Genomic DNA, 57,671 nt, shown 5'->3' on the forward strand with positions numbered 1-57,671 from the left:
GCCCCGAAGGCATGTGGCGTATTCTACTCATCCCAGCGGCAATGTCAAACCTTTTTTGCAATTTTTTTAATTTTTTTGTGTTTTTATGCCTTTCCACATAAAATCTGTCTAAACTCATAGTAAATAACACAATTTTTATCCATTATGCGCTTCCTAATTATTCTATTTTCATTATTTAGCAGCCTGTGTCTTGCAGCAACGCCAGGTTGTTATTATTCGGCAGGGAGTAATAAACAGGTATGCGGTTTTAATTGTATTAATGTTCATGGCCGGGTTAATTGTGCGCGGACACCAGATCAATCTTGTGTGGCGGATAATTTGGGGCGTGTCGCCTGTGGTTATGGTTGCGCTCGTTCGCCATTGAAGGTTATCTGTTCGGATACAAAGGGCTATATTTGCGTTATTAATAGTTATAATGAATTTAAGTGCGGACAGGGTTGCTATATAGCTAGTGATAATCAGATCAGGTGTAAGGAAAATTGATTATTTTTTGCGTTGGTAACGGTAGAAGGTAAGATTGTAGTGGTTTTTTTCGTCCTGAGCATGTTCTTCTTTATATATGCATTGCCATCCTGTCTCATTAAACGGTGGGAAAAAAGTGTCTGCTTCGAATTTATGGTGAATAACCGTTAAATATATTTGCTCGGCAAGCGACAATGCTTGCTGGAATATTTCTGCCCCGCCAATAATCATCACTTCTTCAACATTACCGGCGATCACAATAGCTTCGGACAAGGAATGCGCTATGCTGATTCCGGTAGCAGGCACCATTGTGCGCGACAAAATAATATTGTGGCGGCCAGGCAAAGGCCTGCCTATGGACTGGAACGTTTTTCTACCCATTATAACGGGCTTGCCCAAGGTGTTTTTCTTAAAGTAACTTAAGTCAGCGGGCAAATGGCACAATAACTGGTTGTTTTTACCAAGACCATAATTTTCATCAACCGCAGCTATCAAACTGATTTTAGTCATACTTATTCCGCTGGTCTGCCATAGAGAAGGCTGTTTCCACTGCAAAAAACAAGCTGCTGTGCTCTGCATTTCCTGTACCAGCCAACTCCAGAGCAGTACCATGATCAACTGATGTGCGGATAATCGGCAACCCTAAAGTGATATTGACGGCCTGACCAAAACCTGCATATTTAAGAACGGGCAGTCCCTGATCATGGTACATGGCCACAAATGCATCAATATTAGTTCTTTTACTCTGAGCAAACATCGTGTCCGCAGGGTAAGGTCCGGTTACGTTTATATTCCGGCTGCGCAGAATAGCCAATGCTGGCGAAATTGTATCAATTTCCTCGCGCCCGAGATAACCGCCCTCTCCTGCATGGGGATTTAAGCCGGCTACGTGGATGACAGGTTGGGCAATACCAAAATCCTGTTGTAACGAATAATGGAGTTTTAAGATAACATCAATAATTAATTGTTGAGTGATCGCAGATGGTACTTTTTGTATTGGCAGATGAGTCGTAACCAGCGCAACCCTCATGGTTTTGCAGGCCAGCATCATAACAACAGTCTCCACACCGCATTTGTCAGCAAAAAACTCTGTGTGTCCAGTGAAGGGGAAGCCAGCCTGGTTAATGACTGCTTTATTAACTGGTGCAGTGACCAATGCTGAAAATTGGTTTTGCAGGCAGAGCGAGGCAGCCAAATCAAGCATGGCAAGAACATGCGAGGCATTATTTGGTTCAAGCTTGCCGGGAATAACATCTACCGCACAAGGTAACGAGAGTATTGGCAAAACATTTTTTTTCTTATGGTATGGCTGATCAGGATCATAATCAACCAACTCAACGGTCAAACCCAGTTTATCGGCACGCTCTTGCAATACCTGTTTATTGCCGATAACTACAATTGGTAAATCCGATTCTGCCAACGGTAAACAAATATCAGGACCAATCCCCGCTGGTTCGCCGCTGGTTACAAGGACTGGCTTCACGCCAGATCCTTGTCGAAAATTTTGATGTAGGCATTAGAGCGTAAATGCTGTTGCCAGTTTTGTACCGCTTCAGTAAATTTGCGCTGTTGCAAATATTGTCTGACCTGCTGGCGTTTGAAACCTTCAGAATCATCTACTTTTTTTCGCTCCAGCACCTGAATTAAATGCCATCCAAAAACGGATTTTACTGGTTTGCTTATCTGATTCAATGGCAGCTTGTCCATTGCCTTTTCAAATTCAGGCACTAATTCACCCGGACTAACCCACCCCAGATCCCCGCCCTTAAGAGCACTGGTCACATCGACTGAATATTGTTTTGCCATAACCGCAAAATCTTTGCCTGATTTCAACTGTTGATAGAGGTTATTTATTTGTTTAGTGGTTTCTTCAGCAGTAGTGCTCGCTCCCTGTTTCAATAAAATATGACGAACATGCGTTTTTATCACTTCGTGTTTTTCGTTGTTGCCGCCAACGGCAACCAGTTTTATCAGTTGAAAACCATTTCCAGCCCTGATTGGGCCTGACACCTGTCCGGCACTCATATGCACAACTTCTTTTGCAAAAATATCAGGTAATTCTGGTAAATGGCGCTCACCCAAATCACCGCCCTCAAGAGCAAATTCGCCACTTGATTCGGCAATTGCGATTTCGCTGAAATCACCACCCTTTTTGATTTTTGCCAATAATTGTTCTGCTTTTTGACGCGCTTTTTTAACTTGTTCTGTTGTTGGTTCTTCGGGCAGGGGAACAACAATATTCTGTAAGTGATAGGTTAGCTGAGTCTGATCCGGTAATTTGGCCTTTTTTAAATAGTCTTCAACTTGCTGAGGCGATACAACCACTTCTTTCCCGACTGCTTTCTGCTGTATACGGCTGATTAAAATTTCTTTTCGGATATTTTCCCGGTATGTATCCCACGCCAGGCCCTGGCGGCCAACTTCTTCGCGCAATTGCTCAACGGTCAGATGATTGCTATCCGCAATTTTAGCGATCGTATCATTGAGTTCATTATTATCGATAGTCAAATCATTCTGCTTGGCTAACTGCAACTCAAGGTCAACATCAATTAGATGTTGTAGAACCTGTTTTTTCAGAATGTTATCGGAAGGAACCTGCATATTTTTGGCAGAAATCTGTTGGCGGAGCAGATCAACTTGCGCGTTAAGCTCGCTTGCAGTAATTACTCCATCATTCACTACCGCCACTACCCGATCCAATGGTTGGGAAAAAGCTACGACAGGAAGAAGCAACCCTATCAACACACTACGTTTTAACATGCAATATTTCCTCTTTTACTCTTGCAGAAATCGCAATTCAGGTGATTTTTTTCAGTTATCAACCATAAAACGGCAGTATATCAAAATTGTGTCGCGATAGAAAATAGTGTTTCGTCTGCTATTTATTCAGATTATCTTAAGAATTTACTGCTATATTTGAATCAAATAGATTATTAAAAATATACAAATGATTAAAATCGTGCAGGAAAATCATAACGTCTTTGAGGGGAGCTCCATTAATGAGGTCATTGAGTTCTTTTCGTTGCACGAATCAAAACCCAATGTCCGCGCAATTACCAGATTTACGCTTGAGCTGGATAACCTGACTTTGTCTACTGAACAGGTGCAGCTCTTAGCGGATTATATTGCTGACCATGAGCGCAAAACAGCGTTCCGGATTAATATTTCAACTGCGAATCCAATGCCTGAAGCCCAGCAAGAGCAACTTGATAATGCCTGCTTGCAGGCAACACGCCATCAATTCAGCCAAAGACATAGCGATTTGATTAATGAAACCGTTAATGTGCAGGCAGCGCCCATTACCCGAGTTCGGCGCACCAAAATCAATATGTTAAATGGCGATAATTTAAACCTCTCAGTGCAGAAACAACATCAACAACAACAACAGCAGCAACAACAACAGCAAAATACCAGCAAAGCAGTGAAAAAACGGATTATCGCTAATACTACCAAAGAGGAAATAACGGCTGCGCAAACCAATGTTGCGTCAGCAAGGCTCGGTGAGTTAATCGATAAGAACACCATTGAAGCAAAACTCGGCAACTATACCAGAGAACGTTACCCAGAGCAGACGCCTGATTTACTTGAGATTTGGGATAATCTGGTCAGCAAAAGCGCAGATAGAATCAGTAACTTAAATTATAAGATTACTCATGTCCAGAAACAGGCCATGGAGATAATTATTCAGTTTTATCCTGAGTTTAGCTATGGACTGGTGTATGATAATTTACCTTCCGGCTTTTATCTGGTTCAAACCTCCGATCAAAAACAGGTACTTTGTTATAGTGATGCGCCAGAATACCAATATGCCAATCATCCATTACGGATTACCCTGGAGAGTAAAACGCTTGATACGCTAACCGGAACTTATCGCCAGTTTTTACCCGCTGCTATTCGATGTCAAAAGCCCGATGCATCCGATGCTTATATCCAGTCAGCTTTAACTGGTAATAACGAGGCTTTAGCACAGGATATTCCAAATTTTGCCGAGTACGAACGCCGGTTTCATCATTTAACAATCTCAGAGCTTGCACACTCCAGACATAAAGAAGCATTACTGTTTTTTTTACATGAGATAGCAGGCGCTGAAAGCCCAAGGGTATCGGAAATTAACCGTATGATGCAGGCCTTGAATCTGGAGGATTACCATTATCAAGGCCTGGCCAAAATACTGCTCCATCAGGGCGATACGGGTGTATTGGTATTTTTGAAAAAAATGGTGAAACTTAAAAATAACAGCTTGTTTACTCATTTTAATGAAGTTTTTCTGAAAGACAGCCAAAATTATCCTCTTTTCCTTGCTGAAAACAGCTTGAGAAACCTCGATAACCTGGCCGCGTTCGACAATAATACCCGAGCCTGGTGGGAGTTGCTGACGAGCCAACACCAGCGAAGCGGCGCTCGAACGGAATTTAATGAATTATTTGCAGCCTTTAATCATTTTATTGAGCAAAACGACAAGCAGGGCACTAAGTTAACCCTCTCTTGCCCGGCTCAGAATTGTAAACATCTTAAAATTACGTTAAATCGTATCGAAAAAATTCTGCGTCGCGCCCATGACAAACAGGAGCAAATGAATTGCCTTGAAGGCCTTGATTTTAGCGCTGACGGAGCCTGTTTTGCCAGCGAGCATGCCAATTATTGGTTAGTTAGCAAGCAGATGGAACTCAGCGCTAATCATGAATCTGCCAAGGGTTTACATTACATGGCTTCCACGAGAGACGGGTTATACCACCGACTTTTAGGCCGCAAGGTGAATTATCAAACGAGCAAAAGAGTGTTTTATCGTTATTTGGGCCAACAAAAAGCGGCCTTTTCGTTTGATATTTATCAAAAAATAGAACAGGCAATTGCCGATAATTTGAATATCAGTCTTGCTGAAAAAAAATTATACCTGTATCTGGCAGCCGTGACTTTAACAGGTAATAATCCCGTCACAAAATGCACCGATCCACTTACTCAATTTCAACAGTTACAGGCCAAAATACAAACTATTATCGCGCGCCTTAACCTTACCGCCTCCAATCGCCTTGGCAGCGCACCCTTCACTGCGGCGTTTGAGATACTCACAGATTGTGAGGAAAAATTCGCACTATCACCCGAACATATTACTTACTTACTGACACAGATAGAAGAATCAACAGAGAATGATAATCAGTTAATCGCGGCCTTCTGGAGCACACTGCGGTTGTTTGCTGCGTACCCCGGACAGGCTACTGAAATCCTGCTTTGTTTCAAACAACGAGCGGAAAAAGACAAAGAAGGTTACTCAAAAATAAAAACCGCTGATATGGAACACCATACCGAACTGTTCTCTACGCTTACACCGGTCTTAAATGCCGCGGACATGAATGAATCAGATAAGCACGCTTTCACGAGGTTCCTTGCCTGTCTGGACATTTCATTCACCGAAGGAACCTACCAGGAAATTATAGAGTTAGTAACAGATATTAAAAATTTGGATCAAGGTGTTAAACAGCCCTTGCTTGCCCGGTTAGGTGCGATAAATATTTTACGCTCAAATGAATTACCTGATCTGAACAGCATAAAAAACATTATTAACGATGTAAAAGCGATAGATTTAACTCGCCGAAGTAGTTGGGGCATTAATCAGGACATCAATAACAGCTTAATACAACATATCCCGGCAACAATTATAGGTAATGAAGCCCTTAAAACCGCAGATAAAGATCTTTTATGGCTACTGTACAGCTGTTCTCCTGTTCAGAATCTTGAAAAACTCCATCGAGATATAGAAAACGGCATAAAAGATTTTTCTGAGAACTTTGCCGGCAGACTTATAATCAAAAATATTAAGCCCCATGCTGAACAAGTGTTAGCGCTGCTGATGGAATATATTAATGCAATTAAAAAAGAGACCGCCACTCTCGATGAGTTATTAGCGATAACAACCAAAATTGAACAGAAGCTTCCGGACTTATTGAATGAAACGGTAGCCGGTTTGTCAATTCGTACGCTGTTGATAAAATTCGTGCAAGCAGCTCCTGGCCCAACTGACATTAAAGAACTGGCATGCAATACATTCAAAAGCGGTCTTTTGGTTGACTTTTATAGACCCCGTATTGAAGAAATTCTAGGCGATGAAATTAAAGCCGCCATCCAGTCATTACAAACTGGCAATACCGCTTTTAACACCTGGTTAACAAATCATTTTGCAACCATTCCTTCGTTGCGCATGGATCTGGCGCTTAAACAGTTTGATGGCAACCTTACTACATTAAGAGGCTTTACTAATGCCTTAATCGAACTTAAGAACACGAGTGAAGCTGATTTCCGAAAAACCATCAATTACCTTGTTGATGATGAAAAATACAAATTACTACTCATACCTGACTTCACTGCTCTACTGACAAAATTATTTAAATCAGGCTACCCGATAGCCGAGCAGGTAACCGTTATTTTTCAGGCGATTGCGGGACAGAAAATAAGCTCGGAACAATTAAAAAATGTCTTCGACCATATCGAGCTGTTAATAAATCAAAAGAGCTATATTTCACAAGAAACGTACCACATGTTACTGCAACTCATGGTGCGTTATAGTTTAAAACAACAATCGCTGTTCCCCTTACATGAGGTTATTTCACTTAAGCAACTTTCTGGCCTTGAGCGTAAACAGGCAGACGAATTATTTAACAGTATTGTTAAAGTTGCTTATCACGCCCAAAATGACGCCTACCCGCTCCTGCCGCAACTAACCGGGAAAATAAGTTCGTTGATCACAGATAAAATAGCAGACGCCACGTATCTGGTTAGTTTCATCACCCTGCTTCTTGAGCGCTGCCAGCAATATAATCCCGATGAAATCAATACCATTATGAATTTGATTGACGCCTTAAGCCAACACTCTTCAGAACAGTTGGAACAGATTATTACCATAATCAATAAATGCGTCTACAACTCTGACCAGGTAAATCTGAATGCGATCCAGGCCTTATACCAACAGCTGATTGCTCATACTGAGATTATTCCACAAATAGCTAATCTCTTTATCAGCCAGCCCTACCCGCCTATCCAAAAGCTGACTGAGACATTAGCAGGGGGAAAACAGGAGGTCGAGTACTATATCAATCATTTTGATTCCGATCCTTTTGGTTTAAGACAGTCCACTGCCGATGAAACAAGCGCAGACATTTTATCCCGCCAATTTGCCAGCGATCGCATCCTTGATGCAGTAACGCAAATTAAACAGAAAGCAGACGGCAGCTATCTTACTGCGGAGCAACAATTTGAATTAACCCGGCAACTTGCTTACATTAATGCGCTAGGGAAAGATACTGCGCTGATCATTGAGGATCGTGAATACTCGAATTTAATTCAGGCTTCCCGAAAAGAATTGTCAGAACTGGCTCACAAACTTAGTCAGCCCTGCAGTGATGAAAAAGAACAATTACATCGCAGATTGCAATTGCTGGCGGTAATGCGTGAATTGTTCTACCGTAGCACCGGCATACTGCCGCACACAACTCAACTTTTATCCGTGTTATTGTCAACAGTTTATTCCGGTAATTTGACCATGGAAATTCAAACCGGGGAAGGAAAAAGCATCATCACGCCTTTATTGGCCGCCATGCAATGGTTTGAGCAACAGGGCAAAGTTACCGTTAATGTCTGTACAGCTAACCGGGGATTAATTGACCAGGATTATTTTCAGAAAGGTGCGGTTAATTTCTTCCAGTCTCTGCAAATCAACTCCGCTGTTATTGCAGATAATTCACCAGCCGGAAGTTATTGTATCGGCGGGATCAATTATTCAACGATAGCCGATTTGTCGCTCTATTGTTCCCGGGCAAGACTCGAAGGCGAAGCGCTTAATAAAATTGAAGATGGCCGCGAACTGGCAAGTGATTTAATTCTGGATGAAATTGATAAAGAAACCCTTGATAGTAAAACGTTATTTAATCTGTCGATAGCAGCTAAAGGAGCAGACCAGGAAAATCCGTATACTTGGCTTTACCCGCTAATTAATCAATTTATTGACCTGCCATCCTTTAAACGGCTACCAGAAGAAGACCGCGATGCATGGTCTGCCAGTGAAGATCTGCATCAGTTAAAAATTTATCTTTATGAGCAGACCAATGACTACGCGCAAAAAGAATTATTGCAACAAATCAGCAATCAGAAATTTGACAAATGGCTGGATGCAGCCTGTATCGCCAAGGGTCTGCAGAACGGCGTCCATTATATTATTGCCAAACAAAACGACGATGAACAGAGTAAACAGTCAGAAGCTGTTCCTTTAATTCAGAACAGCCCGCAATATGGCGCGACCTTCAGTAATGGCGTTCAACAATTTCTTCATGCCCGGCTACAGAAAGATGAGCCGCAATCTCATTTTGTTATTGAACCAGAATTATTGTTTGTGGCCAGCGAATCCAGCCGTGATCTGATTATTCATTATCGGGAGAATGGCCGGATTATCGGCATAACAGGAACTGCAGGCACTACGGAAGAATTAATTGAACAGGAGAGCAAATTCGGCTTAAAAGCGATCGCCATCCCAAGACATAACAAACGTAATCGCCAAAAACTGGAAACCATAGTCAGTTCAAATGACGAGCAACAACTTGAAGAATTGAAAACAATCCTGCTTAAGGAGGCACAGAAAAAGCCCCATCAAACACCTCCGTCATTGCTGATTAACAATGATATTAAAGCAGCCAATAAAATGTATGGCGTATTATCACAGACTCTGGCCGGAAGCGGATTAATTGTACAAATTATAACCGGCGAAGAAACTGAGGCAGAAAGGCGAAAGCGAATTGAAAATGCTGGCTTGCCAAATTATGTGACGGTAACAACATCTCTTTCGGGACGTGGTGTTGACATCAAACCTCAATCAGAATCAGGATTGTTTGTAATCCAGACTTACCTGGCTCCGAAACGAGATACCCGTCAGTTTATTGGCCGCTGTGCACGAAACGGTATGGCAGGAAGGTATCTGGCAATATTCAGCGGCAATGATTTTCTTCATAAATATGATCTGCCTTCATTGCAGGCCATGAATTCCAGGCAGCGGAAACAAGCAATCACAGCATTGCAAAAACAAATGGCTGAAGAGGCAGCTGTTGAACGCCATTTTGTCCAGGAAGTAGCCGCTATTCAGCAAATATTTGTTCAACAATTTGAGATATGGCAGTATCTGATGCTACGCGACCTGGATCCTGTCTTAAAGGAACGTACCATAACATTTTTGTTAAGCAAGCGCGAAGAAATGCTCACGGGCTTAGCCGATTTATGGCAACAATGCCTCGATAGCACTGATCCTGAGAAAAAACAGGCTAATCTGTATGTCAGAAGAAACAATGCAGGTGAACTGGAATATCAGGAACTCAATAAAGCCCTGAAACAATTTGAAGACCAGGCCATAGACCTGTGGCATTCCTTCAGTACTGAGCTGGAGACAAAATACAATACCCTGCCTATGGCGGAATATAGAAGCAGTCAGGAACTACTCCAATATATTCAGCACTTTGATCCGCGGCAAGAGCTGGATATACGCCATACCAATATGCGCCAGCAAAAACGTGAAATACAGGCTGAAAATAGAAGCGCCAGAAATCATGCGAAATACGCGCTTGATCCTGAGGGCGCTATCTTGCATTTTGATAATAATAACCTCGAATTAGCCAAACGCCAGCAGTTGGCTGAGGCTTCGGCGCTATCGGCATTCCGCTTGTTAAAAAATGATTTTGATGAGGTATTACAGCAGCTTCCTAAAAAACATCCGTTAAAAAATAAACTGACTTTTAATCTCGGTAATAAAGATGTTAATACTCTGTTTGATACCTTTGCCAGTAACCTCCGAACCTACAATCATGATCCAAAGCTTGAGCAGGCAATGAAATATAAAATGCAGCCGGTAGCAATGGAGTTTATCGCGCTTTGTAACCGTACTCAAAAACAGTATCCGGATTATGATTTCAGCCGTTTTAATGATATCCGGCAAGACTATATTAATGATGCCACAGCTGGTCTGATTAACTACCTGGAAAAAAATCTGGCATGGGCAAAAAAGGAAAACCAGGGATTCGCATACTGGTTTGCACGCAGCGCGGTGAAAACAGCAGCCGCAGAATTGTTAGCAGCGATTGAACAAATTAAAAGCGCGCCGGATGGCGAAAAAAATCAGGCATTAAAAAATCTGTATAAAATACTTCATGTTCAGCAATACAAACTTAAAGATCTCTGGATTTTTTTCAGAAACACGCGCAGCGTCATTAATAAAGCCATACAGGCATTTGCCAATATTGAATATATTGGCGCTCTGCCAACAACATTCAAAACAGATTATCAGGAAGAAGCAATCCTGGCGATTCATTTGGATAATTTTATGGCCATACTTAACAAATTGAATCAAAAACATGACCAGAATAAGCAATGGCAGCAAATGACAAGCGAATTGCAAGCCGTCATGAATAAAAATAATGGCCTGTTTGTCTTTTTTGAACTGGCGCATTGCCTGTCTGCTTACAAAGATCGATTTAACACCAATAAACACCTGCGCCCGGCATTACAGCAGTTGATTAATGAAATCAATGCCCAAAAGAGTAAAGTTGATTGTCAACACAGTTCGCTGTTGCAGCAAAGCCGTTATCTGAGCAAGAAAGAAGAGGAATTACAGCAGCAATTAAAGGACATTGCGGGCGTTACTATCAATGGATTACAGGTGCGATATGGTCACACAGGATTTCAGGAGTACTTTGATTTAATTATCGAAGGCCAGGACCGGGATAATTTATTACCCGGATTTACCCGATACAAATCGGCTATGCTTACAGAGATGCTGGCAGATTTAGCGCAATGCCGGATAAATATACGGCATTATCAGGACGAATTAACCAGCAGGAAGGACTATCTGACCACTCATTTTTCGGCCTCGACAACAACCAGTTTGCCGACAACTGGCAACTCCGAAATTGATGCATTAATCGCTGAACATAATGCGTTATACCAACTGATAATTGCGCCGCCTGCGTTTGAGAATATCCCTCCGGTGCAAGACTGGAGGGTTCCTGAACTAAAGGTTATCTATACGCGCCTTGAGAACATGTCTCTTAAAACGCTTGATGCCAATAACGTTCCCTTCGCTAATATTTCAGGATTTACTGAGCAGGCTGCAAGTATGCTTCAGTTGAAAAACAACCTTGAAGTACAAATACGGGATAAACAGAAGTTAATACATGCACTGGAAAAAGAAATAAAAGAAACTGTGTCCGTTCAAAAGCAAAGCGGATTCGCCAGATTAAAAGGATTGGCTACTCAGGCGCAAAAGAAATTAGTCAGCGCCGCTAATGGTGATTTACCGCCAGAAAAGCAACTTGAACATTGCAACCAGGAACTCAACAGGCTTACAACCGAGTTAACAAAGCTGAGCGGCACTTTTGAAAATTACAAACAGGGATGGCTGACTGATGTCCGCAAGCAAATCGATAAACGTATATCATACCGGCTTCAGGTCAAAGCGACGGACATTAAAAATGCAATCATGGAGCGTCAGAATATGGCCCAAAGTATGCTGGATTCATTACACGAAAGAGCTGATTTTCTTACCAAAAGAACAACTGCGGAAAAACAAAAAGGTGCGGTTATAACCAGACGTTTTTCGAACCTGACTGAATTGCTTGAATTCCAGACTAAAGTACAAACGTTGCCGAAGGCGGCGATAGAGAGTGCACCTGAGAGGGTGACTGGTGCAGCGAAGCGAGACGTGCCGCGACCTGATTCTGGCTCCTCCATAAAATTGATGTAGGTTGGGTCGTTTGACCCAACATGGGTATCAGACAAAGTCCTTTCAATGATTGAAAATCGGATGTTGGGTCAAACGACCCAACCTACTGGTTCTTCCATGACGCCCCTACCGCTCTAGTTATGGAAATTATCGCGGTAACCTGGGATGTAGGTGCGGATGACGCTTGATGGATTGCTATAGCCTAGTGTGCCCAAGCCTTTCAGCAATACCTGCAGATAGACATTATTATTGTACTGCGGCCTTAACTGCGGGCTTAAGCTCTGGAAAGTCCTGCCGCCAACCAGCCGAGCTGCCCAGCAACAATTGTCATATTGAAGGCCAAAAAATGAAATCATTTCATAACGCTTGCTGATGTTATAGCTGAATGCTCCCAGGCTGCTCCATTTTTCAGTAAATGGCCAAGCATAGGAAAAAGTCGCCTGATGTAGCGGATTATTCTGAATATTGCTATATGCAACCTGAGTTATATCGCCATTAACCAGATAAGTATAACCAAAGCTCAGAATCTTGTTAGCATCAGGGGCCGGTTGATAATGAAAATCAACGTGTGCGTTATTGGTATCATGTGCATACGTATCCCAGACATAATCACCGGTCACCGCCCAAGTGGAATTAAAGTGATAGACAGCTCGTGATGCGATCGGCGAGGACTTGGCAAGCGGTGATAAATAGCCCAGAGTAAGCGGGCTATCATAGCAATACCCCAAATAGCTCTGGCACAATTGCACTCGCCGCTGATCAAAATACCGGATCTGGCCAACAGTAAAACTGGCGCGTTCGGCACCGGTATTGTCAGATAACCAGCGCGTGGTTACTGCGTATGATAATTGGTTAGTATCGCCTATGCGATCAAATCCGGAAAAACGGTTAGTGCGAAATAGTTGATCAGTATTAAAAATCATATACGCCGAATCATAAACCGGGATTTGGGTCTGATCATGATAGGGGACATATAAATAATATACTCTGGGTTCAAGGGTTTGCGTCAAGGGCTGATTGAACCAGGACGTAGTGCTGCGGTCAAAATACAGCCCACTATCAAAACTGTAACGCGGAATAGTCCGATCGTAATGGTTCTCGATAAGATTATCATTGTGTATATCGTAATAATTTTGCACCAGTTCCATGCCTGGCGTGAAAAATCCCCATGGTTTGAGATAGGGCAGCGACAATTGCGGGTTCAGGAAATAACGCGGCCCTTCCGGCATAGTCTGAATACTGTTAGGCCATTTAAAATTATCAAGCTGGCCCAGCACGTTAAAATTAGCATTCAGCGGCAAATCAGAATAACTGCCATAGGCCATAAGCTGCGGCAAACGCTGATAAACATCGTTGACTGGCGTCTGATCAATAGGTTGCAAGGTTTGGTAGCTTTGTACCATCCCCTTAAATACCCAATTATCGGTAGTATAGGTTAAATCACCTTCCCGTTCCAATTGCCGCTCAGTCAATATAGCCAGGTTACTGCTGAAATCTTCCTGATAATAATCATCCGATACCTGATGCAAATTGATTCGCAATCTTAAATCAGGGTTAATCTGAGTGATATCGTTAAACTGAACAGACCAGCGATCAGTTGACGAGTCCCGTAACTGTGGATAGAGCCATTCGTTCTGATGCAGAAACTTCTTATATGCATGGTCATCAGGTAAAAAATGACCATTAATCTGGCCGGCTGAATTTTCAGTCAGATAACGGAACTGGCCGCCTAACATTACACCGCGCAGCGTATAAATACTGGGGGTAATGGTTGCATCATAATCAGGCGCAATGTTCCAGTAATAAGGCAGGGAAAAATTAAATCCGCCAATATTGGAATAGCCTTTTGTCGGCAATAAAAATCCGGATTTCCGCTCTTTGGAGGTAGGAAAACTGAGATAAGGAGTGTAAAAAACAGGAACTTTGCCGATTACCAGTTTGGCATCACGCGCCACACCGGTTTTATCGGCATCATTTAAAGTTATTTTTTCCGCCGCAATATGCCAGGCATAATCCTGGGGAGAGCAGGTACTATAAGTTGCTTTTTCCAGCAGATAATCTTTGTTGGCAAATCGCTCGATAAGCCCAGCCCTGCCCCATGCCGGCAATATGGCGCTCTGGCGTCGGGAATCAAAACGATACAAAACATCTTCCGCTTTACCCGATTTATCCTGCGTATTAATGGTCACTTTGCGCGCAACCATTAATCGCTCAGGTTCCAGATAAGTAACGGCGCCTAATAATTCAATATGGGTTACCTGATTGGTTTTGGCATCACGGTACACATAAGCAGTCTGGGCATTCACCACCCGATTGGTCTGTTGGACCTGAACATTGCCGGATAAAGTTGAGCGGCCCTGATTATAAAAAGAGACTTTATCAGCCTGCACCCTGATTTCATCAGGCGATACCAAAGGCTCAACCGTAATCGGCCTGTACCCCCCGCCACACATGCTGGACACACTTCCTGACTCCCAACCAAGGCAACGTGCAAACTCAACGCTCATTGCGTTACTCATAGTCATATCGCGCGGGATCACGCAAGCCTGTACCGGCTCAACCAAAACCTCGGTTGCGTAGCTGGCAGTATGGTCAACAATCAGCAAAGCAAGCACACTCAGCGACAATATCACTGATGGGGCTTTTCTGTATCGTTTATTACCGGCTTGCAGCTGTAATGAATTTGCCTGACCTTTCACCCATCCAACCTTAACACGACCACAAATAAAAACTGGGAGATGAGTATATACTTAATGGTCCCGGTTTTGCGATATTTTGCAAAAAGAATTTACCAGGACGGGGATTGCAGATTGCTTTGGCTTTGGTTACTCTTTCGGCACAGTATTTGTTTCTGAGTAATAATGGATAACCGATTCAATCAGTTGCAGCTATGGTTAACAAGCGCGTTGCAGACTGATTCTTTTTTATTGACCCCATTGTCTGGCGATGCCAGCTTCCGCCGCTATTATCGCCTTGCCTGTCAGGGAAAACAGTATATCGTGATGGATTCACCGCCTGACAAAGAAGATATTAAACCATTTATTGCAATTGCCCAGTTGCTTCGTAACCATGAGATTAACACACCGCAAATTCATGCTCTGGATGAAGCGCAAGGCTTTGCAGTTCTTGCTGATTTTGGTGATTGCCTGCTGCTTGCCAGATTAACCGACCATAGCGCTGATGCGCTTTACAAACAAGCAATGGCGGTATTGATCAGCATGCAAGGTACACCGGGCAGTTCATTACCTGCGTTTGATCAAGCATTCATGCTGAAAGAAATGGCCTTATTTAATGAGTGGTTTATTAACCGTTACCTCAAATTGGCGTTAACCCCGCAGGAAGATCAATTAATCCGTCAGACATTTGACTGGTTAAGCCGTGAAATCAGCCAGCAACCAATCGTATTTATCCATCGTGATTATCATTCGCGTAATATTATGGTTCAGGAAGACGGTCAGCTTGGCATTATTGATTTCCAGGATGCCATGCGCGGTCCGGTAACTTATGATTTGGTTTCGTTATTGAAAGACTGTTATATCCAATGGCCGCGCGAACAGGTTATTAATTGGCTGGAATGGTTTTATCAGCATATGGACCTGCAATATAAAACCGTAACGTTCCCGGATTTTATCAAGGCTTTTGATCTCTGCGGCTTACAGCGCCATATCAAGGTGTTGGGTGTTTTTTCCAGATTGTACCTGCGTGATAATAAAGCCGGGTATTTAAAAGATCTGCCCCTGACTCTTACCTATACGCTTGAGTGTCTGGCTTGTTATCCGGAACTCTCCGATTTTTATCAATTTATGCAGGCAAGGATACAACTTCCATGACAACGGCAATGATTCTGGCTGCCGGCAGAGGCGAACGGCTAAAGCCCATCACTTACTCTACGCCCAAGGCAATGTGCAGAATAAAAGGCATTCCTTTAATCGAAACGCATGTGACTAATCTGGTAAAGGCAGGCATTACCCGCATTATTATTAACCATGCTTATCTTGGCGATCAGATTCGCCGCCATCTCCGTGATGGCCGTCAATTGGGTGCGGAAATTATTTATTCCCCCGAGCCGCCCGGCGGGCTGGAAACCGGCGGCGGGATATTTCATGCTTTACCGTTATTAGGCAAGGAACCGTTTATTACGGTTAATGCCGACATTGTTACTGATTTCAATTTTGAGCAGTTGCAATTACCAGCTGATTCATTGGCTCATCTTGTCCTTGCGGTGCCGCCACAAGCTAAACAATCAGGCGATTTTGGTCTGGAACAAGGGAAAGTGGTGAATACGCCCCGGCAATATATTTTTTCCGGCATTACCTGTTATCACCCTGAGGCGTTTGCTAATTGCGAGCGCGGACGGTATTCAGTCATAACGTTGTTAAGGCAATTGGCTGACTCAGGCAGGCTGACAGGCAGCCTGATGAGCGATTACTGGATAGATATCGGTTCAGTGCAACGATTGACACTGGCCCAGCAGCAACGGTAATCCGTTAGCGCCCCATTCCACCGGAACTGGCTGTTGGCGCTTCTGGCTCAGCAGGTGTTTGCCCTGCTTCCTGGCGGGCGGCTGGTTGTTGTGCAACCGGTTTTCCTTCCGTGACATCGGCCTTGATATATTCAGGTGGGAACGGACGCTGTTGCATTTGAACTTTAACTCCCCTATCCGCATAGAACTTGGCCAAACCTTCCTGCTTATCCTCAATAAGCTGCCTGATTCGCTCAGCATCAGCTCTGGAGGGCTTGCCGGCTTTATCAGTTACTGTTTGGCCCTTGGAATCGGCCTGATAAAGTACGCTTTCATCATTCACAACCTGTTTTTCAGCCAACCAGGCATTTAATAAATAATCCAGTTTCTTTTGCAAAGCCGGGTCGAGCGGCGCGCCTTCACTTGAAAAACCTCTGACGAGTTGGGCAAAATTGGTTTCAATAGCATAATCGATTTTGACTGACTTACCCGCAAGTTCATCGATAATCGCCTTGGCAGAATCCTGGGAGACATTCCGTTGTAGATTTTCAAAACCTGACCTGTTTGGCATTTCGCCTTCCCAAGGATTTGAGCGATCCTTCTGTAATCCCATATTATCAACAATTTCTTTAAGCGGAATTAAAAATTCTCTTGCGCCTTGAGCACGGGGATTGCTATCAATTCTTTGTTCTAATTGCTGTATAAAATACTCGTTAGCCTGATTATCCGAATCGGATTGTGTGAGCTCGAAACACTTCACAACAGCTGGTTTGGGAGGTAAAAATATAGACTGGGCTAAGTCCGGCATAATGTTTCACTCGCAATTGGTTTGTGTACAAATATACATGAACAGTATAGCAAAAAAATATTGGGTTATCAGCCGATTTGTGGTGCAGTTTGTAGCCTTGCGCAGCCCACCCACTATCATTAAGTTAAGAAAATATGTCATCCCCGCGCAGGCGGGGATCCATCCATCAAACAAGGTAAGGAGCCAACTTGAAAAATGGATTCCCGCCTTCGCGGGAATGACAGTATCCTTGACCCTTTTAATCCATAGGATTTTTATAATTATCCGCGACTGATTCGAACTTTTTATTTTTCATGGAATCAAAGCTGAACTCATCGACCTGAATCGCATCCCAGCGCGCACGCTCCATTGCAACCAGACTATCCATCTCGGTCTGGGTCAAATCGCCTTTTTCAACCCGCTCGGCAAGCTTTTTCTTGAAGGCACCAAATGAATAACGCTTCAGATCCGCGACCTTACTAATTAATTCATCATTTTTGATCATTTCCTGCAGAGCATATTCCATTTTATCCACTGACTGCGCGGGGTTATTGCTTAAATAAATCCATTTTTTCAGACCAGCGCGGTATTGATTATTACTCGTCATTAATTTTGCCAGTTTGTTATCCATGCGGTCACAGGGATAACACATAGTTTGTCCGAGGGGGAAAGCGATTAAGCGAGCCAATAGGCCAATAATCCGTGAGGGGAAGTTATTGCAGAAACGGATTAGGGATTGCTGGGCATGGTAAAAACAGTATGCGACAGCCCATTTGGCATGAGCCTTCTGATCGGCATGACAGTCGTTTTGCTGATAAAGGCGTAAGGCTGCCATTGCCATATACAGATAAGACATACCATCAGCCAGCCGTGCCGACAGGCGTTCTTTACGTTTCAAATCGCCGCCAAGATAAACCAGGGCTAAATCTGCTAACCACGCATAAGCATGACTTAAGCGGGCAAGCCGTTGATAATCGCGCTTTAAATCGTTATCCGGTGCACTGATAAACACACCGCCAGTCCAACCAGAGCAAATTGTTTTAGCAAAATTTTGCATGAAATAGTAAATGTGTTTCCAGAGCACGTCGCCAAATGCTTTTTTATCCTGTCTCGAAACGGCGTAAAACTCTTCGCGGATAAAAGGATGACATGCCATCGACCCCTGACCGAAAATCAGCAGGTTACGCGACATAATATTAGCCCCTTCTACCGTAATGGAAATCGGCACCCCCATATAATGACCGGTTAAATAATTACGCGGACCGACAACTACGGCACGGCCTGCATGAATATCCATGGCATTATTTACCGCTTTGCGGGCAAGTTCGGTATTAAAATATTTGGTGATTGCTGACGCAACAGACGGTTTTTTATGTTGATTAACCGCGGCCACTGTCAATAAACGGGTGGCATTAACCAGATAATTATAACCACCAATTTCGGCAAGCTTCTCTTCTATCCCTTCAAACTGGCCAATTTCAACGCTAAATTGTTTCCGTACTCGTGCAAATGCACTGGAAGTTAAATAAGCAATCGATGATGAAGCGGCACCTAAAGCCGGTAAGGAAATTGAGCGGCCGATTGATAAGCACTCGACCAGCATTTGCCAGCCGCGGCCAGCATTTTTCTGACCGCCGATAATCGAATCCAGAGGAACAAAAATGTTTTCGCCGCGGATTGTTCCGTTCATAAAGGGTTGATCCGCCGGCAGATGGCGGTTACCGATTTCCAGATTTTCAGTGGTTCGAGGAATTAATACGCAGGTAATTCCTTCCTGGCCAGTGCCATTCAGCAACCCGTCCGGATCTCGTAAATTAACCGCCAATCCGATTAAGGTAGCAACTGGCGCAAGCGTAATCCAGCGTTTGTTCAGGTTATTGATAGTCAGCCCGACGACTTCTTTACCATCCACTGTTTTTTTAGTCACAATTGCCTGCGACTGGATTGACGTCGCATCACTACCGGCACCCGGTTCTGTCAGTGCGAAACAGGGTATATCAATGCCTTTAGCCAAATTAGGCAGGTACTTCGCTTTTTGCTCATCAGTACCATAATAATGCAGCAATTCGCCTGGGCCTAATGAATTGGGAACCATAACGGTAACCGCCGCAACCCCTGAGCGAGTGGCAATTTTCATCACGACATCAGAGTGCGCACGGGCGGAAAACCCTTTGCCGCCAAACTCTTTGGAAATAACCAGTCCGAAAAAACCATTTTCTTTGAGGTATTTCCAGACTTTCTGCGGTAAATCGCGCTCAAGGCTGATATCCCATTCATCGAGCATATCGCACAGGGCCTGAACTTCGTTATCCAGAAATGATTGTTCCTCAGGCGTTAGTTCGGTTGATATGGCCGCCAGCTTGTTCCAATCAGGATTACCCGTAAAAATATCCTGTTCAATCCAGGTATCGCCAGCATTCAGCGCCTCTTCCTCGGTTTTTGACAATTTGGGAACTGCTTTATCAGCGTGTTTATAGATCACATCAGTAATTCTTTCACGGACAGGTTGCGCATGTACCAAAACCGCCGCAGCGATAATTGCAAGCCAAACCAGAATTCCAGCTATGACAGGCATACCAATAACGAAAGTCGCGATGATAAGGTACACGCCACTGCCAATCTCCCAAACCGGCGATTTAATCCCGCGAGCAAGCACGACCAGTGTGAAAATGAGATAAATAAGAAACAGAATTATTGCCATTGCAGCCCTTCCTTTGCCTTTAGCCTGTTAAATTGATTATTAAATCAGTAGTATATACTCAATAAACTTGAAAATGCTATTTTTAGTAATGTCGCCATGAGAATGCTGGGCTTCACAGACCAGCCCGCTCCTTTGGTTTTAGAGGGTAAGGACCCAAATAGATGAATAAACGTTTGATATGGAATTTCGAAATAGACGGCAAGCGTGCTTTGAAACTGCCGAAACAGACTGATGATGCCGATGACAATATCCGTTGGGAGATACGCTATTTCTGGCCGGAGCAGGCAATCATCACCATTCACAACCTGGATAAAAGTTTTCTCGAACTGGCAAATTATCAGATTAAACAACGGCAGGATGTTTATTATCTGATGCCAGATAAGGAATATAATATTAAATTCAGGCGACAGGAATTATTGTATAAACCCTTGGTCAGCGAACATAACGGCTGCCAGGGCTTTGCCAGAAAAATCAGTCTGGCTGATTGCACTGAAAACGATATATTACCCGGCACAGGACATTTGACTGCGCTGGAGTTTTCCGAGCAGATAAGAAGTCAGAGCACTAAAATTCATGTAGATAAAGAAGCGTTTATCTACAAGTTTGCCACAGCACCATCAATCAAGCTTGAATTAGCTCGCTTTCACACCGCCGGCAAAACTTTTTTCAGCGTGTGCATTGAAGGGCGAAGTCAAAAACTGGTTGAACAGGTTGCAAGCAATCTCATTAAAGATAAATCACCTTGTGGTTATGTTCCTTTTTTAAAGCAGACTATCAATCATGATTAATAATTTACTTCAGGTGATTTACAGTTTCGGTAAAATTGGAACCATTTCGCTCGGCGGCGGTAACTCGATGCTGAAACTGATCGAATATGAAGCGGTTAATTACCGTCATTGGGTCGGACAGGAAGAATTTATTCAGATGGTCGGCTCAACGTTTCTGTTTCCCGGGTTAACCGCAGTCAAGCTTGCGGCCCTTATCGGTTATAAAGCAGCAGGTATTATCGGGCTACTCATGGCGGTACTGTGTTTAAATTTGCCGGGATTAATGCTGGCAATCGCCGGTTATCGTCTGTTAACGGCCTATAATACGCCTTTTGCCCATAAAATTATGGTTGCAGTTCAATATGGCGCTCTGGCATTATTAGCAGCTGCCTGCTATTCAGTAGGTCAGGGGATCGTAAGCTCATATTGGTCTATCCCGGTTGTTCTGGCGACCATTGTCTTTTTTATGGCACTGGTTTATATCGATTTGTCGCCATTTTGGGGCTTTATCGGCTTTATAGGTATTTGTTTTTTTATGGTGAGATGACGGAGACGGTATGGATACTGCCTTAACAGATGATCTGGACAATCCGGAATACTATATAAACCGGGAATTTACCTCCCTGGCTTTTAATGAACGGGTTTTGCAACTGGCTACCGATGAGCGTATCCCTCTGCTGGAGAGGATGCGTTTTTTGTGTATCTGCAGCGGCAACCTTGATGAGTTCTTCGAGATCCGGGTGGCCGGTTTAAAGGAAAAAATAGCTCTGGCTTCTTACAAAGCCAATATCGATGGCTTACGGGCGGAAGAAATTTTCAGCCAGCTCAGTAAGAAAGTTCATCAGCTTACTGATGATATTTATCAGATTTTTAACGACAAGCTGCTTCCAGCCTTGCGGGCTGAAAACATTCATTTACTGGAACCCGAACGCTGGACGGATGATATCCGCTTATGGGTGAAACATTATTTTAAAAATGAAATTGTACCGATTATAAGCCCTATCGCACTCGATCTGGCCCACCCCTTCCCGCGCCTGTTTAATAAAAGCCTCAATTTTATTATTTCGCTGCGTGGTAAGGATGCTTTTGACCGTAACATTGATTACGCCGTAGTGCATGCGCCACGGTCGATTCCGCGCCTTATTCCACTGCCTTCTGAATTATGCGAGGATGGCGGCAGTTATTCCGTCTACTTATCTTCTATTATCCAGGCCCATGTTCATAGCCTGTTTCCAGGCATGGAAATCACCGGTTGCTACCCTTTCCGACTGACGCGAAACAGTGATCTGTTTCTACGGGAAGAGGAAATTGATGATTTGGCAGTTGCGGTACAGCGCGAATTGTTTTCCCGTCATTATGGTCATGTAGTAAGGCTTGAAATTGACAAAAGTTGCCCTGAACCCATTGTTGATTTCCTATTGCAAAAACATCACTTACACCATGAAGATGCTTATTATTGCGACGGGCCGGTGAATCTGCGCCGATATTATAATGCTTTTAACCGAATTGACAGGCCTGATTTGGATTATCCGCCTCTCAATGTGCAATACCCCGAAGCTGTGCATATGCGCCGCAATGTCTTTGCCGTTCTGGATGAGCGGGATATTTTATTGCATCACCCCTATCAGAGTTATGAAGTAGTCATTGATTTTGTTCGTCAGGCCGCCAGTGATCCCAATGTACTGGCAATCAAGCAGACCTTGTATCGTACTCACTCTGAGTCCGTCATGGTTAAAGCCCTGGTTGAAGCCGCCCGTTCAGGAAAAGAAGTGACAGCGGTTGTTGAGCTACGCGCCCGCTTTGATGAGGAATCCAATCTGAAACTGGCTAATCGGCTTCATGAAGGCGGCGTATTAGTACTTTACGGCGTCATGGGTTATAAAACCCATGCCAAAATGACGATGGTTGTCCGCCGTTCACATGGCAAACTCAAGCGTTATGTTCATCTTGGCACTGGTAATTATCACGAACAGACTGCAAAGCGTTATACCGATTTTGGCCTGTTAACCTGTGAACCCAATATTACCAATGACGTTCAGATTATCTTCCAGCAGCTTACCGGGCTTGGTAAAACAGTCAAGTTAAAAGAGCTTTGCCATTCGCCATTTACGTTGCAAAAACACCTGCTAAACCACATTGAAGAATGTATTAACTGCGCACGACAAGGGAAGGAAGCCGAGATCAATATTAAAGTGAACGGTCTCACTGACAAGTTAATGATTAAGGCGCTGTATCAGGCTTCTCAGGCAGGAGTTAAAATAAATCTGATTGTCCGTAGCCTCTGCTGTTTGAGGCCCGGAATTCCTGGAGTTTCTGATAATATCCGCGTGATCTCGGTTCTGGGCCGTTTTCTTGAGCATCATCGGGTTTATTATTTTCAGGCTGATGGGAAAGAATATTATTATTGTGCCAGTGCAGATTTAATGGAACGCAATCTTTATAACCGGATTGAAATATTGTTTCCAATTCTCGATGATGATTGCCGTTGGCGGATTAAGAACGAGATCTTTAAAAATTATTTGCGTGATAATAGCAACTCCTGGGAAATGCAGCCTGATGGCAGTTATAAACATTCTGCCAATGGTAATCATAGCGCGCAGGAGCGGTTGATTGAGCTTTATTCGAGGAATGTGGAGTAAGAAGTGTTGGGCTTTACAGTCCAACCTACATTATTTTATAACAGGGTTTTGCTTTTTTTGCCGGCTTCTTCCCTAGCCAGGCGGGGAACGAGGTAGCCGGGCAGGCGTTGTTGTAATTCATTGTGGATTGACTGCGCGGTTTCGGTTGGTAAATCAAAATGGGCAGCGCCTGTCACTTTGTCCAGTACATGCAGGTAATAAGGTAAAACACCACAGTCAAAAAGCGCCCTGCTTAAGTCAGCCAGCGTATCTGGACAATCATTGATATTCTTTAGTAATACCGATTGATTTAACAGGGTACAACCGGCAGCGCGTAATCTGTCGCACGTCTGTTTTACTGAGTGATCAATTTCCTGGGCATGGTTGCAATGCAAAACTATCACTTTCTGCAAAGGAATATTTGACAGCAGCGCAATTAACTCCGCATTGATACGCTCTGGCAGTACCACTGGGATTCGGGTATGAATCCGTAATGTTTTCAGATGAGGAATAGCGGCCAGCCGGGAAATTAATCGCTCAAGAATTGCATCCGAAGCTAACAGCGGATCACCGCCGCTAAAAATAACTTCATGAATATCGCTATGCTGGCTGATATATTCTATTGCCTGTTGCCAGCCTTCCCGGCCAGGATTATTTTCCTGATAAGGGAAATGGCGGCGGAAACAATAGCGGCAATTCACAGCGCAAGCACCTGTTACCGTTAACAGCAGCCGGCCATTGTATTTATGTAATAAACCCGGTATCGCATTACTGCTGCGTTCATCAAGCGGGTCCTGATTATAACCGTCGCTTTCGACTAATTCATTGTCAGTTGCAAGCACCTGAAGCAATAAGGGGTCGTGTGGATTGCCAGGCATCATACGCCGGGCAAAGCCGCGCGGAACCCGGGTTTTAAATTGCTGTTCTGCGTCCTGGCTGCCTAATTGCTCGGGCAGATTCAGAAACTGTAATAATTGTCGTGTATTGGCAAAGCCCTGTGCCAGAATTTTTTGCCAACTCACTTCGGAATCTCGCATTAATTGTACATAATTGGTAAACTGCGGGAACTCTAACTAAATTACAATAAAATCTCAACTGGAGAAGTAATGGCGGTCTATAATAGTAATGATTTAAAACCTGGTTTAAAGATAATGGTTGATGATGCGCCTTGCACCATCGTTGAATCAGATTTCGTCAAACCTGGTAAAGGACAGGCGTTTACCCGTATTAAAATTCGCAACCTGAAAACAGGTCGTGTTGTTGAACGTACCTACAAATCAAACGAAACAGCTAATTCTGCTGACGTTGCTGATATGGAAATGCAATATCTGTATAACGATGGCGAACACTGGCATTTCATGGTTCCTGATAATTTTGAGCAATACGCCATAAGCACCGAAACATTAGCTGATGCGGCGCAATGGCTGAAAGAGCAGGATGTTTGCGTGGTTACGCTGTGGAATAATGAGCCAATTCAAGTTCTGCCGCCAAATTTCGTTATCCTGGAAATTGTGGAAACTGATCCTGGCGTGCGCGGCGATACCTCTGGCGGCGGCGGCAAGCCAGCCCGTCTGGAAACCGGCGCGGTTGTTCGTGTTCCGTTATTTGTTCAAACTGGCGAATTGATTAAAGTGGATACCCGGAAAGGCGAATATGTGTCCCGGGCGAAAGAGTAAATTATAAAAAATAATGTAGCCTGGGTGCAGGTCCTAAGGACCGGAACCCGGGTTTAACTATACAAGCCTTCCTTCGAGACGGGGCTATCGCCCCTCCTCAGGCCGAACGGCATTGCAATTAAGTTAAGAAATTTGTCATCCTCGCGAAGGCGGGGATCCATCCATCAAACAAGGTAAGGAGCCAACTTGAGAAATGGATTCCCGCCTTCGCGGGAATGACAGAATCCTTAACTCAGGCCGAACGGATCTCGGTAATAACCGTCAATTCATTTACCCGCTTCTACCTGCGCTACTACATAAGACAATATCTGAGCAGCAATATTATCCCCTGTCGCCAACTCCATTCCCTTAAAACCTGGCGACGAATTCGCTTCGCAGACAATAAAGCCATCAGGGCCAAATAATAAATCAATTCCGGCGATTTCAAGACCTACTGTTTTGCTGCATGTTAACGCTAAATGCTCAATTTCACTGTTTAACGGAAAGGCGCTGACATCACCGCCCAATGAATAATTTGCTTTGAAGCTGTGGTGGGCTGTGCGCTGCATACAGCCAATAACGCGCTCACCAAGTACAAAAACCCGTAAATCACGCCCATAACTGCTGGCTATAAATTGCTGGGCAATATAGGTCTGGTTAGGCTGCGGCCCTAATAAACCCAGCAAATCGATAAAACTATTTACACTTTCACACAAACAAACACCATTCCCTTTCGCACCTGCAATCGCCTTCATTACAATAGGGAAACCGAGCTCCTGCTCGACTAACGCGGCTGAGACTGGAAAATTTAACAGCATGGTTTTAGGTATTGGCAACCCATTTTTCATCATCAATTGGCCAGTCAACAGTTTGTCTTTTACATTTTCAATCGATTCAGGCGTATTAGCGCAATAAACACCGGATAACTCAAATTGCCGCAGTAAAGCCAAGGCCTGATAAGTTGTGTCGGCTCCGGTGCGGGGAATAATAAAATCGGGAGCTTTTATCTGTTTTCCATTCAATAAAATCCGCGGCTCTTTGGCTGAGATAATCAATTCCAGGCTGGCGGGATTAATCACGCTCAGATCGATAGCCAATTTTTTGCTTTCAGCAACCAAACGATTCACGCCATGATCGGCATCCGTTAACTCTTTTTGCCCACGTTTATAAAAAATCCAACCTTTCATCCTGATTCCTTAAAAACCAGTCGTTGCTTCACATATTAAACACATGGTATAATTTGTGGACAATAACCGCACTTAGAATTTTATTATGCCTATTTTATCAGCGTCAGAAATCTTACAAGGCGATCAAGCCTTTTCCAGAGAAAGTTATCATGATGCCTTGGGCCATTATGCAGATGCGATTAATAAAACTAATCAAATATATAGTGACCCTTCCGATCCTGCAAGTCCAACATCTGATGAGTATTATGATCAATATATTTATATCGACAACCGCATACTTTTTACTTACGCTGAATTAATTCGACAGGCAGACCCCAAACTGGCCTCGGATTTATATAACAACATGGCAAAAGCTCATAGGCGGCTTGAGGTAGTGCAGCGCAAATTTAAATTTTCCAAAAAGACCGTATCTACTCCTGAAATGCTTCAGGAAACTTATCTTGCGCTTGCAGCATCATGCAGTAAGCTTGCTAAAAAACTATTAAGGAGTCTGCCAAAAGACCCTACACCTGATATGTTGAATGAAATTGCAAAATGGCTAAGCTCAGCGATTATATTCCAGGATAAGGGAGAGGCAACTATCGAAACTCGTTGGCGTTCTCATTTCGTATCCCTTCTGAAATTCATCCTGCCCAGAATTCCAGAGGAAAGTCTTGATGCGTATTTTAAAGCATGTGTTGCCTTAAAACTTGGAACCTCTGAGCCAGCCCTGTTTTTTGAAATATGTTATTATCAATTACAAGCTGGGGTGCAATTAAATGCATGGGAAGCTTATTATGAAGGTACGCACCTTATTGCTCAGCTTGGGAAAAAATCTGAAAGCTTGAAATTTATCAATGAATTTAAGCTGCTCTGTCAACAATGGAATTCGAAGCAACTTACCGCTGACCAACATGCCGACAACGAACGCATACGCTTAAAAAGGGAAAGCAGCAGGAAGAGCGCACGGATGCCAGCCCCCAGTATCCGTTACCCCCTTGTATTATTTAAAAAAGAAGCTCCAGGCGGCAGCGCTTCTGATTTATCTATTGATTCCTATTGTTCTGCTTTTACTACTGCATTTAATAGCCTGAAAACAATGAATAGCAATATTTACAGTACTATTTTTTATTTTTTAGCTAATTACTGCCTTGAAAGAAAAACGGATTTGGCTGAATTCCTGGGCATCACAGGGTTTTATGAGCGAGATACATTTATAATCACCCAAGACAAATTCATTATATCTGCTTATGATTTACTGGCAACTGCACTCAGGTTTGACCCCTCAAACGATGAAGCAAAACATCTCATAAGTGAAATACAAGAATCTCATCCAAGAACTATCGAAATGTTACTCTGGTACCGACACGATGATCCCCTCTCTCAAAATCAAACTTCTGATCAGGCTGAAAATTTCAAACATGCCTTAGACGACTTTTTTAATGAATTGGCAACGTATTTCAACGATTACTCAAACAAGCTCTCTGACGTGATTAAGTCTATTTTCAATCATGTTATGCTTTCTTGCCGGGAAAATCATGTGTTTGGAGAACAGACAGAAGAATTGGCTGCCCAAGTTACTAACCTTTTTTACCAGCAGGTTAGAGAAATGGAAGCAACCCTACTTCCACTACAAGCAATTAGTGAAACAGTATCAATGGCTTATTGACCTGACGAAAGTCCAAAAGTACAATTAACATACTCTTTTAATAGTGATTAAACTATGCCTAATACCCCGCCCCCCGTTAATACAAGTAATGACTCGTTGCCAGAAAAAACTACTGGCAATTTTCCAGGAAAACACCGATTAGATCAGGAAGAAATGCAGTATTTTCCGCTAAAAAAGCGTTTTTTTCGTAGTGCTCTGGCCGCACCCTCCGTTGATGATCATGCCGGTCCGATACCCGTTGCTGAATTAAAAGAGATTTCTCCCAGCACCTCTCCAGGGTCGCAACAGGCGGCCAGGATACTCTCTCCTGGAGAGTTTCTGGCAACAATACAACCTTGTCATAGCGTTGGACTATTCGGAACGCAGCCACAAGCAGCGTCCATAAAAAAACCGCTTCCAAATCTCAGCCTGAGAGCTTTTGAGCAGGCGGTTGACAAGCTGGTGGAAGAGCATTCAGGAACTGAACCGAAACCTGCGATCTTTATGTCGATATTATTACAGTGTTTTGCAGAGTTTTTTAGAACCCGGAAATGTTCGCCCAAAACTACTTTCAAATTATATTTTGAAGCTATGGAATTAGCTCCAGACAATCAGAGTTTGCGTACTCTCATGCAAAAGCTGATTGCAAGCAGACAGTATAGCCATGCATCTAATCTGGTTGAAAGAGCGAACAGTTTATTGGCGCTACGGCCAATGCCAGTTCCTAAAGATCGGGCATATTTTAAAAAATCATTGGATGACTTGTTAGCCAATGTAGAGAATCAGGCGGCAAGCAAAAATCAAACCATTGCGGCTTTTTTGATGGAGATGGCACAGTCATTGGATCAACGCAGCTATTTAAACAATAAAAATATTAAATTTACGCAATATTATAATGCAGAAATAATAGCACTAACTAATCAGGATGAGAGTACGGTCTGCACGTATCCTTAATTTGATAAAACGCAGGTGGTTACCACCTGCGTCCATCCCATCCGCGGCTGTAATATCCGCCGTAACCATAAAAACCACGATGACCATACCAGTAATTATTTCCCCAGCCGTAGCCAGTATAATAAGGGCGATAGCCATAATAGCCGACGGAGTACACATAATCATTGTTGTAGCCAGGATAATAAGTCGTAGTGGATACTGTCGTGCAACCAGACATTAAAACTAGCGGTGCTGACAGAGCTAACGTAAGAACCGTTCTTTTCATGAGCACACTTCCCTGCCAAGGTTTGGTTAATTTGAGTATAAGACAAGAATAAATATTTTTCAAAGTGGATTTATTTGAGGCAAACTGTGTTGATCAGGGTTTATGGTGATAGATAATTAATGTTACCCTCTCCCCAACCCTCTCCCGATACGGGAGAGGGAGCTTATTGTTCATTTCCAGCTATCGGAGAAGAGAATTATTGTTCCCTCTCCCGTATCGGGAGAGGGCCAGGGAGAGGGTAAACAAGATTAATCGCGGAAATTCTCGTATTGCAGTGGAATATCAAGCTCTGATTTCTTCAGTAAAGCAATCGCTTCCTGCAAATCATCGCGTTTTTTGCCGGTAACCCGGACTTTATCCCCTTGAATAGACGCCTGTACTTTCATTTTGCTGTCTTTAAGCAATTTTACAATGTCCTTGGCTTTGGGCTGATCGATGCCTTGTTTGAAAGTCATGGTTAAGCTGTACGTCTTGCCGCTATGAACCGGCTCATCTTCGATTTCAATGCCTGCTGCACTGACATTGCGTTTGCTTAAATGAGTGCGGACCAGATCTTCAAGTTGTCTGACCTGGAAATCTGATTCTGATTTTAGGGTAACGACCAGCTCTTTCAGTTCAATACTGGATTCAACACCACGAAAATCAAACCGGGTTCCCATTTCACGGGCGGCGTTATCAACAGCGTTTTTTAACTCAACTTCATTAATTTCGGAAACAATATCAAAAGAAGGCATAGTTCACCCATTTATTAATAAAAACGCTATTATAAACTGAATAACCAACAAGAAAACAGCAGCGAGGCGATATGACTCATGATATTGATGATGCGATTAAAATATGCCGTATTTATACGCCACCACCGCGAAAACAGGGGGTATGGATTTTAGTGGACAGGTTATGGCCGCGCGGGATTAAAAAAGAATCGGTTGCATTAGATTTATGGTTGAAGGAAATTGCACCGAGTACAGCGTTAAGGAAGTGGTTTCATGGTGATCCGGGCGTACGATGGGAGGAGTTTGTAAAAAAATATCTGGTTGAATTACGGGATAAGGGTGATTTAATTGAACAAATCCGGGATGCTGCGCTACATTCACCAGTGACCTTATTTTACGGCGCAAAAGATACGCAGCATAATCACGCCAGGATTGTAAAAGCGATTGTCCTTTCCTGGCCTGCTGAGCCGGATATTTAGGTTGGATCGCTTTTGTTGGTTGTGGCAGGATTTTCCTGTCGCCGGCGCTGAATTATCCAATTTGAAAGGTAATACATTACCACTAGAGGGAAAAAAGCTCTTTTGAGAAATCGCGATTTTAACAACGTAGAAAAAATTAAAGAGCTACCGCCTAATTGGACAAAAGAAAATAACATTTTGAATATTTGCTCAATTGGCGAGTATTTTTCACCTGATGCCGTTTTTGATAGCTGATTAAAGTTAGTAAAGTTCTGTTTTTTCGCAAAATTATAAAGCAAACTTGCCAACCAAAACCTCATTAATATATCCTCCGTTTTAAAGCAAAAAACCCCATATACAACTGATGAAAGGCGACATTATTATTTTAGCATTTAATTGATAAAAATGTGGGTAATTAAGGATATATTTTTATAACTGGAAGTGCAGCCGATTGTGATCGGGCGCAGGTTCATTGCCCTTAAAGGCAGTGTGAACCAGGTTGAGGAAATAATAGCTTTTCCTTTGCACGGTCAAGAAATCGAAAACCTCTGCAATAATCGCTAATAATGGCTCTTTCGTCACGGCAATAAGCTCTAATTGTTTTTTTGCGTCCATCAGTGCCTCTAAGCGTTCACTCGGGCTATAGCTGTTTTTGAGTTTATTGATTAACCCACTGCATAATCTTTTTCTTTTTTCTATTGCAGATATCCTGGGTATATTTATAAAAAAAAGCTGAGAATAAGCTTCCTCTTCCTGTTTTGCTAAATGTTCAGAATAAAGGTTTAATTGATCCAGCGTATCTTCGTAGCCAGAACTTTCCAACCATTCTTTAAAAGCTTTCACCTCAAACCGATCCTCTTTTACAGCAGCAAACTCGTGCTCAGTACATTTTAATTGATGATGTTCGAATCGGGTATAAATACTTCTGCGAAGCTTGTCAGTGTTGAACAAGTCTAAAATTTCCTGAAGCTTAGAAACGGAAGTAATAAATGACGCAAAGGGAACTGCTGCAAAAAAATGTTCATACAGCGGTGGCTGAATAAGTTGCAGGCATTGTTTAAATAATTCTTTTTCAGTTATAAGCGGACCAAATTTTGCCAGAAAATGATTTAAGACCTCAGGCGAAGTCTGCTTCAGCAGTTCGGGTATCATGGTTGATCTTTGCAGCGATGTATTTTCAGTGAAATACCAGGACAAAGGCGCCACTAATACTTGTTGAATTTGCGCCATTTTTTTCCATTCACCATAAGACTTTAGACATTCGCTAACAGGATGAACCAACCAGGAGGCATATTTTTTGGTAAATTTTTCTCCTACCGCGGGATCAAGTACGGCCAATAATACTGAGAATTTTTCAACAGTATCATAAGTGCTGAAAATCTCATCAAATTTTGCATCAATAATTGCTTGTTGTTTTTCGCTCGAGCATTTCGATAATAACTTATCGATTCCTGCCACATTAACTAATTCTCTTAATCGAGGTGAAACACGATTAAATGCACGTTCAAAAACGTCAGGATCGAATAAGAACAGAGCAAGGTCATTAAAACTATGAATATAGCAGAACAGGGAATCATAGAATGGATAAGGCCCCCCTTTATAGCTCAGCAGCACTCCAAGTAATCCACTATCATCACCATCTAGCTCAGGTTCACTCTCGGGATTGAGAGTTAAATTTTTATCCTTACTTAATCTAAATTTCTCCGGCGCAAAATGGCCATCTTTCTCAGTTGCTTCCTTGAGGGATAAAGAACCTCGAGTACGCATTGTTACCCCCGGCATTATCATCTGGCATACCGGTTGCCCAGGGTGGGCAATTACTTCGGCAATTTTAAGACATAGCTGATTAATGGGCAAAAATGGCTGACGAGTGTAGCAAAGATTGCTAATCAGCAACTTATTTCCTCGATTTCGAATAAGCGCCTCAATGATCTCATATAGTATATCAGGAGGATCCTCCTTTAAAGCGTTTATGAAGTCAGTTAAACAGATACTGATATATTTGGCCTCTTCCTGCATCATATCTATTATTCTTTTTTCAAGTTTTGGAGAATAAACAGCCGGTTCCTGCTGATAGTTCTGCAATAATTGCTGTAATTGTTTTTTGATAGTCATATTCTAATTGTAAAGAAAAAATGCATTCTTATTATAAAAATGTGATTTATGCAATCCATTGTTGCGCACACCTTTTCAAAGAAAACAATCGTAGCCTTGATGCAGCGCAGCGTAATCAAGGTTTGCCTGAGCATGTCATGGGGGAAACCGGGTGTTGGGCTTTACAGCCCCAACCTACGCTGATTAGCGTTTACGCTTTTGTTTAAAAGCGCTACTATTACGGAAATTTGCCTGGAGTCACTTTATGACTGTGTGTCCGTGTAATTCAACTTTGGATTATCTCGCTTGTTGTGGCCTGTATCACAGGCAGCAGGGTATTGCCCCAACGCCGGAAGCACTGATGCGTTCGCGTTATAGCGCTTATTCGATGGCGAATATTGAATATATTAAGCAAACCATGTCCGGTAAGCCGCTGCAGGGCTTTAATGATGTTGAGGCCGCGCGTTGGGCAAGTTCGGTAGTCTGGCTTGGGTTAGAGGTGGTTCAGGCTTATCAGGATAATGACACAACAGGCCGGGTGGAGTTTATTGCCCGTTATCTGGAGAACGATACGGTTAAAAGCATTCATGAAGTCAGTGATTTTCAAGGTATTAACGGTCGCTGGTATTATGTTGGCGGAGCGCATGTTCAGGAGCCGTCAATGAAAATTGCCCGTAATATGCCCTGCCCTTGCGGTAGTATGAAAAAATTTAAGAATTGCCATGCGGGCCGTCTGTCTATTTGACCAACTGGAAATAAAAGAACAGGATACTGGCTCCGGTCATCAAGATCCAAGTCAGGACGCCCAGGCTATTAGATAAAATACCATTGGTCTTTTTTCCCATAATTTTTTTATCGTTGGCCATCCACAGGATAATCAGCAATAAGGGTGGTGACGCGAGACCATTTGCAATCGCTGAAATAATAAGCGCCTTGATAGGATTCAAACCAATTAAATTCAAAAGCAAAGCCAGTAAAATGGAAAGGCCAATCAGGAAATAAAATAACTTTGCGTGTTTTAACTTCTTGTCCAAACCCTCGCTGCAGTCGAAGGTGCTACAAACCATATACGAAAGACAGCCTGCTAAAACAGGTATCGCTAAAAATCCGGTTCCCAAAATTCCTAATGAGAATAGAAGAAAAGCAAATTCACCTGCAAGCGGCTCCAGCGCTTTTGCCGCATCTTCTACGGTCAGAATTTGATGAATGCCATTTTTATACAACACGGTTCCCGTGGTTAAAATAATAAAATACATCACCAGATTTGAACTAAACATACCAACAGCAACATCTTGTACCATTTTGGTAAAATGTTTGCCGGTTAATTTTGTTTTTTTATGCTTCGCGTCCTCTACTGCCATTGTGGTTTGCCAAAAGAAAAGATATGGGGATATCGTCGTGCCCAAAATGGCAATGAACATTCCAACATATTCATAGGTAAAAATAAATCCGGGAGTAAAAGACGATTTTAAAATAGCCGGCAGATCCTGTTTACAAAGGAAGGGAATAATTAAATAGAGTAGTAACGACAAGCATAAATATTTTAGAAACGACACCATTTGCCTATACGAGAGTACAATGATGTAAAACAACATAAATATACACATGACCAGAGAGGCAATAAAGATAGGGATTGCAGGAACAAGAAGATGGATTACCGCCCCCATACTGGCAATATCAGCACTGATGTTAAACACTATGGTCGGAACCATTAGCAAAAGAATGGTATATATAATAAAGGGCGAATAATGGCGTTTAATATTGCTTATTAAGCCTTGGGAACTAGCCAGGCCTATTCTCGCGCACATCTCCTGAACGGCGAGCATTAATGGAAAGGTAAGAAACGCCGTCCATAACAGTCCTAAGCCAAATTGAGCGCCTGCTTGCGAATAAGTCGCGATTCCTGAAGGGTCATCATCACTGGCGCCGGTAATTAATCCGGGCCCCAGTTTTGCGAAAAAATTTTTTATCGATCCCTTTTTCTTCATTAGATTTTTGCCTGTTTATCCCTATGATTTCCGCCAATCTCTTTTTTATATTAAAATTCTTTTTATAAAGGTGTCAATTATACATTTTTTGTAAGAAGAACTATGAAACTAGCCGAATCCGTAATTAAATATTTAACCGAAAACCAATTGACCCTGGTTACTGCCGAGTCGTGTACTGCGGGTCAAATTCTGGCTTTATTGGGAAAATATGATGGCTGCGGCCAATGCCTGGACTTAGGGTATGTTGTTTATTCCTGTGAATCCAAAAAAAGGGTTTTAAAAGTCAAACAGGAAACAATAGATTGCTTCACCCTGACCAGTGAAGAAGTAGCGCATGAAATGGCCATGGGCGCCTTATCGAGGAGCCAGGCTAATCTGGCGATCGCAACCACAGGCATCACGGGCTCTGAACCAATGGACGGGATTGAACCAGGGACAGTGTGTTTTGCCTGGGGTTATCAGCAAGGCAAAAAAATTATTATTCGGAAGGAAACCCGGCTGTTTAAAGGTTCAAGAAAACAAATGCAACATCGGGCGGCATGCTATGCCTTGAAGCAACTCATCCTGTTTCACAAGGCCATTGCTTCACCCCATTGACAACCCTTTTTAATTCATGCTAACAATCTATGGCTTACTAACGTAAATAATGGACTATTTATGACAATGATGAAACGCTTAAGTGCAGAGTTTTTAGGAACTTTCTGGTTAGTCTTCGGTGGGTGCGGCAGCGCTGTGTTAACAGCTACTTTTCCTAATACCGGGATTGGTATTTTAGGTGTTGCGCTTGCATTCGGTTTAACGCTTGTAACAATGATTTATGCTTACGGTTATCAATCTGGCGGCCATTTCAATCCAGCGGTATCCGTGGGGCTTTTTGCTGCTGGCCGATTTGGCGCGAAAGATCTGATTCCCTATATTATAGTTCAAGTCATCGCCGGCATTGCTGCAGCGATGTTATTGTATTTTATCGCCAGCGGCAAAGCGGGTTTTAGTGTGGCTGACGGATTTGCAGCAAATGGTTATGGCGAACATTCTCCCGGTAAATATTCAATGATAAGCTGTTTAGTTGCCGAAATACTCATGACGTTCATGTTCTTAATGATTATTTTAGGCACAACCAGCGAACGCGCTTCTGCCGGTTTTGCGCCATTAGCGATTGGTTTGGCACTGACTTTAATCCATTTAATCAGTATTCCTATCACTAACACTTCGGTAAATCCGGCACGAAGCACGGGCCCGGCTTTAATGGTTGGTGACTGGGCTGTGGCACAATTATGGATGTTCTGGTTGGCTCCGATTGCAGGCGCATTGCTTGCCGGTTGGGTTTACCGGATAGGTAGTTGCTGTGAGCATTCTGAGGCTTGTGTGAAGAAATAATTCCAGGATGTTTATCTTGTAGCCGTGGTGAAACGTAGTGAAACCCAGGCTACGGTCCATTGCTATTAAGTAAGGATTCTGATGAATGGATCCCCGCCTTCGCGGGGATAACACACATTGTGGAGCAGGATAAACATTATGGACAAGCATCATATTGTTGTACTCAATTCCGGCTCTTCAAGCATTAAATTCGCTATTTATGGATTAAGTCCTTCTTTACCTAAATTATTTTATGGCGCGGTTGAAAATCTCCGTGAAGAACCGGTGCTTAAATTATTTGATCAAACGCACCAATTGATAAAAAAAGAGCGTTTCGCCAAAGAGCGGGATTATCACTACTTTTATGAATTATTATTTTCAACGCTGAAAACCAATCCGTTTGGATTCAAAATTATTGCTATAGGCCATCGGATTGTGCATGGCGGACGGGAGTTTGATGCGCCTGTTTTAATTTCCGACGAAATAATTAACAAATTAAAAAAACTGATACCTTTCGCTCCACTGCATCAACCATACAACCTCGAGGCGGTTGAATGTGTCAGCAAACTCTATCCTGAATTGCTGCAAATCGCATGCTTTGATACCTCATTTCATACCACCCATCCTGCGCTAGCGGATTTATTCGGTCTTCCCAGAAGATATTTTGACGCGGGGGTAAAACGTTATGGTTTCCATGGGCTGTCCTATGAATTTATCATGCATCAATTGCATACCATTAATCCGCAAAAACATTTAGATCGCGTCATTATCGCGCACTTGGGTAATGGCGCCAGCATGTGTGCCGTCAGCCAAGGGAAAGCGGTGGATAGTACTATGGGATTCACCGCTTTAGATGGACTGGTTATGGGCACTCGCTGCGGCAATCTGGATCCGGGCGTTATTCTTTATCTTTTACAATCTGAAAAAATGCCGCCTGAAAAAATCCAGAGTTTACTGTATAAAGAATCAGGCTTATTGGGCGTTTCCGGCGTTACCTATAACATGCAGGAATTGCTTGCAGATAATAAACCCCATGCCAAAGAGGCGATTGATTTATTTGTCTATCGGATCCGAAGAGAGCTTGGTGCGCTGACTGCGGTGCTTGGAGGGCTGGATGTATTGGTTTTCACGGGCGGTATTGGAGAAAATGCCTGGCAAATCCGTCAGGCGGTCTGTCAGAATAATGACTGGCTGGGAATAAAAATCGATGCGGATTTAAACCAGGCCAATCAATTAATGATTAACTCAACCGAAAGTATGGTCGATATTTATGCCATGCCCACTGATGAGGAATGGATTATTGCCAGTCATTGCCGTCATCTTATTCAAGGATTATAACCATGGACAATACGTTACTCGCAGGGAAAAAAGCGTTGGTGATTGGCATTGCCAATGACAGCTCTATTGCGTTTGGTTGCGCTCAGGCACTAAAAAAGGCTGGCGCTGATCTGGCCATCACGTATTTAAATGAGAAAGCCAGGCCATATGTCGACAAAATTGCCGCCGACTTCAAACCAGCGATTTATTGTCAGTGCGATGTCACCCAAGAACATGATTTGGAGAATTTATTTGCCCGGATCGAAAAGCAATGGGGACACATTGATATCGTTATCCATTCGATTGCTTATGCTCCGAAACAGGATTTGCAAAAACCAGTCTATGAATGTTCTAAAGAAGGATTTCTTCTGGCAATGGATATTTCCTGCTATTCATTTATCCGGATGGCTAACCTGGCAAAACCGTTAATGAAACAGGGCGGATCTTTATTTGCGATGTCATTTTATGGCGCTGAAAAGGTCGTTGAAAACTATAATCTTATGGGTCCGGTTAAGGCCGCTTTAGAAGCTTCTGTACGCTATATGGCAATGGAATTAGGGCCGCAGCAAATTCGGGTAATTGCCCTTTCTCCCGGACCATTAAAAACACGTGCTGCATCGGGTCTTGATAAATTTGATGACTTAATCCGGCTGGCCAAAGAAAAATCGCCGTTGAGATCATTGGTTGATATTGGCGACGTGGGGGCAATGGTGGCTTTTCTTGCTAGTCCATATGCCAAAAATATTACCGGCGATACCATTTATATTGATAGCGGTTATCATATTATTGATTAAAAGATTGCTTATTTAATACGGTATAAAATGCAATAAAAGGCTGGCACTAGAAACATCGTCAGAATTGTTCCTACTGTCAAACCAAACATAATAGTGACAGCCAGCGAAACCCAAAAGACATCTTGCAACAATGGAATAACACCTAATATCGTTGTTACCGCGGCGTTCACTACCGGCGATAATCGGCTTAAACCGGCTGAAATAACGGCATCATAGGGTTTCATCCCGTTGGCGAGATTCAAATTCACCTGGTCGAGCAAAACCACTGAGTTTTTAATCATCATCCCGGACAAGCTCATTGCGCCGAGCAAGGCAATAAAGCCAAAAGGTACGCCGGTAATGAGCAAACCAAAAGTGATGCCAATCATGGCAAAAGGGATCACCGCAACTATGATCAAGGGCGGTCGATAGGCGTTAAACAGCATCACAATTATCAGCAGCATAATAATCACTGCCGGAAACAGACCGGGTTTTAACGCATCGGCGGATTCTTTGCTGCTTTTGTATTCACCATCCCAGGTCAAGGTATAGCCCGGCGGTAATTTAATTTTTTCAAATTCCGGCAAAATGCTGTCGCGCAAGGTATTTGCAGTCACCTGATAAGGGGAGCACTGCACGGTAATCGCCCGCTTACGATCCCAGCGCCAGATAATGGGGTCTGTCCACTTAAGATCTATAGCGCTGACTATCTGTGACACAGGCACGGTTTTAGTATTTAACTGGGAATTAATCTGCAAGAAAGGCAAATCAACGGCGGCGGTTTTCTGTTCCTCTATCGGCTGGCGCAAGATAATCGGGATCAGGCTATCTTGCTCACGGTACAACCCTACCGGCACGCCATCACTGGCTCGCTGCAAGGTTTGTGCTAAATCCAGCCGTGAAATACCAGCCCAGCGAGCACGCTCCTGCTGATAATCCGGAACAATCTGCAAAACAGGTTCCCGCCAATCAGTACGAATATCAATCGCATGAGGATTTGCCCGCAAGATAGCGACCGCCTGATCGGCCAGATTACGTAAAACCGCAGGGCTTGCATTTGCAGGGCCGCTGAAGCGGGCGGCAATTTTCCAGTTATTAAAAGCGCCTACCGCATATTTTCTGACCCTGACCATAGATTGAGGATAGTTTTCATTATTCCAGGCCGGCAAATTCGCAACCAAGTCATCGACATCCTGTAAACTTTTCATATTCACAATCAATTGTGCATACGAAGAATAAGGAAACTCGGATTCCACTGGCAGATAAAATCGAGGCGGGCCTTGGCCAATGAAGGCGCTGACACTGGCAACACCGGGCTCACGCAGCAATTTTTGCTCAAGCTTTTCAAGGTCTTTGGACACCACTTGAATTTGCGTTCCTTCCGGCGCCCAATAATCAATCATCACTTGCAATCGGGATGAATCCGGAAAATACATAATGGGTACAAAGCGAAAGCCAATAATGGCGAGGACCAGCAAACCGCACATACCCAGTGTAAACAGCATCCGATAACGCACGGCCTTTTCTAACAGAAACTTATATCGTTGGTAAAACCGGCTGGTATAGACTTCATCCTGACTGACCTGTTTGGGCGTGGGCATAAATAAAATACATAACAGCGGCGTTGCTGTCTGTGAAAGCACCCAACTTAAAAGAAGTGAAACAGCAATGACAGTAAATAAACTACCAGCATACTCACCCGTATCATACGTTGAGGCAAAGATTGGGAAAAAAGCCATGGCTGCAACCACAGTTGCGCCTAACAATGGCCATGCTGATATTTTTGCCGCTTCCACGGCCGCCTTTTCGCGTGGAACGCCTTGCTGTAACCGATTAATGAAACCATCAACCACCACTATAGCATTATCAACCATCATCCCCATGGCAATAATTAAAGCGCCTAAAGAAACACGCTGCAGATCAATATGCAGCAATTGCATAATAATAAATGTACCTAATATCGCGAGAATAAGCCCGGAAACGCCAATGATCATGCCAGCTCTTACTCCCATAGTAAACGCAAGCACCACCAGCACAATCACGACTGCTTCAATTAAATTAATCAAAAATGCATCAATGGATTCCGCGACAATATCCGATTGCCAGGAAATTTTATGAATCTCGATTCCTCGGAGTAGCGTTGCCTGCAATTCTTCGAGACGGTTATCAACTTCCTGCCCCACTTGCACCGCATTCACTCCGGGCAGCGGCGCTAATGCAATACCAATGGCCGGCAATCCGGAATAACGCATTAATTGCTCAGGCGGATCAAGATAGCCTTCTTTCACATCAGCAAAATCACGAATTCGGATAATTTCTTCGCTTTTTTGCGGTATATTAAGTTGTAATTGCGGAATAATTGCCAACTCGCCAATAGCATCGGCTTTATTAAACTCACCGGTTGGAGCAATTCGCATCCGTTGTGATTGGTAATTCACATGCCCGGCATTCACCACTTGATTTTGCAGTTTCAGCGTTCGTTCGATATCGGCAATACTGACTTCCAGCTGCGAAAACTGCGTATTGGAAATATTCAGATAAATTCTTTTTTGCTGCACGCCCCATAAGTCAACTCGAGCAACACCCGGCACGATACTAAGCTCTTTTTGAATTTCCTTGGTATAATTTTCAAGTTCGGCATAACTGAAACCATCCGAGGTGATAGCGAGAAGAAAGCCAAAGACATAACCATAATCATCACCCACCACAGGAAGATCGGCGCCAGGCGGTAAACTGGCTTCAGCATCGTGCACTTTCTTGCGCAAGATATCCCAGACTTGAGGTAACCGGTCAGACCAGTATTCATTCTTAATATTGACTTTAATAATGGAGAGTCCAGGTCTGGAAATGGAGGAGATATCTTTTACCTCAGACATTTCCTGTATTTTTTTCTCCAGACGATCGGTCACTTCCAATTCGACTTGTTCGGCACTGGCTCCGGGGTAATGAGTAGTAATCGTTGCCGTTTTAACCGTAAACTCGGGATCTTCCAGACGCCCTAGTTTGAAAAAGCAAAACGAACCTGCAACGATCAACAACAGTAAAATAAATGAGGTGACTGTTTTATTTTCAATCGCGTAATCTGCCAGAGCCATAACTAGTTACCCTGCCCGGTTAAAAAAGTGACTTTCTCGCCTTCCACCAGACTATGAATGCCAGCCGTTACCACCCATTCGCCTTTATGTAACCCGCTGATAACGGTAATACCAGTTGGCGTGAGTTCGCCAATCTGGATTTGCCGCCGGTGCACTTCTTTGGTTTTGGAATCAATCAACCAGACAAATGTCTTTTGTTCTGAATCGGTCGTCAGTACGGCGGAAACCGGAATAGTAAATTGATTTTGGCTCTTTTTCGTTTGTTCAATTTGGCCTGTTGCTTTACCCGCCATGCCCGGTAAAATTTCAATATCTGCCGGCTGTTTCATAATTAATGTAACCGGATAAGTTCGGGTATCCGGTGATGCTTCATGACTGATTTCCTTTATTTGCGCAGAGATAGCATGTTTGGGGAATGCATCAAAATGGACAACAATATCTTTGGCATAACTAATATAGCTGATTCCGCCTTCCGGGATTTGCAGCACCATTTCAATTTGAGAGGTATCTAATAATCTGGCGATATTTTGTTGCTTGGCTATTGTCTGATAATTTTCAACATATAAGTTTGAAATTTTGCCATCAAAAGGCGCCTTGAGCACACTGTCCTTCAGTGCTTTCTCTGCCAGCTCTTTATTCGCCTTTGACATCGCAAGTTTGGCTTTTAAAAGATCGTAATCAGCTTTTGAAATATGACCTTTGCCCAGCAATGATTCCGCCCGCTGAAAATTTTGTTCATCACGAGTAAACTCAGCCTGCGCGGATTGCAATTTTGCTTCAAACTCTTTTTGATCAAGTTTTGCGATTAAGGAGTCCTGCTTGACTATATCGCCAATTTTAACCGGCAATTCAATCAACGAGCCGCTCACATTAAAAGACAGATTAACTTGTTGAAACGCTCTTGCCCGTCCGGGAAAAGCGCGGCCGCTAAAAGCATCGGTATTGCCAACTTGAATGGCTTTAACCGGCCTGGCAGGGGTTGAAGCCTGATTCTTCTGATCCTGGCTGCAGGATGCTGCCACCAGGATTAAAATCAAACAGGGTATCCGAACAAGCTTTTTCATAACATCATCCTTGATTTTCCAAGCATTATAATCCCGGCCTCGCTAAAATCCGGTAAACTGCTTATTTACACTGAGTCTTGTTAATTTAACAATATTATCGTAATACCCGGCATAACTATCCGAATGTAACGGCGAATAGTTCAGGTTTTTTAATAAACCCGTTAACTTCACAAAGAAATTTCGCGCCTCTTCTTTCTCCGTAAACTCATACTCGTTCGCAATAATATCAAAAAGCAAATTAAAGAATTCCTGTTGCCGAGTCATAGGAACAGAAACATCAACCGGATCATACGCATCCTGTTGCAAATAAGTCATATCAAACATCAGCGCTTTTTGATAGAGGATATAATCACGCATTGTAATGCCTTCTTCACCCGTCACTTGCATCATATTAAAAATTTCCTGCCCTTGATGCAGCAGTCTGGTGATATCGGTCACTTTGGTTATCCAGGTCGATTCAAGATTGCTTGTGAACCAGGGCTTGAGTTGTTCAAAATAACGCGACCAGGAAATTAAAGGGTCAACCGCGGGATAAAACCGCTTATAAGCCCGATCGTAACTTAACCCAAGAAAGGTTTTAACTGAACTTAAAGTGGATTGGGTAACCGGTTCTTCAAAATTCCCGCCTGCTGGCGACACTGTTCCAACGATGGTGAGACTGCCGCAAGTCTGGTCATGACATTGCACAATCCCTCCCCGCTCATATAATCCTCTGATGCTGCTGTCCAGATACGCTGGAAATCCTTCTTCGCCAGGTATTTCCTCCATCCGGCCCGAAGTTTCCCGCATTGCCTGCGCCCAACGGGAAGTTGAATCGGCAATCAGCAGAACATTAAATCCCATCTGGCGATAATACTCACCGAGAGTAACGCCGGTATAAATAGATGCTTCACGCGCAGCAACCGGCATTGACGAGGTATTACAGACAATGATCGTTCTATCCATAAGCGTTCCCCCCATTTTGGGGTCAACAAGCTTTGGAAAATCGGTAATGGTTTCTACTACTTCACCCGCACGCTCACCGCATGCCACAATAATAACGATATCAACATCGGAATATCGGGCAATCAAATTCTGTAACACTGTCTTACCGGCGCCAAATGGCCCCGGGATACAGGCGGTTCCGCCGCGGGCGATAGGAAAGAATGTATCGATTAACCGTAATGTGGTCATCATCGGTTCACTTGGGTACAGGCGATCAGCAAGATTCTTCTTCATTAAAGTTTGAGCGATAGAAAGCCGTACTGGCCATTTCTGCAACATAGTCGCTTCATAGCTGTTGTTTTCTGCGTCAATCAATTTCGCTATCGGCGTATCTGCCGGGAAAGTTCCCTGCTGGATCCAATCTACTTTGAGATGTTTTCCCAGATTAAACGGCACCATAATTTTATGGGTAAATCGCCCTTCCTGCACAACACCCAGAACATCGCCGGCACTGACCAGATCACCGGCATACACGTTTGCGGTAAATACCCATTTTTTTTGTGCGTCAATTGATTCTTCACGGACACCGCGCGGTAAAAAAAAGCCATATTTACCGGCAAAATTCATTAATGGATTTTGCAGGCCATCATAAACCATTCCTAATAGACCTGGACCCAAAGTAACAGACAATTGCTCGCCGGACTGCTCAACGCGATCCCCTATTGCAATACCGCTGGTTTCTTCAAATACCTGCGCAATGGCTGTATCGCCTCTCACATGTAATATTTCAGCCATGATCCGTTCATTGCCTGCGCTTTGAGCAGGACAGATATAGATAATTTCATTCTTGATGATAGGCTTGGCTCCAGTTCGCCGGATATGGACAATGCCTTCCTGGATTGCAATCACCATCGCATCCTGGATCACTTGTTGAGACTGTTTATTGTTCATGACACTCTCCCTTTGTCATCCAGGATAATTTTTTGCTGTTTGTTTAATATTATCTGAGCCAACTCATTAATCTGCTTCAAAGCATAGTCCTTATTAAATTGTGACCAATAATGGATAATATTCCAGCGCAGCAAATAAATAATAATGGCTTCGAAATCGAAATAATGCCCGCTTTCAACAATCGCCAGGTGTTGCCAGATATAGGACAATAAAAACTCTTCAACCGCGATTGTATCTTTTTGAGCAATATCATGCGCAACCTTGGGCAGCCAGGGATATATCGCCTGCAAGCCAAAATCAGGCTCATGCCAGTTAGCCAGTAACTTATGATTCCAACGTGTAATCCAGCATTCCTGAGCGTTTAACGGTAACTCTCTCTTTTCATTTCGTAAACGTAATGCCGCTAATATACTGCGTAAATCGAAAAACCATAACAGGGTATCACCAAGGAAAACTGATTGGGTATCCATTACACGTTGAAACGCAGGCCGCAGCTCTGCCACTGATTGCTGCGGCTTAAACCAGCTTGTCCATACCAGGGATTCTACTGTCAAGGCAAGCGTGTATTGCTCTTCCGGTAACAGCTTCAATCGTTTTTCGAGTTGCAGCCTTGAAATGGGCGTTTCCTGAATCTGGAATTGCGTATTCATCCGCGGCAGGCTGCAGACTACGGTATAGTATTGCGAGGTCATTGCAATAATCCCTCTAATAGCGCCCGAAAACGCGGCTGCATATGTTTAATCAATAAGCAGCTAACTGCCTCTTCTGTTAAATCCAAAATAATTTCTTCATCAACAAGGGAAATTTTAATCCCGGCCATTTTTTTATCATGATGTCCGACGTGTGCACTCAGGCCCTCTCTGAGCATTTGTCGGGTCAGGCTTTGCACCAGGGTTTTTAATGGATCAGTTGCCATTAACTCCGGATTTGTTCTGATTTCATCAAAATCGAGTACTTTTCCCGGCAATTCAATGGCGATATTTTTTGCTTTATACGCGTGAAGCTGCTCTACTGAATCAGTGGCCACTAAAAGAATTAATTGCCGTAACATATCATTATTATCCAATTCCTTATCAACCAGCCGCCTCACTTCCTGAGTAAAACGATCAATCAGGTTTTGCCTCAACTCAAGCCGCATATTTCGTGCAGCGAGTTGCAATGCGTCCTTTGCCGCCTGCTTTTCCTGCTGAATGGATTGATGGGCGTCATCCATCAGCGCTTTTGATTTAGCCTGGGCATCCTTTAGGATACGATTGGCTTTATCCTGCGCTTGCTGAATGATACGCGCAGCCTCATCTTTCCCGGCCTTTACACCATCTTGCTTTAAGCGTTCAATTAACGCCTCAACGCCGTGAGAAATTATATTGGCAGCTTTATTTTGCTTTGATTCCATCGCAAGCTCCTATATTCCATTGCTTAATACCAAAGCAAACACAAAGATAAATACCGCAAACCCTTCAACAATCGCAGCCGGGGCAATAGACAAACCAAATATTTCAGGCTTGTTCTTGGTCGCATTGATGGCGCTGGCGCAACAGTTGCCTTGTTGAATGGCACAGATCATTAGCGCGATTCCCGCTAGTAACCCTATACCAAAGAGTCCGCCGGCAATTTGCGGCGTCACCTGGCGATTAAGCGCAAACATAATGACTATCCCCATAATCGCCTGAGTAGACGGAAGGACGGAAACACCAATGTATTTACCATACCCACTGTCGGTATCTAACATCACCCCGATTGCAGCCTGTCCTGCAATCGCACAACCGCAAATGCTTCCAATCGTGGCCAGAGCCATAGGCGCATATATTCCTACCCATCCAAACAATATCATTAACTCATTCATGCGAAATCTCCTGTTTCTTAAAGGGCTGATAGCTATAGCCATCCTCCTTGATGCTCCATTTAAAAAATTCAATATAGTTAAGCCGAAGGCCATGAACAACTGCACCCAACAGGCATAAAGCCAGATTAAGCGATTGCCCGACGAGCAAAACAAGAATCGCCAGCAGCCAACTGCTGGCTTTCCCGGACTCGGTAATATGATGCGCCATAGTATTAAATGTAACCGCTAATGAAGCGCCGGCCAATCCCAGAGCAAATAAGCGCAGATAACTGAGAATGTCGCCAAATAAAGTGGGTAATTCCGTTAAAGCACTCACACCATGAAAAATCCTTGTTAAGAAATTTTTTACGCTGGTAATGGGTTTATTTGAAGCAAAAACCGTAATCAGCAGCAGGCTCAGGATAAAGAGGTAAATCGCGGGCTGAGTAAACATAGTGCTGTGTTTGATTACACCAAAACCATAGAGCAATGCGGAAACAATTAATAAGATAAATCCGATGGCATGAATCCGCTCATTACGATGCCGGGCAAACCAGGCGCGCATGCCGCAGGCAATGCAGATATGTAAACAGCCAATAACGAGCACAAGAATCATCATCCGATTGAAATTATTTATATCGATTATTTTTAGTTTTGCCAGCCAGCTTCCGGCTTTTGGTTCAACGCCCCAGTAACTGCCCAGCATAACGCCATAGATAATGGAAAAAATACTAATCACCACAGCCAGAGGTCTTAACCATGCGCCAGCATTGTACCGCCCCATCTTTTTCCAACCCAAAGCGGTACACAGTGCCAACACAATGCCATAGCCGGCATCTGCAAGAATCATCGCAAAAAAAATTGAAAAAGAAAAAAAGACCATAATCGACGGGTCAAAGGCATGATAGCCCGGGGTCTGATAAAAATTAACCAATTCGGAACCGGCTTGTAACCAGGGCCGCGACTCCAGCAGGGTAGGGGGTAATTCGTCTGGTAAAGGTTGCTCAATCGCCAGACTTAATTGCCGCGCTTTACAAAATTCGGCAAGACGCTGCAATTCCGCCTGCGGAACCCAGGCCTGTAACAGAAAAAACTCTTCATGCTCTTGTGTCTGCCCTAACGCCTTATGCAATTCGGTCCTATCAGAGAATTGCGCCATCTCACAAGCCAGTAAATAACGATAGCGGGTTAAATTACGCTGCTCATCCAGCAAATCATCAATACGTTCATTCAACTCATCCAGTTCAGCACGCAATTCCTTTAGCGCAATGGAACCGGTATGCATTCGGCGAAAGGGAAAATGCTCTTCTTGCGGCTCTTGTTCAGACAACAAAATAATAAAGGCATAATGATTATTGCGGTATATTTCCTGCAAAGGGATATCATTCGGAATCCGGGCCAATTCTTTTAAGTTAATTTTATAAAACCATAATTTGATACCGCCTAAATCCTCTTCCGCTGGCAAAACAAAATCGCCCCATTGCGATACCGCATGAATTCGGGAAGTTAAAAAGTCACGGCGATCAACAGCCGCTCTTAACGCTTGCTGATTAGTCAAGATCTTCTTCACCACCTCATCGGGGTTAAAATCCCTTTGAGAAAGGCGCGGATTGCCCTGCTCAGATGAATTGTCCAGATAGAGCAAAGCCGCTTTTATCTGATCCAGTAACGTTGTCGAAGGGGTGGTTAAAGCCGATTTAGAGGGCGGGTTGATTGCAATTAAATGCATGCAGCCCAAAGCCTGCAACCCGGCCACAATATCTGCCTTGCAGCAGCTCGGGCCTAGCAGACTCACTTTTTCAAACGTTGCGATGCTCATCAGCGCATCCTCTTTCTTTTAGCGATTTTGGATCGAACCACTGCCGCTCGCTCATTATCGGTTAAAAAGATCTGGATCAGCCGAATGTTATTTAATGCTCGGGGAATTAATACTTTTTCAAAAAGATTTTTCCGTTGAGTTACGGTTTGAATCGATTTCGCCAATAATTTTTGCCTGTCGGCGGCAATTTGCAAGCGCAACTGTAATTCAATTTTTGCGCGCAAGGCGTCGATTAACTTTTCAAACCATTGCGGGGTATTAAAGTAGACATAATCGAGCGTATTAAAAACTATAGCTTGTAACACCGGTAACTTAACTCCAACAATGTTTTCTTCAGCGATAACAATTTCTTTGATTTCCATGAAACTGGTTACCAGATCTATCGTGCCGGCAACCATGGGCAAATCATTTTGAATACTTTGTTCTAATGCGTTTTCCTGTTGGTTTAACGCGTTAATCTCAGCATCGATATGGCTGCGTTCTGACAATAATTTTTTTCTTTTCAATTCCAAAGACGGCAAAAACCGCTGATAGTTTTTCAGATTTCTTTGTTCCTGACTGAGCGATGCTTTATTAAGCTTAATTTGCGACATGATCCGCATCCGATTGTGCCCTGGCATTAAAATATTTCGCAACGAGCTCCTGTTTCATCAATAATTCATTTTCATGAAAGCATTCTGCAAGCGTTTGCCAACATAAATCCAAGGCTTCTTCTAAAGGAATCGAAACTTTAATGTCCATAAATCGTTCGCGAAATAAAGAACCGAATTTAAGTAATCGCTCATCAAATTCAGAAATTTCAAAAGCCATTGCCTGTTTTTGTTCCGCCTCACAAGCGGCCGAATAAAAGCGGATCATCGTATTCATAATCTGGCTATGATCATCCCGGGTTTGCTTGCCGATCACATGTTGTTTGAGCCGCGACAATGAACCAAAAGGATCAATGGAACCTGAATGGAGATATAGCTGCCCTTCGGTGATATAGCCGGTATTATCAGGAACAGGATGGGTGACATCATTTCCTGGCATCGTAGTCACTGAAAGGATGGTTACCGAACCTGCGCCCTGGAAATCGCAAGCCTTTTCATAGCGTCTTGCTAATTGAGAGTATAAATCTCCCATGTAGCCGCGGTTAGAGGGCACCCGTTCCATGGCAATACCAACTTCTTTCAAGGCGTCAGCAAACGCAGTCATATCGGTTAATAACACTAACACCCGCTTGCCTTCTTCAATCGCCATTTTCTCTGCTACTGCTAATGCCATATCGGGAATAAGCAAGCGCTCTAAAATTGAATCGGAGGCCTGATTCACAAACATAATGGTACGCGCAATGGAGCCATGATCTTCGAAGGTTTTGCGGAAGGCGTAATAATCATCGAACAGTAATCCCATACCGCCAAAAACAATGACGTCAGCTTCAGCCTGAGTCGCAATTTTGGCCAATAGCTCATTGTAGGGTTCACCTGCTATAGAAAATATTGGAATTTTCTGGCTTTCAACCAGACAATTAAAAATATCAATCATAGGAATATTGGTGCGAATCATCCTGGAGGCCAGCGTTCGCCGTGTTGGATTTACCGTTGCGGTACGAATAGACGTTTTATCATCCTGTTCCAATTTCGGGCCGCCATCAATGGTTTGGCCAACGCCATTAAATACTCGCCCCAGAATATTGGGGGAATAACTGACTTGCATTGGATGGCCAAGAAACGTGACTGATGCGTCAGTCGATAGCCCTTTCGTACTGCCATACACCTGGAGGGTAACGATTTCGTTTTCCAAATGAGTAATCTGAGAGAGCAACACGCCCTTTGAAGTATGAATCAAGGCCAAATCATCCAGTCTGGGAGCAGATATGGCCTTAGTATCAGGCATAGCCGGAACAACAACTTTCAGAATATCTCCGGTAATTTCGTGAATATTTTTATAGTGAATATTACTCATTGCATTCTCTCGTTGTTGCCTTCGCATTAGCCATCATCACAGCCACAGCACATGAGCCAATCCGGGAGCGTACATTATCAGCCCGACTGGTTAAAACGATAGGCACTGCCGCGCCTAGAATGATTCCTGCAGAGAGTGCATCGGCAATGATGACCAGTTGCTTGGCTAAAATGTTACCGGCCTCCAAATTAGGAACTACAAATATATCAACATCGCCTATTACCGTAGATTGAATATGTTTAGTCTGGGCCGCGTGAAGGCTGAACACATTATCGTAAGCGAAGGGGCCATCAACTATGGCTCCGGTAATTTGCCCGCGTTCTGCCATTTTTGCCAGACACGCGGCATCTGTTGTCGAAATCATTTCGGGATGTATTGTTTCAACTGCGGACAACAATGCCACTTTGGGTGTTTCATCGTTATTAAATGCATGAAACAAATCAACGGCGTTTTGAATAATGTCTTTTTTAACCATTAAATCAGGCGCGATATTAATGGCTGCATCGGTGACAATGAATGGCTTATGGTATTTTTCAATCGCCATAATAAAAGCATGGCTAATGCGGCGGCGAGTACGCAATCCATTTTCTTTTTTAATGACGGCATGCATTAATTCATCAGTATGCAAACTCCCTTTCATTAAGGCCGCTACTTTTCCTTCACGCGCCAATTGTACTGCTTTTTCTGCAGCATCTGGCGGTTCTGAAATATTAATCAACTCATAGCGGCTGATGTCTGCCTTCAGCTTTTGTGCAATAGACTGAATTTTGGCTTGTGGGCCAATCAAAACAGGCTCAATCAATCCCAAATGATTGGCTTCGATAGCCCCTTCAAGTGAATCTTCACTACAGGGGAACACGACACCAACTTTAATTTTTGGCAACGATTGGCATTTTTGCCGAAAATCTTCCGCTAATTTATCCAAATCAAGTTTTTTTTGTGCCACGTTTTACTCCACCTTTGATTCGCTGGCCGCTTTGTTTTGCAACAAAGGCATTTATTTGAGGAATAATATGCTTGCGAAATTTACTGCCATTGAACAAACCATAATGGCCAACGTCCGCAGCAAGATAATATTTTTTCTTATCGTCAGACAGGTTTTTGCATAAAGTAATGACTGATTTCGTTTGCCCAAGCCCGGTTATATCATCATGCTCGCCTTCGATAATTAAAATTGATGTATTCTTGATATCCTGTAAACGAATGGTATTTCCTCTGGATTTATAGTGCCCTTTAGCCAGTAGCTGCTCCTGAAAAACGGTATTAATGGTTTGCATGTAAAATTCAGCCGTTAAATCCATTGTTGAAAAATATTCCAGATAAAAACGTATAGTTTTGAAGGCAGCATCACGTTTATTTTCCGCATAATTTTTAATCGCTAATTGCAGGGATTCGATATGGCGTTGTATATTCATGCTCATAAAGCCGGAAAGCTGCATAAACCCCGGATATACTAATCGCATTGCGCCCGGAAATCGGCCCGGTACCATGGAAATAACGTTTTGCTGAAACCAGTCATCGCCTCTGGAAACCGCCAGTTCATTGACCGCCGTTGGCGATTTGGTAGTATCAATTGGACCGCCCAGCAAGATAGTGCTGGTCGGCAAATGGGGATCGTTAACTGTGGACATTAAAGCCAGCGCAGCCAGCACCGGAACTGTCGGCTGACACACCGCCATAACATTTAAATCCGGACCCAGGAGCCTGAAGTAGGAAATAACGTATTCAATAAAATCATCCAAATCAAACGCCCCCTCTGCCAAAGGTACATCACGGGCATTTTTCCAATCAGTAATATAGACATCATAAAAAGGTAACAATCCCTGAACCGTATCCCGCAACAGAGTGGCGTGGTGTCCGGACATAGGAGCGACAAGCAGCATTTTCGGCATTGTGTTATCAGCGATGCCCTTTTTCTTGAAGCGCAATAAATCACAAAAGCTTTTACGATCAACGAGCTCCTCAATAATATCGTAGTATTCATCACCTATTTTTACGTCTTTGATATCAAAGCATGGTTTCTCATAAATATTGGTGATCATATGAGTGACATAGCAGTAACCCGTTAATTCTCTAAAATATTTAATTGTTGAGCGCATAGCCATTTCACTTAACTCCTTTTGAGCATCAGGTAGAAACGGCACATTGACTGGCAAATTCATGGTATCGGCAATTCGTCTAAAACGCTTGGAAAGAGTAAGACAATAATCAGAATAAGGCTGCAACGACCTCATTGTGAAATCATACCAGTTATATAATGAACGGCTATCAAGGGGGTTGTTTAGCATAGAAGCATCCTTACTCTATGAATTACTTATATTTTCATTCAAATAGTATAGAAGACTTCCAGTGAAATTTTACAATGGGGGTAAAATATTTTTCGGGGCTTAATTATATGGTCTGTTGGATAAAAGGTTCGTCTTTGCGAGCGTTCGCAAAGACGGTTTATTTGCAACTTATTAAAATTTGTTCACCTAACATGGGGAGTGGCTATACCTCCCGATTGCTGCGGCTGCAATAACTCTTTTATTTCTTTATTAACAAGATTACCAGTATTATCCATCCAGCCTAATTTGATACATATTTGCCGGCTTCGGTTATTATGATTTTGCGCATGTTTTATGATGTCTTCGAATGGCATCAATTTCCTGACGTTGGTATTTCGGAAAAAACCGAAACAGCCTTGCTTGTCCTCTTTCAATTGCTGCTTATGGTTTGCAAGAAAAATTCGTTTTAAGCGGTTATTTTCCGACATAGGGCGATTTAATTTTATATTATCATCTTTATAGTCTATCTCAACGATACTTTTTGGCACATACGTAAGTATTTGATCAACTCTCTCGCGATTACGACGCTTAAATACCGTCCCGTCCAAGCTATTACCTAACTGCCCCCATTTGGTGATCTCACTCAAAACAAGGCCTTTTACCATGCTAGTTTTTAATGACTGTAACATTACTCTACTATTGTGCATTATAGTTTCGATATTAATTTCAGAATCTATAGCATTCAATTCATGTATTGTTAGTTGCGTGCAGCGAAGTCCGCTAAAAATGTTAGTCAGAGTTTGCCCGTCAGCTGATAAAAACCAGAATCCGTCAAGTTTAAGTTGCTTTACATTAGCAGGTATATTATCAAAGATAAGCTTTTCATAGCCATTAAGCGACTCAATAAGGGTGGGTTTTAATATCAAGCTTTCGATTGATGTAATGGCTTTAAATGCCTCGACAATATTATTGCTATCGACTGGTTTATTCAGATCATAAAAATATTCCTCAAGAATGAGATTTTTAATGGACGATGGGATAGCACGACAAAATTGTACGCCTTCCTCGCTTCCATCAATTATAGATACCCCTTTATTGTGTAGGCCGATAACGTGTTGTGGTAAATATTTTAGTGATTCTCTGATAATTGGCTTTAATCTTGTTGAATTTACATAATCCAGTGAATATTTAACAATTTTAACTCTCACGGGGATTTCGTTATATAATTCAGCCAGTTCAGCAACTGAGCAGACTTTAACAAATTTTGTTAAATCTAATTCGCCGTCAGCTTGCTTAATTTCCTCTTTAAATTGCGCAATTTGTTGCGGCGAAAGACTTACTTGTGCAGGCATAAAAAAAACCAATGATAATCTGTATCCATATTGTAAAACACATGAAATATTTGGTCAAGATGATTAAATATAACCAATATTGGCGGCATTATATTAATATATGTGTTGAGCTGCATTTTATTTAGCTCAACACCTATTCATCTACAAGGGGCATGCAATTTTAGTCCAGGGATTTTCGGTTATATTTAATTTCTCTAATAAGGCTTTGCGCAGAGCAGCACTTGAGGAAAGCATTGAGCCCGACCAAAAGCCTGTAGAACAGGTGCTCAAATCACAGTTTCCTCCGAAAGTGACAAATGTTTGCTCATGTTTTATTTTACAACTGCAGATCGCTTTTTTGGCATTCATAGGATCTACAGTGCATGGTGCGTCCACGCAATCAGTCCAAGGCTTGCCTCGTGGACAGGTCAAACTTTTCTTGTGATTAAATTGTTTGAATGAAAAAGTTGAAATAACTTTTTTGACTTTAAAAGCCGCTTGCCTGGGGGCGCGTTTGCCACATTTTTTATACCCTACACTATCCCCTTGCTCCACATCACACGAACAAATAGCGTAATCGGGATGCCTGGGATCAGGAATACAAGGCGCGGAAGTACAAAGCGCGTACTCTTGATTACACACGATTGCATCTTTAGCGACTCCTGCATAGGATGCACTGATAAAAAAGAAAATAAAAAATAGCAGATAACGATAGCTCATCATGATGTCCTTATAAAATCCCTTTCTACATACCCTTTACTATAAATCAATATTTGCAATCAGGTATTTATATTGCCTGAATTCAATGAACTTTCGCCATATTGACAAGTTTTAAAAAAAGCAGCAAGCTAAGCGCCGATGTGTAAATCTCTACTCAAAAAGTTATTTTTACGTTCATTATGGAGAATGAAATGAAATTAAAAGGGAAAAGCAATAACGCTGGTTTCTCGCTCTCGTTAACCGGAATTTTTCTTGCTTTAGCAGGCTTAAGCGCACATGCTGGCACAATGGGTCCTGTTGCAGCAGCGCCTGGAAATATTTACGCAGGCGTTTTTGGCGGCGGCGGCGCTTCAACCAAGACTGACCTCAGTCAATATGGAACTGCATTCTTTCCAGAAGCAGCAGGCGGTCCCCTGGCAGTAGATGCTTTTGGCCGCACAAACAGCCGCTCCATGGGAATGGTTGGCGGTCAGATTGGCTATCAATGGACAGATATTGTAACAGCTTTTACCAGCTGGACTTTAACACCCGCTTTTGAAGCAGAAGGCTATTACCTTGGCAAAAGTAACTTTACAGGCCATGAAGTTAACAACAATACAACCCGACTTCCCGAACATGATTTTGCCGTAACCTATCCAACAAGCGCAGGCGTTTTTCTCATCAATGCAGTATTGAATTTTAATTCAGACAGCTGGTTACGCCCCTATATAGGCGCGGGTATCGGCGGTGCGGTATTCTCAATTAACAATGCCAATGCACTTCAAGTTTCACCACTAGAAGTTGGTGTTAACCATTATAATTCTAATACCAGCAGTAAAGACAGTGCTTTTGCTGGTCAAATTAAAGTGGGTTCAAATTTTGCAGTCAATCCGCATGTAAGCATTTTTGCTGAATACCGCTGGCTCTATGCAGCCCCGACCAGCTATACCTTTGGTTCAACTTCTTACCCAACACACGCGGCAACCAGCGCGTGGCGTGTTGATTTTGGAGCTCAGAAATACAATATGGGTTCTGCAGGTATTCGCTACACTTTTTAAATAATTCCCTTTATCTCCCACTGTTTAAAGCCTGTGATTTAATCACGGGCTTTAATTTATGTAATGCTTGCACTTCCTTTGGTTTAGACTTGAATCCTTATGGATAATTCACTGTCAGTGGATCATCAATCGCAATAGTTACTGGTTGTGTCCACGACGGGCCTGGATAAGTATAAGTGACACCAGGTACAGGATTATTACCAGGACCGCCTGGGTTATATAATGGTAAATAAGAACCCGAGGCGGGAATTATTACTGCGGTAATTAAACGCATTGCTGCATCATCGCCTTTTAAAATAATATCCAGATAATTATCTCGATCGGCAACATAAGCATCATTTAAGGGTAAATCATATTTACCTAAATCAGCCATACCCACAACCGTGATCACACCTGCAGAGAAAATATAAGGAACGTTTGTTTGAGTTAATAAAGTAGATACTCCATTCTCAGTCACTTCGACTTGAAAGAAATTGCTGTAATCGCTGGGCAGGATTGCGGCAACCCCATCAGGTGAAATTCCAGCTGTCGTATATATACGCAATCGATATTGTGCATCCGCACCATAAAGCGCCGTTCCACCATTTGGAAGATTGCTTTTAAACGCTACGGGTGCATTTTGGCCAATATCGTTCATGATGCTTAATTTAGCGCCAATTAATTTTGGACCGCCGCCAGATTGATAAGGATTACCGCTTGATTTGGTCAGGCCAACTGCACTTACGGGCCCATTAGGACCGACTAATTTTAAGGTAGTACCATTATCGACCACCGTAACCTGAACAGGGTAAACCGCTCCAGGGGTTCCAGGTGCCAGTCGATTACCAAATTCTCCAAAAATAACAACACAACTACGTTTATTATATAAAAAATTCGGGGTTATCGAGGCCACTGCCGGCCTTACTACTTCACCGGTATTCAAAGTCAATCGAAAGTCCGTTGGGTTAACCGTACTGGGCAAAACCGGCCAACTAAAACAAATCGGCATCGCATCGGCATGGTCTGTAGGATAACCAAATCCAATTGCCACATCAGAAGGAGATTGCGCAGTGGTGTAAGCAGCAAAGGGCGCATCAGGAGTGGTTATAATCATCCAGGTTCCACCCGCAGCAATAACCCCTGCTTCATTTCCTGGAACCCCTTCAATTCCCTCAAAACCGTAATTTGCTGACAACATTTCTGGCTGACTTCCCCATAAGTCCGCATTAACCAGTTTATCTTCTAACAGTGATTGGTAGGTTAGAGACGGAGGAGGTATCACTTCAACCCGCAATAAATCATTACTATTAGTAACACCGGCACAACTCACACCATCATCCCAACAGGCCATTAGCACATTGGGGCTTCTTGCACCGCTGATAACATCTCCAACATGCAAACCATCCGGTGAAATAATAAGCGTCAAAGTACAGCTTGCATTAGGCGCTAAAGTAAACGTGCCGCCACACCCCGAGGAGTCAATACTGGTAGAAGGCGGCAACGACACGATGGAAGCATTGACTGCGGCAATAGGGTTGGGGTTAGTAATTTGATAAATGGCGTGAACCGGAAACCCGATTGCAACTTCAGTGGGTAAAATTGTATTAGATTTGGCAGTAATAAAAAATGGAAGATTGTAGCGAGTTTTGTTATGTTTGGACTGAGTTTGAGCGTTTACTCCGCCATTTATACTAATTAACATCAGCAACATAACTGACTGGCATAAAACAGAACAAAAAAATTTTCCCCATCTATTCATTACTTATAATCCTTTCGTTAAAAATACCAGTGAAGCTGCGCCACAAGAGTGTTAATATATAAATGAGATTGGTTTAAATAATCAGGCACAGCCCGGTTACGGATAGAACCATCACCAAGCCCCACATGCCCCAAATCAGAAAACACATATCCAACGCCCACAGCAACATTCGGTAATATTAAGGTGTCTATACCTAAGCCAAGCATATAGCTTAAAGACGAATTGTTATGATTAGAAAAATCCGGTGTGACAGTCAAATATCCAGGCACTGTTGTGCTAAAATTCTTAGCCTTATTATACGCACCGCCAATGCCGGCAGTAAGATAAGGATAAAACTTTTCATGCCACTCACGCTGCACTTTGACTTCGGCTAATAATTGCGACATTTGAATGGTGTATTGATAATTAGCGCTATAAAACGGTGGAAAAATCCCTTGTTGTAATGTGCCCTTCACATCCCTTGAGCTTAGCTGATGATAACCTAATCCAATAATAATGCTATTTAAAGAATCAAATACCAACCTGCGACCAAGTGAAACGCCATATCGCGCGAAGGAAGAATTCTTTTTATCAGGAGTGTAATTAAAAGTACTATAGCCAAGTGGAAACGTGACCGTGCGACTTAATTGATTAGTTTGCGCAATGCCTGCATCTAATCCTAATACAACCCGCATATCCTGAAGGTTTCCCTCCTGCGCATTGCAATAAGATGGAATTAAGAAAAAGAATAACAAAAATAAAATAAATTGGCGATTCAATTTATGTCCTTATAAATTTAAACTTCCAAATGGAATGAAGTGTATGATTATAAAGATTAGCTTCCAAAATAGCTATAGCAAACGCAGCCGGGTGCAAATCATAGGACCGGAACCCTGATTTCATTTCGTTTCACCCAGGCTATGATACTTTTATAGATTTTTTGAAGATTTTATTAATCTTTGCATTATTAACAAGTTATACTATAAGCTTCATGTTATTTCATTACAATTAAATTTCAATCAGCAACTGTCCAGCATTAGGAAAATC

At 43.0% G+C, this 57,671-nt stretch carries 43 protein-coding genes; 16 read left to right on the top strand and 27 right to left on the bottom strand.

Translation table 11 applies throughout. The features are described 5' to 3' along the window. Window positions 1-483 precede the first annotated feature (483 nt). From ACFORL_RS08400 to ACFORL_RS08410, 3 genes are read right to left on the bottom strand one after another with little or no spacing between them, the layout of a single operon-like run. A complete protein-coding gene (locus ACFORL_RS08400) occupies window positions 484-972 on the bottom strand; it encodes a dihydrofolate reductase (protein ID WP_382342991.1) in 489 nt (162 codons plus the stop codon). Continuing rightward, window positions 965-1,945, bottom strand: a complete 981-nt coding sequence (pdxA, locus tag ACFORL_RS08405; protein ID WP_382342993.1) for a 4-hydroxythreonine-4-phosphate dehydrogenase PdxA — start codon at window positions 1,943-1,945, stop codon at window positions 965-967. The genes ACFORL_RS08400 and pdxA overlap by 8 nt, the downstream gene beginning before the upstream one ends. Beyond that, on the bottom strand, window positions 1,942-3,222 hold the full coding sequence (locus ACFORL_RS08410) for a peptidylprolyl isomerase (protein WP_382342995.1): 1,281 nt from the start codon (window positions 3,220-3,222) through the stop codon (window positions 1,942-1,944). Before ACFORL_RS08410 ends, pdxA begins: the two co-directional genes overlap by 4 nt. 187 nt (window positions 3,223-3,409) lie before the next feature. On the opposite strand from ACFORL_RS08410, the gene ACFORL_RS08415 reads away from it, so the two are divergent. Next, entirely contained in the window at window positions 3,410-12,232 is an 8,823-nt protein-coding gene (locus ACFORL_RS08415) for a hypothetical protein (RefSeq protein ID WP_382342997.1), read from the top strand. A 113-nt stretch (window positions 12,233-12,345) separates the two neighbouring features. On the opposite strand, the gene ACFORL_RS08420 is transcribed toward ACFORL_RS08415, so the two are convergent. Then, window positions 12,346-14,844 (bottom strand): LPS-assembly protein LptD, encoded by a 2,499-nt coding sequence (locus ACFORL_RS08420; protein WP_382343095.1) that lies wholly within the window; start codon window positions 14,842-14,844, stop codon window positions 12,346-12,348. Window positions 14,845-15,072: 228 nt separating this feature from the next. Between ACFORL_RS08420 and ACFORL_RS08425 the strand changes: the two genes are divergently transcribed. Further along, window positions 15,073-16,041, top strand: coding sequence for an aminoglycoside phosphotransferase family protein (locus tag ACFORL_RS08425; RefSeq protein ID WP_382342999.1), 969 nt, complete (start codon window positions 15,073-15,075; stop codon window positions 16,039-16,041). Then, window positions 16,038-16,694: a nucleotidyltransferase family protein gene (locus ACFORL_RS08430; RefSeq protein WP_382343001.1), complete on the top strand. Its 657-nt coding sequence runs from the start codon at window positions 16,038-16,040 to the stop codon at window positions 16,692-16,694. Before ACFORL_RS08425 ends, ACFORL_RS08430 begins: the two co-directional genes overlap by 4 nt. A gap of 4 nt (window positions 16,695-16,698) precedes the next feature. Here the strand turns inward: ACFORL_RS08430 and ACFORL_RS08435 are convergent, their stop codons facing one another. Both ACFORL_RS08435 and ACFORL_RS08440 read right to left on the bottom strand, forming a co-directional pair. After that, window positions 16,699-17,481: a hypothetical protein gene (locus ACFORL_RS08435; protein ID WP_382343003.1), complete on the bottom strand. Its 783-nt coding sequence runs from the start codon at window positions 17,479-17,481 to the stop codon at window positions 16,699-16,701. A gap of 238 nt (window positions 17,482-17,719) precedes the next feature. Continuing rightward, the gene (locus tag ACFORL_RS08440) at window positions 17,720-20,161 is read right to left on the bottom strand and encodes an acyl-CoA dehydrogenase (RefSeq protein WP_382343005.1); all 2,442 of its coding nucleotides are present in this window, start codon (window positions 20,159-20,161) and stop codon (window positions 17,720-17,722) included. A gap of 161 nt (window positions 20,162-20,322) precedes the next feature. On the opposite strand from ACFORL_RS08440, the gene ACFORL_RS08445 reads away from it, so the two are divergent. The 3 genes from ACFORL_RS08445 to ppk1 are packed head-to-tail and all read left to right on the top strand — an operon-like array spanning window position 20,323 to window position 23,567. Further along, window positions 20,323-20,949 carry a hypothetical protein gene (locus tag ACFORL_RS08445; protein WP_382343007.1) on the top strand — a complete coding sequence of 209 codons (627 nt, stop codon included), beginning with the start codon at window positions 20,323-20,325 and terminating at the stop codon, window positions 20,947-20,949. After that, the gene (locus ACFORL_RS08450; RefSeq protein WP_382343009.1) at window positions 20,942-21,475 is read left to right on the top strand and encodes a chromate transporter; all 534 of its coding nucleotides are present in this window, start codon (window positions 20,942-20,944) and stop codon (window positions 21,473-21,475) included. The genes ACFORL_RS08445 and ACFORL_RS08450 overlap by 8 nt, the downstream gene beginning before the upstream one ends. Window positions 21,476-21,485: 10 nt before the next feature. Continuing rightward, the gene (ppk1, locus tag ACFORL_RS08455; RefSeq protein WP_382343011.1) at window positions 21,486-23,567 is read left to right on the top strand and encodes a polyphosphate kinase 1; all 2,082 of its coding nucleotides are present in this window, start codon (window positions 21,486-21,488) and stop codon (window positions 23,565-23,567) included. A gap of 35 nt (window positions 23,568-23,602) precedes the next feature. On the opposite strand, the gene epmB is transcribed toward ppk1, so the two are convergent. Continuing rightward, window positions 23,603-24,583 (bottom strand): EF-P beta-lysylation protein EpmB, encoded by a 981-nt coding sequence (gene epmB, locus ACFORL_RS08460; protein WP_382343013.1) that lies wholly within the window; start codon window positions 24,581-24,583, stop codon window positions 23,603-23,605. Window positions 24,584-24,652: 69 nt separating this feature from the next. Here epmB and efp point away from each other — a divergent pair, with 69 nt between their 5' ends. After that, window positions 24,653-25,222: an elongation factor P gene (gene efp, locus ACFORL_RS08465; RefSeq protein WP_382343015.1), complete on the top strand. Its 570-nt coding sequence runs from the start codon at window positions 24,653-24,655 to the stop codon at window positions 25,220-25,222. A gap of 266 nt (window positions 25,223-25,488) precedes the next feature. Here the strand turns inward: efp and ACFORL_RS08470 are convergent, their stop codons facing one another. Beyond that, window positions 25,489-26,388: an ATP-grasp domain-containing protein gene (locus ACFORL_RS08470; protein ID WP_382343017.1), complete on the bottom strand. Its 900-nt coding sequence runs from the start codon at window positions 26,386-26,388 to the stop codon at window positions 25,489-25,491. Between the two features lie 85 nt (window positions 26,389-26,473). Between ACFORL_RS08470 and ACFORL_RS08475 the strand changes: the two genes are divergently transcribed. Together ACFORL_RS08475 and ACFORL_RS08480 are read left to right on the top strand one after the other, a co-directional pair. Beyond that, complete coding sequence (locus tag ACFORL_RS08475) at window positions 26,474-28,036, top strand: hypothetical protein (protein WP_382343019.1); 1,563 nt, start codon at window positions 26,474-26,476, stop codon at window positions 28,034-28,036. A gap of 54 nt (window positions 28,037-28,090) precedes the next feature. After that, on the top strand, window positions 28,091-28,969 hold the full coding sequence (locus ACFORL_RS08480) for a hypothetical protein (RefSeq protein WP_382343021.1): 879 nt from the start codon (window positions 28,091-28,093) through the stop codon (window positions 28,967-28,969). A gap of 19 nt (window positions 28,970-28,988) precedes the next feature. On the opposite strand, the gene ACFORL_RS08485 is transcribed toward ACFORL_RS08480, so the two are convergent. Then, window positions 28,989-29,186, bottom strand: coding sequence for a hypothetical protein (locus ACFORL_RS08485; protein ID WP_382343023.1), 198 nt, complete (start codon window positions 29,184-29,186; stop codon window positions 28,989-28,991). 296 nt (window positions 29,187-29,482) lie between these two features. Further along, entirely contained in the window at window positions 29,483-29,968 is a 486-nt protein-coding gene (locus tag ACFORL_RS08490; RefSeq protein WP_382343025.1) for a YajQ family cyclic di-GMP-binding protein, read from the bottom strand. Between the two features lie 71 nt (window positions 29,969-30,039). Here ACFORL_RS08490 and ACFORL_RS08495 point away from each other — a divergent pair, with 71 nt between their 5' ends. Then, window positions 30,040-30,426, top strand: coding sequence for a DUF488 domain-containing protein (locus ACFORL_RS08495; protein ID WP_382343027.1), 387 nt, complete (start codon window positions 30,040-30,042; stop codon window positions 30,424-30,426). A gap of 408 nt (window positions 30,427-30,834) precedes the next feature. On the opposite strand, the gene ACFORL_RS08500 is transcribed toward ACFORL_RS08495, so the two are convergent. Next, window positions 30,835-32,520, bottom strand: coding sequence for a hypothetical protein (locus ACFORL_RS08500; protein ID WP_382343029.1), 1,686 nt, complete (start codon window positions 32,518-32,520; stop codon window positions 30,835-30,837). 244 nt (window positions 32,521-32,764) lie between these two features. On the opposite strand from ACFORL_RS08500, the gene ACFORL_RS08505 reads away from it, so the two are divergent. After that, window positions 32,765-33,244, top strand: coding sequence for a YchJ family protein (locus ACFORL_RS08505; protein WP_382343031.1), 480 nt, complete (start codon window positions 32,765-32,767; stop codon window positions 33,242-33,244). Here the strand turns inward: ACFORL_RS08505 and ACFORL_RS08510 are convergent. Further along, window positions 33,237-34,487: an NRAMP family divalent metal transporter gene (locus ACFORL_RS08510; RefSeq protein WP_382343032.1), complete on the bottom strand. Its 1,251-nt coding sequence runs from the start codon at window positions 34,485-34,487 to the stop codon at window positions 33,237-33,239. The genes ACFORL_RS08505 and ACFORL_RS08510 overlap by 8 nt on opposite strands. 102 nt (window positions 34,488-34,589) lie before the next feature. Here ACFORL_RS08510 and ACFORL_RS08515 point away from each other — a divergent pair, with 102 nt between their 5' ends. From ACFORL_RS08515 to fabI, 4 genes are all read left to right on the top strand, one after another. After that, window positions 34,590-35,084, top strand: coding sequence for a CinA family protein (locus tag ACFORL_RS08515; protein ID WP_382343034.1), 495 nt, complete (start codon window positions 34,590-34,592; stop codon window positions 35,082-35,084). A 60-nt stretch (window positions 35,085-35,144) separates the two neighbouring features. Then, entirely contained in the window at window positions 35,145-35,864 is a 720-nt protein-coding gene (gene aqpZ, locus ACFORL_RS08520; protein WP_382343036.1) for an aquaporin Z, read from the top strand. 138 nt (window positions 35,865-36,002) lie between these two features. Continuing rightward, complete coding sequence (locus ACFORL_RS08525; protein ID WP_382343037.1) at window positions 36,003-37,181, top strand: acetate/propionate family kinase; 1,179 nt, start codon at window positions 36,003-36,005, stop codon at window positions 37,179-37,181. Window positions 37,182-37,183: 2 nt separating this feature from the next. Continuing rightward, the gene (fabI, locus tag ACFORL_RS08530) at window positions 37,184-37,954 is read left to right on the top strand and encodes an enoyl-ACP reductase FabI (RefSeq protein ID WP_382343038.1); all 771 of its coding nucleotides are present in this window, start codon (window positions 37,184-37,186) and stop codon (window positions 37,952-37,954) included. An 8-nt stretch (window positions 37,955-37,962) separates the two neighbouring features. On the opposite strand, the gene ACFORL_RS08535 is transcribed toward fabI, so the two are convergent. The 13 genes from ACFORL_RS08535 to ACFORL_RS08595 all read right to left on the bottom strand — a co-directional run bounded on the left by ACFORL_RS08535 (window position 37,963) and on the right by ACFORL_RS08595 (window position 53,873). Next, the gene (locus ACFORL_RS08535; protein WP_382343040.1) at window positions 37,963-41,028 is read right to left on the bottom strand and encodes an efflux RND transporter permease subunit; all 3,066 of its coding nucleotides are present in this window, start codon (window positions 41,026-41,028) and stop codon (window positions 37,963-37,965) included. Window positions 41,029-41,030: 2 nt separating this feature from the next. After that, window positions 41,031-42,092, bottom strand: a complete 1,062-nt coding sequence (locus ACFORL_RS08540; protein ID WP_382343042.1) for an efflux RND transporter periplasmic adaptor subunit — start codon at window positions 42,090-42,092, stop codon at window positions 41,031-41,033. A gap of 42 nt (window positions 42,093-42,134) precedes the next feature. Continuing rightward, on the bottom strand, window positions 42,135-43,967 hold the full coding sequence (locus ACFORL_RS08545) for a V-type ATP synthase subunit A (protein ID WP_382343044.1): 1,833 nt from the start codon (window positions 43,965-43,967) through the stop codon (window positions 42,135-42,137). Then, a complete protein-coding gene (locus ACFORL_RS08550; protein ID WP_382343046.1) occupies window positions 43,964-44,659 on the bottom strand; it encodes a DUF2764 family protein in 696 nt (231 codons plus the stop codon). Before ACFORL_RS08550 ends, ACFORL_RS08545 begins: the two co-directional genes overlap by 4 nt. Continuing rightward, window positions 44,656-45,360, bottom strand: coding sequence for a hypothetical protein (locus ACFORL_RS08555; RefSeq protein ID WP_382343048.1), 705 nt, complete (start codon window positions 45,358-45,360; stop codon window positions 44,656-44,658). The genes ACFORL_RS08550 and ACFORL_RS08555 overlap by 4 nt, the downstream gene beginning before the upstream one ends. Window positions 45,361-45,369: 9 nt before the next feature. Further along, window positions 45,370-45,810, bottom strand: coding sequence for an ATP synthase subunit C (locus ACFORL_RS08560; RefSeq protein WP_382343050.1), 441 nt, complete (start codon window positions 45,808-45,810; stop codon window positions 45,370-45,372). Beyond that, the gene (locus ACFORL_RS08565) at window positions 45,803-47,608 is read right to left on the bottom strand and encodes a V-type ATP synthase subunit I (protein WP_382343051.1); all 1,806 of its coding nucleotides are present in this window, start codon (window positions 47,606-47,608) and stop codon (window positions 45,803-45,805) included. The genes ACFORL_RS08560 and ACFORL_RS08565 overlap by 8 nt, the downstream gene beginning before the upstream one ends. Further along, on the bottom strand, window positions 47,608-48,201 hold the full coding sequence (locus ACFORL_RS08570) for a V-type ATP synthase subunit D (protein ID WP_382343053.1): 594 nt from the start codon (window positions 48,199-48,201) through the stop codon (window positions 47,608-47,610). Before ACFORL_RS08570 ends, ACFORL_RS08565 begins: the two co-directional genes overlap by 1 nt. Next, window positions 48,188-49,552, bottom strand: a complete 1,365-nt coding sequence (locus ACFORL_RS08575; RefSeq protein ID WP_382343054.1) for a V-type ATP synthase subunit B — start codon at window positions 49,550-49,552, stop codon at window positions 48,188-48,190. The genes ACFORL_RS08570 and ACFORL_RS08575 overlap by 14 nt, the downstream gene beginning before the upstream one ends. Further along, window positions 49,545-50,498 (bottom strand): bifunctional enoyl-CoA hydratase/phosphate acetyltransferase, encoded by a 954-nt coding sequence (locus ACFORL_RS08580; protein WP_382343056.1) that lies wholly within the window; start codon window positions 50,496-50,498, stop codon window positions 49,545-49,547. The genes ACFORL_RS08575 and ACFORL_RS08580 overlap by 8 nt, the downstream gene beginning before the upstream one ends. After that, on the bottom strand, window positions 50,479-51,840 hold the full coding sequence (gene phaZ / locus ACFORL_RS08585) for a polyhydroxyalkanoate depolymerase (RefSeq protein ID WP_382343058.1): 1,362 nt from the start codon (window positions 51,838-51,840) through the stop codon (window positions 50,479-50,481). Before phaZ ends, ACFORL_RS08580 begins: the two co-directional genes overlap by 20 nt. 182 nt (window positions 51,841-52,022) lie before the next feature. Continuing rightward, on the bottom strand, window positions 52,023-53,171 hold the full coding sequence (locus ACFORL_RS08590) for a hypothetical protein (protein WP_382343060.1): 1,149 nt from the start codon (window positions 53,169-53,171) through the stop codon (window positions 52,023-52,025). 141 nt (window positions 53,172-53,312) lie between these two features. Continuing rightward, a complete protein-coding gene (locus tag ACFORL_RS08595; RefSeq protein ID WP_382343061.1) occupies window positions 53,313-53,873 on the bottom strand; it encodes a hypothetical protein in 561 nt (186 codons plus the stop codon). Between the two features lie 188 nt (window positions 53,874-54,061). Between ACFORL_RS08595 and ACFORL_RS08600 the strand changes: the two genes are divergently transcribed. Beyond that, window positions 54,062-54,907 carry an outer membrane protein gene (locus ACFORL_RS08600; protein WP_382343062.1) on the top strand — a complete coding sequence of 282 codons (846 nt, stop codon included), beginning with the start codon at window positions 54,062-54,064 and terminating at the stop codon, window positions 54,905-54,907. A 97-nt stretch (window positions 54,908-55,004) separates the two neighbouring features. On the opposite strand, the gene ACFORL_RS08605 is transcribed toward ACFORL_RS08600, so the two are convergent. Together ACFORL_RS08605 and ACFORL_RS08610 are read right to left on the bottom strand one after the other, a co-directional pair. After that, window positions 55,005-56,645 (bottom strand): hypothetical protein, encoded by a 1,641-nt coding sequence (locus tag ACFORL_RS08605; protein WP_382343064.1) that lies wholly within the window; start codon window positions 56,643-56,645, stop codon window positions 55,005-55,007. A 17-nt stretch (window positions 56,646-56,662) separates the two neighbouring features. Beyond that, a complete protein-coding gene (locus ACFORL_RS08610) occupies window positions 56,663-57,319 on the bottom strand; it encodes an outer membrane protein (protein WP_382343066.1) in 657 nt (218 codons plus the stop codon). Window positions 57,320-57,671 lie beyond the last annotated feature (352 nt).

Origin of the sequence: Legionella dresdenensis (genome assembly GCF_042649825.1) — a bacterium.
GTDB lineage: Bacteria > Pseudomonadota > Gammaproteobacteria > Legionellales > Legionellaceae > Legionella_C > Legionella_C dresdenensis.

Bases quoted from the DNA above. Each gene is read 5' to 3' on its own strand.
- fabI (WP_382343038.1), top strand. From the start codon at position 37,184: ATGGACAATACGTTACTCGCAGGGAAAAAAGCGTTGGTGATTGGCATT.
- ACFORL_RS08480 (WP_382343021.1), top strand. From the start codon at position 28,091: ATGCCTAATACCCCGCCCCCCGTTAATACAAGTAATGACTCGTTGCCA.
- ACFORL_RS08435 (WP_382343003.1), bottom strand. From the start codon at position 17,481: ATGCCGGACTTAGCCCAGTCTATATTTTTACCTCCCAAACCAGCTGTT.
- aqpZ (WP_382343036.1), top strand. From the start codon at position 35,145: ATGACAATGATGAAACGCTTAAGTGCAGAGTTTTTAGGAACTTTCTGG.
- ACFORL_RS08550 (WP_382343046.1), bottom strand. From the start codon at position 44,659: ATGACCTCGCAATACTATACCGTAGTCTGCAGCCTGCCGCGGATGAAT.
- ppk1 (WP_382343011.1), top strand. From the start codon at position 21,486: ATGGATACTGCCTTAACAGATGATCTGGACAATCCGGAATACTATATA.
- ACFORL_RS08500 (WP_382343029.1), bottom strand. From the start codon at position 32,520: ATGACTATCAAAAAACAATTACAGCAATTATTGCAGAACTATCAGCAG.
- ACFORL_RS08450 (WP_382343009.1), top strand. From the start codon at position 20,942: ATGATTAATAATTTACTTCAGGTGATTTACAGTTTCGGTAAAATTGGA.
- efp (WP_382343015.1), top strand. From the start codon at position 24,653: ATGGCGGTCTATAATAGTAATGATTTAAAACCTGGTTTAAAGATAATG.
- ACFORL_RS08430 (WP_382343001.1), top strand. From the start codon at position 16,038: ATGACAACGGCAATGATTCTGGCTGCCGGCAGAGGCGAACGGCTAAAG.
- ACFORL_RS08535 (WP_382343040.1), bottom strand. From the start codon at position 41,028: ATGGCTCTGGCAGATTACGCGATTGAAAATAAAACAGTCACCTCATTT.
- ACFORL_RS08545 (WP_382343044.1), bottom strand. From the start codon at position 43,967: ATGAACAATAAACAGTCTCAACAAGTGATCCAGGATGCGATGGTGATT.
- ACFORL_RS08415 (WP_382342997.1), top strand. From the start codon at position 3,410: ATGATTAAAATCGTGCAGGAAAATCATAACGTCTTTGAGGGGAGCTCC.
- ACFORL_RS08555 (WP_382343048.1), bottom strand. From the start codon at position 45,360: ATGGAATCAAAGCAAAATAAAGCTGCCAATATAATTTCTCACGGCGTT.
- ACFORL_RS08475 (WP_382343019.1), top strand. From the start codon at position 26,474: ATGCCTATTTTATCAGCGTCAGAAATCTTACAAGGCGATCAAGCCTTT.
- ACFORL_RS08495 (WP_382343027.1), top strand. From the start codon at position 30,040: ATGACTCATGATATTGATGATGCGATTAAAATATGCCGTATTTATACG.
- ACFORL_RS08560 (WP_382343050.1), bottom strand. From the start codon at position 45,810: ATGAATGAGTTAATGATATTGTTTGGATGGGTAGGAATATATGCGCCT.
- ACFORL_RS08575 (WP_382343054.1), bottom strand. From the start codon at position 49,552: ATGAGTAATATTCACTATAAAAATATTCACGAAATTACCGGAGATATT.
- ACFORL_RS08505 (WP_382343031.1), top strand. From the start codon at position 32,765: ATGACTGTGTGTCCGTGTAATTCAACTTTGGATTATCTCGCTTGTTGT.
- ACFORL_RS08410 (WP_382342995.1), bottom strand. From the start codon at position 3,222: ATGTTAAAACGTAGTGTGTTGATAGGGTTGCTTCTTCCTGTCGTAGCT.
- ACFORL_RS08400 (WP_382342991.1), bottom strand. From the start codon at position 972: ATGACTAAAATCAGTTTGATAGCTGCGGTTGATGAAAATTATGGTCTT.
- ACFORL_RS08605 (WP_382343064.1), bottom strand. From the start codon at position 56,645: ATGAATAGATGGGGAAAATTTTTTTGTTCTGTTTTATGCCAGTCAGTT.
- ACFORL_RS08570 (WP_382343053.1), bottom strand. From the start codon at position 48,201: ATGTCGCAAATTAAGCTTAATAAAGCATCGCTCAGTCAGGAACAAAGA.
- epmB (WP_382343013.1), bottom strand. From the start codon at position 24,583: ATGCGAGATTCCGAAGTGAGTTGGCAAAAAATTCTGGCACAGGGCTTT.
- phaZ (WP_382343058.1), bottom strand. From the start codon at position 51,840: ATGCTAAACAACCCCCTTGATAGCCGTTCATTATATAACTGGTATGAT.
- ACFORL_RS08445 (WP_382343007.1), top strand. From the start codon at position 20,323: ATGAATAAACGTTTGATATGGAATTTCGAAATAGACGGCAAGCGTGCT.
- ACFORL_RS08525 (WP_382343037.1), top strand. From the start codon at position 36,003: ATGGACAAGCATCATATTGTTGTACTCAATTCCGGCTCTTCAAGCATT.
- ACFORL_RS08485 (WP_382343023.1), bottom strand. From the start codon at position 29,186: ATGTCTGGTTGCACGACAGTATCCACTACGACTTATTATCCTGGCTAC.
- ACFORL_RS08610 (WP_382343066.1), bottom strand. From the start codon at position 57,319: ATGCGGGTTGTATTAGGATTAGATGCAGGCATTGCGCAAACTAATCAA.
- ACFORL_RS08540 (WP_382343042.1), bottom strand. From the start codon at position 42,092: ATGAAAAAGCTTGTTCGGATACCCTGTTTGATTTTAATCCTGGTGGCA.
- ACFORL_RS08565 (WP_382343051.1), bottom strand. From the start codon at position 47,608: ATGAGCATCGCAACGTTTGAAAAAGTGAGTCTGCTAGGCCCGAGCTGC.
- ACFORL_RS08470 (WP_382343017.1), bottom strand. From the start codon at position 26,388: ATGAAAGGTTGGATTTTTTATAAACGTGGGCAAAAAGAGTTAACGGAT.
- ACFORL_RS08425 (WP_382342999.1), top strand. From the start codon at position 15,073: ATGGATAACCGATTCAATCAGTTGCAGCTATGGTTAACAAGCGCGTTG.
- ACFORL_RS08595 (WP_382343061.1), bottom strand. From the start codon at position 53,873: ATGATGAGCTATCGTTATCTGCTATTTTTTATTTTCTTTTTTATCAGT.
- ACFORL_RS08590 (WP_382343060.1), bottom strand. From the start codon at position 53,171: ATGCCTGCACAAGTAAGTCTTTCGCCGCAACAAATTGCGCAATTTAAA.
- ACFORL_RS08510 (WP_382343032.1), bottom strand. From the start codon at position 34,487: ATGAAGAAAAAGGGATCGATAAAAAATTTTTTCGCAAAACTGGGGCCC.
- ACFORL_RS08490 (WP_382343025.1), bottom strand. From the start codon at position 29,968: ATGCCTTCTTTTGATATTGTTTCCGAAATTAATGAAGTTGAGTTAAAA.
- ACFORL_RS08440 (WP_382343005.1), bottom strand. From the start codon at position 20,161: ATGGCAATAATTCTGTTTCTTATTTATCTCATTTTCACACTGGTCGTG.
- ACFORL_RS08515 (WP_382343034.1), top strand. From the start codon at position 34,590: ATGAAACTAGCCGAATCCGTAATTAAATATTTAACCGAAAACCAATTG.
- ACFORL_RS08600 (WP_382343062.1), top strand. From the start codon at position 54,062: ATGAAATTAAAAGGGAAAAGCAATAACGCTGGTTTCTCGCTCTCGTTA.